General features: G+C 65.4%; 39 protein-coding genes. 26 read left to right on the forward strand and 13 right to left on the reverse strand.

The window, feature by feature from the left end; translation table 11 throughout:
- Positions 1–4: 4 nt before the first annotated feature.
- Together CH295_RS20930 and CH295_RS20935 are read right to left on the reverse strand one after the other, a co-directional pair.
- Positions 5–1,003 carry a GlxA family transcriptional regulator gene (locus CH295_RS20930; protein ID WP_094635400.1) on the reverse strand — a complete coding sequence of 333 codons (999 nt, stop codon included), beginning with the start codon at positions 1,001–1,003 and terminating at the stop codon, positions 5–7.
- A 210-nt stretch (positions 1,004–1,213) separates the two neighbouring features.
- A complete protein-coding gene (locus CH295_RS20935) occupies positions 1,214–1,720 on the reverse strand; it encodes a 2'-5' RNA ligase family protein (protein ID WP_094741866.1) in 507 nt (168 codons plus the stop codon).
- Between the two features lie 10 nt (positions 1,721–1,730).
- On the opposite strand from CH295_RS20935, the gene CH295_RS20940 reads away from it, so the two are divergent.
- The gene (locus CH295_RS20940) at positions 1,731–2,828 is read left to right on the forward strand and encodes an isocitrate/isopropylmalate dehydrogenase family protein (RefSeq protein WP_094741865.1); all 1,098 of its coding nucleotides are present in this window, start codon (positions 1,731–1,733) and stop codon (positions 2,826–2,828) included.
- Between the two features lie 15 nt (positions 2,829–2,843).
- Here CH295_RS20940 and CH295_RS20945 read toward each other — a convergent pair whose 3' ends face one another.
- Positions 2,844–3,671 (reverse strand): class I SAM-dependent methyltransferase, encoded by an 828-nt coding sequence (locus tag CH295_RS20945; protein WP_037192652.1) that lies wholly within the window; start codon positions 3,669–3,671, stop codon positions 2,844–2,846.
- 215 nt (positions 3,672–3,886) lie between these two features.
- Here CH295_RS20945 and rpsA point away from each other — a divergent pair, with 215 nt between their 5' ends.
- Positions 3,887–5,365, forward strand: a complete 1,479-nt coding sequence (rpsA, locus tag CH295_RS20950) for a 30S ribosomal protein S1 (RefSeq protein WP_027497255.1) — start codon at positions 3,887–3,889, stop codon at positions 5,363–5,365.
- Between the two features lie 156 nt (positions 5,366–5,521).
- On the opposite strand, the gene CH295_RS20955 is transcribed toward rpsA, so the two are convergent.
- Positions 5,522–5,731, reverse strand: coding sequence for a hypothetical protein (locus CH295_RS20955; RefSeq protein WP_032394307.1), 210 nt, complete (start codon positions 5,729–5,731; stop codon positions 5,522–5,524).
- Positions 5,732–5,860: 129 nt separating this feature from the next.
- Here CH295_RS20955 and coaE point away from each other — a divergent pair, with 129 nt between their 5' ends.
- Entirely contained in the window at positions 5,861–7,078 is a 1,218-nt protein-coding gene (gene coaE / locus CH295_RS20960; RefSeq protein ID WP_094741803.1) for a dephospho-CoA kinase, read from the forward strand.
- 1 nt (position 7,079) lies between these two features.
- Here the strand turns inward: coaE and CH295_RS20965 are convergent, their stop codons facing one another.
- Entirely contained in the window at positions 7,080–7,625 is a 546-nt protein-coding gene (locus tag CH295_RS20965) for a ribonuclease FAU-1 family protein (RefSeq protein WP_037192648.1), read from the reverse strand.
- A gap of 78 nt (positions 7,626–7,703) precedes the next feature.
- Between CH295_RS20965 and uvrB the strand changes: the two genes are divergently transcribed.
- Positions 7,704–9,866, forward strand: a complete 2,163-nt coding sequence (gene uvrB / locus CH295_RS20970) for an excinuclease ABC subunit UvrB (protein ID WP_037192646.1) — start codon at positions 7,704–7,706, stop codon at positions 9,864–9,866.
- Positions 9,867–9,885: 19 nt separating this feature from the next.
- Positions 9,886–10,752: an SCO6745 family protein gene (locus CH295_RS20975; RefSeq protein WP_094741804.1), complete on the forward strand. Its 867-nt coding sequence runs from the start codon at positions 9,886–9,888 to the stop codon at positions 10,750–10,752.
- 6 nt (positions 10,753–10,758) lie between these two features.
- On the opposite strand, the gene CH295_RS20980 is transcribed toward CH295_RS20975, so the two are convergent.
- Both CH295_RS20980 and CH295_RS20985 read right to left on the reverse strand, forming a co-directional pair.
- Entirely contained in the window at positions 10,759–11,616 is an 858-nt protein-coding gene (locus tag CH295_RS20980) for an ABC transporter permease (protein ID WP_094635396.1), read from the reverse strand.
- Positions 11,613–14,456, reverse strand: a complete 2,844-nt coding sequence (locus tag CH295_RS20985; RefSeq protein ID WP_094741805.1) for an alpha/beta fold hydrolase — start codon at positions 14,454–14,456, stop codon at positions 11,613–11,615. The genes CH295_RS20980 and CH295_RS20985 overlap by 4 nt, the downstream gene beginning before the upstream one ends.
- Positions 14,457–14,638: 182 nt before the next feature.
- On the opposite strand from CH295_RS20985, the gene CH295_RS20990 reads away from it, so the two are divergent.
- Positions 14,639–15,091 (forward strand): universal stress protein, encoded by a 453-nt coding sequence (locus CH295_RS20990; RefSeq protein ID WP_032378962.1) that lies wholly within the window; start codon positions 14,639–14,641, stop codon positions 15,089–15,091.
- A 70-nt stretch (positions 15,092–15,161) separates the two neighbouring features.
- Here the strand turns inward: CH295_RS20990 and CH295_RS20995 are convergent, their stop codons facing one another.
- From CH295_RS20995 to CH295_RS21005, 3 genes are all read right to left on the reverse strand, one after another.
- On the reverse strand, positions 15,162–17,483 hold the full coding sequence (locus CH295_RS20995; RefSeq protein ID WP_094741806.1) for a HelD family protein: 2,322 nt from the start codon (positions 17,481–17,483) through the stop codon (positions 15,162–15,164).
- Positions 17,484–17,632: 149 nt separating this feature from the next.
- Complete coding sequence (locus CH295_RS21000; RefSeq protein ID WP_094741807.1) at positions 17,633–18,889, reverse strand: DoxX family protein; 1,257 nt, start codon at positions 18,887–18,889, stop codon at positions 17,633–17,635.
- 136 nt (positions 18,890–19,025) lie between these two features.
- Positions 19,026–19,715, reverse strand: coding sequence for an MBL fold metallo-hydrolase (locus CH295_RS21005; protein ID WP_094741867.1), 690 nt, complete (start codon positions 19,713–19,715; stop codon positions 19,026–19,028).
- Between the two features lie 260 nt (positions 19,716–19,975).
- Between CH295_RS21005 and uvrA the strand changes: the two genes are divergently transcribed.
- A complete protein-coding gene (uvrA, locus tag CH295_RS21010) occupies positions 19,976–22,906 on the forward strand; it encodes an excinuclease ABC subunit UvrA (protein WP_094741868.1) in 2,931 nt (976 codons plus the stop codon).
- A 116-nt stretch (positions 22,907–23,022) separates the two neighbouring features.
- On the opposite strand, the gene CH295_RS21015 is transcribed toward uvrA, so the two are convergent.
- Positions 23,023–23,409, reverse strand: coding sequence for a DUF1844 domain-containing protein (locus CH295_RS21015; protein WP_037193458.1), 387 nt, complete (start codon positions 23,407–23,409; stop codon positions 23,023–23,025).
- Between the two features lie 381 nt (positions 23,410–23,790).
- Between CH295_RS21015 and infC the strand changes: the two genes are divergently transcribed.
- The 17 genes from infC (at position 23,791) to CH295_RS21100 (ending at position 42,544) form a co-directional block, all read left to right on the forward strand.
- On the forward strand, positions 23,791–24,531 hold the full coding sequence (gene infC / locus CH295_RS21020) for a translation initiation factor IF-3 (RefSeq protein ID WP_045199680.1): 741 nt from the start codon (positions 23,791–23,793) through the stop codon (positions 24,529–24,531).
- 116 nt (positions 24,532–24,647) lie between these two features.
- On the forward strand, positions 24,648–24,842 hold the full coding sequence (gene rpmI, locus CH295_RS21025) for a 50S ribosomal protein L35 (protein ID WP_008715923.1): 195 nt from the start codon (positions 24,648–24,650) through the stop codon (positions 24,840–24,842).
- Between the two features lie 86 nt (positions 24,843–24,928).
- Positions 24,929–25,318 (forward strand): 50S ribosomal protein L20, encoded by a 390-nt coding sequence (gene rplT, locus CH295_RS21030; protein WP_032378959.1) that lies wholly within the window; start codon positions 24,929–24,931, stop codon positions 25,316–25,318.
- A 38-nt stretch (positions 25,319–25,356) separates the two neighbouring features.
- Complete coding sequence (locus tag CH295_RS21035) at positions 25,357–26,163, forward strand: TrmH family RNA methyltransferase (protein ID WP_094741808.1); 807 nt, start codon at positions 25,357–25,359, stop codon at positions 26,161–26,163.
- A gap of 106 nt (positions 26,164–26,269) precedes the next feature.
- Positions 26,270–27,337, forward strand: coding sequence for a phenylalanine--tRNA ligase subunit alpha (gene pheS, locus CH295_RS21040; protein ID WP_037193457.1), 1,068 nt, complete (start codon positions 26,270–26,272; stop codon positions 27,335–27,337).
- 56 nt (positions 27,338–27,393) lie between these two features.
- Positions 27,394–29,880 (forward strand): phenylalanine--tRNA ligase subunit beta, encoded by a 2,487-nt coding sequence (pheT, locus tag CH295_RS21045; protein ID WP_094741809.1) that lies wholly within the window; start codon positions 27,394–27,396, stop codon positions 29,878–29,880.
- Between the two features lie 91 nt (positions 29,881–29,971).
- A complete protein-coding gene (locus tag CH295_RS21050; RefSeq protein ID WP_094741810.1) occupies positions 29,972–30,529 on the forward strand; it encodes a hypothetical protein in 558 nt (185 codons plus the stop codon).
- A gap of 52 nt (positions 30,530–30,581) precedes the next feature.
- Positions 30,582–31,637, forward strand: a complete 1,056-nt coding sequence (gene argC, locus CH295_RS21055; RefSeq protein ID WP_094741811.1) for an N-acetyl-gamma-glutamyl-phosphate reductase — start codon at positions 30,582–30,584, stop codon at positions 31,635–31,637.
- A 32-nt stretch (positions 31,638–31,669) separates the two neighbouring features.
- On the forward strand, positions 31,670–32,872 hold the full coding sequence (gene argJ / locus CH295_RS21060; RefSeq protein WP_170946009.1) for a bifunctional glutamate N-acetyltransferase/amino-acid acetyltransferase ArgJ: 1,203 nt from the start codon (positions 31,670–31,672) through the stop codon (positions 32,870–32,872).
- Positions 32,869–33,783, forward strand: a complete 915-nt coding sequence (gene argB / locus CH295_RS21065) for an acetylglutamate kinase (RefSeq protein WP_094741812.1) — start codon at positions 32,869–32,871, stop codon at positions 33,781–33,783. The genes argJ and argB overlap by 4 nt, the downstream gene beginning before the upstream one ends.
- Positions 33,780–34,985 carry an acetylornithine transaminase gene (locus CH295_RS21070; protein ID WP_094741813.1) on the forward strand — a complete coding sequence of 402 codons (1,206 nt, stop codon included), beginning with the start codon at positions 33,780–33,782 and terminating at the stop codon, positions 34,983–34,985. The genes argB and CH295_RS21070 overlap by 4 nt, the downstream gene beginning before the upstream one ends.
- Positions 34,982–35,917, forward strand: coding sequence for an ornithine carbamoyltransferase (gene argF / locus CH295_RS21075; protein WP_094741814.1), 936 nt, complete (start codon positions 34,982–34,984; stop codon positions 35,915–35,917). The genes CH295_RS21070 and argF overlap by 4 nt, the downstream gene beginning before the upstream one ends.
- Positions 35,914–36,429 (forward strand): arginine repressor, encoded by a 516-nt coding sequence (locus CH295_RS21080; RefSeq protein ID WP_037192611.1) that lies wholly within the window; start codon positions 35,914–35,916, stop codon positions 36,427–36,429. The genes argF and CH295_RS21080 overlap by 4 nt, the downstream gene beginning before the upstream one ends.
- 51 nt (positions 36,430–36,480) lie before the next feature.
- Positions 36,481–37,680 (forward strand): argininosuccinate synthase, encoded by a 1,200-nt coding sequence (locus CH295_RS21085; protein ID WP_037192608.1) that lies wholly within the window; start codon positions 36,481–36,483, stop codon positions 37,678–37,680.
- Complete coding sequence (argH, locus tag CH295_RS21090) at positions 37,677–39,125, forward strand: argininosuccinate lyase (protein WP_094741815.1); 1,449 nt, start codon at positions 37,677–37,679, stop codon at positions 39,123–39,125. Before CH295_RS21085 ends, argH begins: the two co-directional genes overlap by 4 nt.
- Before the next feature lie 108 nt (positions 39,126–39,233).
- Positions 39,234–42,251: an AMP-binding protein gene (locus CH295_RS21095; RefSeq protein WP_094741816.1), complete on the forward strand. Its 3,018-nt coding sequence runs from the start codon at positions 39,234–39,236 to the stop codon at positions 42,249–42,251.
- 86 nt (positions 42,252–42,337) lie between these two features.
- Positions 42,338–42,544, forward strand: coding sequence for a Trm112 family protein (locus tag CH295_RS21100; RefSeq protein WP_037192601.1), 207 nt, complete (start codon positions 42,338–42,340; stop codon positions 42,542–42,544).
- A 29-nt stretch (positions 42,545–42,573) separates the two neighbouring features.
- On the opposite strand, the gene CH295_RS21105 is transcribed toward CH295_RS21100, so the two are convergent.
- Together CH295_RS21105 and CH295_RS21110 are read right to left on the reverse strand one after the other, a co-directional pair.
- A complete protein-coding gene (locus CH295_RS21105) occupies positions 42,574–43,329 on the reverse strand; it encodes an ABC transporter permease (RefSeq protein WP_094741817.1) in 756 nt (251 codons plus the stop codon).
- Positions 43,326–44,057 carry an ABC transporter ATP-binding protein gene (locus CH295_RS21110; RefSeq protein ID WP_037192597.1) on the reverse strand — a complete coding sequence of 244 codons (732 nt, stop codon included), beginning with the start codon at positions 44,055–44,057 and terminating at the stop codon, positions 43,326–43,328. Before CH295_RS21110 ends, CH295_RS21105 begins: the two co-directional genes overlap by 4 nt.
- Positions 44,058–44,136: 79 nt before the next feature.
- On the opposite strand from CH295_RS21110, the gene CH295_RS21115 reads away from it, so the two are divergent.
- Positions 44,137–44,781, forward strand: a complete 645-nt coding sequence (locus CH295_RS21115; protein WP_094741818.1) for a DNA-3-methyladenine glycosylase — start codon at positions 44,137–44,139, stop codon at positions 44,779–44,781.
- Between the two features lie 38 nt (positions 44,782–44,819).
- The gene (gene tyrS / locus CH295_RS21120; protein WP_094635379.1) at positions 44,820–46,094 is read left to right on the forward strand and encodes a tyrosine--tRNA ligase; all 1,275 of its coding nucleotides are present in this window, start codon (positions 44,820–44,822) and stop codon (positions 46,092–46,094) included.
- Positions 46,095–46,630: the final 536 nt, after the last annotated feature.

Genomic DNA, 46,630 nt, shown 5'->3' on the forward strand with positions numbered 1-46,630 from the left:
CGTGTCAGGCGGGCTGAGGTGCGGCACGGAACGTGCGGCGGTACGAGTTCGGTGTGGTGCATCGCAACCGCACGAAGTGCTGCCGCAGAGCGGCGGCATTTCCGAAGCCGACCACCTCGGCGATCGAATCCATCGGTAGATCCGAATTCTCCAACAGCTGCTGCGCTGCCAGTACTCGTTGGTCGTTGAGCCAGCGCGCGGGTGTGGTTCCGGTTTCGGCCGCGAACTTGCGGGCAAAGGTTCTCGCCGACATGTTCACCCGCGCCGCCAACCGACCGATGGTGAGCTCGGAGTCGAGATTCTCGGTCATCCAGTCCAGCAGCGGAGCCAGCGTCTCGGTGCGAGTGGCGGGCAGGGGACTGGTGACGAACTGAGCCTGGCCACCGTCGCGATGAGGCGGAACGACCATCCGGCGGGCGATCCCGTTGGCCACGACGCTGCCCTGGTACTTGCGCACGATGTGCAGGCACAGGTCGATGCCGGCTGCCGTGCCTGCGCTGGTCAGCACGTTTCCGTCGTCGACGTAGAGGACGTTCGGATCGACCTGCGCGAGTGGGTATTTCGCGGCCAGCAAAGCGGAATGCCGCCAATGCGTCGTACAGGGGCGGCCGTCGAGCAGGCCGGCCTTGCCCAGAACGAACGCGCCGTTGCACAGGCTGGCGACCATGGCACCCCGGTCGACGGCCGCGCGAAGTTTGGCCAGTAACGGCTCGATGGACGAGTTGTATCCGACTCCGCAGACATAGGTACCGTCTTCGGCGGCTTCGGTGCCACCGGCCGGAATGATGATCAGATCGGCGCTGTCGAGACTGTCGAGATCGTGTGGCACGTCGATGGTGTAACCGACGCGGGTGCGGATCGGTTGGGGTACGCCTGCGATCAGGGAGAAGTCGTAGGTGGGTAGGCCCTCGTCCGAGCGATCGAATCCGAACACCTCGCAGGCGACGCCCAGCTCGAACTGTTCGGTCAACGGCATCAGCGCGACAACCACTCGTTTCAGCATGAAAAGCAGTATGGCAGAAAGTCGTCGATATATGGCGTTACTGCCACTCGTGCACGCTCTCCGCAGGTTGGAAGCTAGCGGCATGACAATTGTATTGGTAGTTGTGTTGTTGTTGCTCGCCCTCGACGCCCTCGTGGTTGCAGGCTTCGCTCCCGATACCCACGCGGAGGTGACCCAGTTCGGCGATTTCCGGTTCTGAGGTGCCCGGCCTCAGCCGATCCGCCATTCGCGTTTGGCCTCGCCGTCCCATCGGCGCAGCGCAACCGCAGATCCGACCAGATCGTCGACGTCGGCCGAGAGCAGGCGCACCGCCGCTCCTGCCTGCTCGGGCGTCAACCGTCGGGCCACCGTCACATGCGGTGTCCATCGGCCGGGTTCGAGGTGGTCGAGCGAACGTTCGCCCACGACCTCGTGCAGCCGTGCGTGCAGATCGAGCAACTCGCTCGACGGAACGACCAGTCGGGCCAGGGTGATCGTTCGCCCGCCGAACACGACGAGTCCTCCGAGACGCACATCGAACGGATCGAAGCGGACCGCGTCGCCATCGTCCACCGCGGCCGGCATCGACGACGCCACCGCGACGGTGACGTGCGGGCGGTTCGACTCACCGCGGTGGCGGTTCTGGCTCGGGAGTCCAGCGTCGGACAGCGCCGCCCACTCGCGGCGCACCGCTGCGTCGAGGCCGGCGTCGAGGAGAAGTTCTGCGGACTGCACCATGGAGGCCATGATGTCTCAGACGGACGGTCCCCATGCAACGGCGCTACGGATCGGAGCCATGACCGGCGACGGCATCGGCCACGAGATCGTTCCCGCAACGATTCGGGTGGTCGACGCGGCCCTCGCAGCCGCCGGTGGACCGGCCGTCGACTGGGTGCACCTGCCGCTGGGGCTCGGTGCCATCGACGAGCACGGAACGCCGATACCCGACAGCACGTTGGGAGAACTGTCCGCACTCGAATGCTGGATTCTGGGACCACACGACAGTGCGTCGTATCCGGAACCGTTCCGATCGCAGTTGACCCCGGGCGGACGAATTCGCAAGAACTTCGACCTGTTCGCCAACATCCGGCCGGCGAAGGCACTGCCTGGCGTACGGGTGGTGTCCCCGCGGATGGATCTGGTGGTCGTGCGGGAGAACACCGAAGGGTTCTACGCCGATCGCAACATGTTCGTCGGCAGCGGGGAGTTCATGCCAACTCCCGATGTGGCGTTGGCGGTCGGAGTGTTCACGCGCGCGGCCTGCGAACGCATCGCACGTGAAGCGTTCTCGCTGGCCGAGCGACGCAGCAGGAAACTGACCATCGTGCACAAGACCAACGTCCTGTCGATGACGACGGGACTGTTCCGCGATGCGTGCCGCGCGGTGAGCGAGCAGTTCCCGCACGTCGATGTGACGGAGGAGCACGTCGACGCGCTCGCGGCGCATCTGGTTCGGCGGGGCGAGGACTACGACGTCATCGTGGCCGAGAACATGTTCGGCGACATTCTGTCGGATCTGACGGGTGAGCTGTCCGGGTCGCTGGGCACCGCGCCGTCGATCAATTCCTCGGAAACGCAGGCGATGGCGCAGGCCTCGCACGGATCTGCCCCGGACATCGCAGGCAAGAACCGTGCCAATCCGACGGCGCTCTTCCTGTCGGCGGCGATGCTGCTCGAGTGGCTTGCGCCGCGGCATCGCGACGAACGGTTGGCCGCGGCCGCAGGCAGGATCCGACACGCTGTCGACGCCACGGTCGAATCCGGGGTCGCGACAGCCGACCTCGGCGGGCAGGCGTCCACCAGTGCATTCACCGAGGCCGTCGAGGCCCGAGTTCACCGGCGCTGATCGCGGCGCTCCTTGTCAGAGCGGTTTGCGGCTGCTGAAGATCGCGGTGCCCGGAAAGAGTTGCCCGCGCAGTGGGCTCCACTGACCCCACTCACGGTCGAGCCACTCCGGCCAGTCCGGTTCGACGATGTCGCGCACCTCGAGACCTGCGGCGACCAGCTCGCGCACACGGTCACCGATCGTGCGGTGATGCTCTACGTAGTTCGGGGTCCCGTCGGCGTCGTACTCGACGTACGGGGTTCGATCGAAGTACGGAATCGTCGCGGTCAGACCGCCGACGCCGGGATCGTCGGGGAACACCCAGCGCATCGGATGATTGACCGCGAACACCCAGATCCCGCCCGGCCGCAGTACCCGCGCGACCTCCTTCATCACATTGGCGGAGTCCGCGACGAACGGCACCGCCCCGAAGGCCGAGCAGACGATGTCGAACCGCTCGTCGCCGAACGGTAAGGACTCGGCACTGGCCTGGACCAGCGGGACCGTCGATCCGCCCGTGTTCATCGCGTCGACGCCGCGCTGCAACATGCCCATCGAGATGTCGAGGCCGACGGCGTGCGCACCCTGAGCTCCGAGCCAGCGGGCGCACGGTGCGCTGCCACAGCCCACTTCCAGGACGTCCTTGCCCACGACGTCACCGAGCAGATGCACGTCGCCCTCGTGCAGTCCCTCCGGGCACCAGACGAACTCCCCGGATTCGGTCGTCACGCCGAGAAACGCGCCGTGCGTACGGTGGTAGTTGTCGGCGTCGGAATCCCACCAGAGACGACTCGCACGGTCGCTGGCGACCGAATCGATTCGGCCGCGGCCGGGAGTGGACGACGGTGTGGAAAGATCGGTCACACGCCGACTCTAACCGGGTTTGTGCTGGTACTGCGGCATCGCGTACCCTGTTCAACGCGAGTGTGTTCATGCTGCGCCCAGGTCGGGTTCGCTCGACGTCGGCGCATACGGATCCGTCAACGGATTCGCCGAAGATGCTCGTGTTGCACACGTTTCACCAAGTCCGACCGAACATCCATCAACCGATACCCAACCCGTCCGGAGCAACTCAACACATGCCCTCAACCACAACCTCACCGCAGGTAGCCGTCAACGATATCGGCTCCGCAGAGGATTTTCTCGCCGCCATCGACGCCACGATCAAGTACTTCAACGATGGTGACATCGTCGAGGGCACCATCGTCAAGGTCGATCGTGACGAGGTTCTACTCGACATCGGTTACAAGACCGAAGGCGTCATTCCTTCCCGCGAGCTCTCCATCAAGCACGACGTCGACCCCAACGAGGTCGTCTCCGTGGGAGATGAGATCGAAGCACTCGTCCTCACCAAGGAGGACAAGGAAGGCCGTCTGATCCTGTCCAAGAAGCGAGCTCAGTACGAGCGCGCTTGGGGCACGATCGAGGAGCTCAAGGAGAAGGACGAGGCCGTCAAGGGCACCGTCATCGAGGTCGTCAAGGGTGGACTCATCCTCGACATCGGTCTTCGTGGCTTCCTTCCCGCCTCGCTCGTCGAGATGCGTCGCGTCCGCGATCTCCAGCCGTACGTCGGCAAGGAGATCGAGGCCAAGATCATCGAGCTCGACAAGAACCGCAACAACGTGGTCCTGTCGCGCCGCGCATGGCTCGAGCAGACCCAGTCCGAGGTCCGCAGCGAGTTCCTGCACCAGCTTCAGAAGGGCCAGGTCCGCAAGGGCGTCGTGTCCTCCATCGTCAACTTCGGTGCCTTCGTGGACCTGGGTGGCGTCGACGGACTCGTGCACGTCTCCGAGCTGTCCTGGAAGCACATCGATCACCCGTCCGAGGTTGTCGAGGTCGGCACCGAGGTCACCGTCGAGGTTCTCGACGTCGACCTGGACCGCGAGCGTGTTTCCCTGTCGCTCAAGGCAACTCAGGAAGATCCGTGGCGCCAGTTCGCTCGCACCCACGCGATCGGCCAGATCGTGCCCGGCAAGGTCACCAAGCTGGTTCCCTTCGGTGCATTCGTGCGCGTCGAAGAGGGCATCGAGGGCCTCGTGCACATCTCCGAGCTGGCCGAGCGCCACGTGGAGGTTCCGGACCAGGTCGTGGGTGTCGGCGACGACGCACTCGTCAAGGTCATCGACATCGATCTCGAGCGTCGCCGGATTTCGTTGAGCCTCAAGCAGGCCAACGAGGACTACGCAGAAGAGTTCGATCCGTCCAAGTACGGCATGGCCGACTCGTACGACGAGGGTGGCAACTACATCTTCCCCGAGGGCTTCGACTCCGAGACCAACGAATGGCTCGAAGGTTACGAGAAGCAGCGTGAAGAGTGGGAAGGTCGCTACGCCGAGGCAGAGCGTCGCCACAAGATGCACACCGCTCAGATGGAGAAGACGGCCAAGGACGAAGCTGCCGAAGCCGCCAACACCAACTACTCCTCCGAGTCGGGTCAGGCCCCCGCCGATGCAGAAGGCGACGCTCCCGCAGCGTCGGCTCCGGCCTCGACCGGTGGATCGCTGGCCAGCGATGCGCAGCTCGCTGCACTTCGCGAGAAGCTGTCGGGCAACGCCTGATAGAAGTGGTCCACCCGTGAGGGTGTGACACCGAGCCCCGGTTCTCCACGTGAGAACCGGGGCTTTCTCGTTCGAATCAGGTGAGCGGAGAACGTGCGGACACGACAATGGACCCGGTTCGGATGAACCGGGCCCATGGTGGAGGGGGAGTGCGAACTACGCGGCGGTGGCTGGACTCCACTGGCCGACGCTCTCCGTGCGCTTGCGCATGGTGGCGAAGCTGTGGCGGGCGGGGGTCAGGAGGTTGGTGAACCAGTTACGCCGGTGGTCGGCCAACGCCGAGGCAACTTCCGGGATGAGAATGCAATGAACGCCTGCATCCATGCCAAGGCGGTGCCGACCCGGTTGGATCTGATTGCTTCGCATGGGTGTCCTTTTCAATAGCTGTGGGTCGGCACATCGAGGTCGCGCTCGTCGAAGATAACCGACCGACCTCCGAAACCGGTGCATTTGAGGCTGGTGTGCTTCGGCGTGTTCGAGTGTCAGACTGGGTGCATGCTGAGACTGGGACTGACCGGTGGAATAGGTGCCGGAAAATCGACCGTTGCCAAGGTGCTGACCGAACTCGGGGGAGTGCTCGTCGACTCCGATGTACTTGCCCGTGAAGTCGTGGAGCCGGGAACACCTGGGCTGCAACGCCTGACGGATACCTTCGGAGCCGACATACTCGCACCCGATGGCTCGCTCGACCGTCCGGCCTTGGCGGCCAAAGCATTCGGCGACGAGGAATCCCGCAAGAAACTCAACGCGATCGTTCATCCGTTGGTCGGTGAGCGCACCGCCGAGATCATCGACGGAGCAGCATCGGATGCCGTAGTGGTGCAAGACATTCCGCTGCTCGTCGAGGGATCGATGGGCCCGTTCTTCCACCTCGTGGTCATCGTGTGGGTCGACGCCGAGGAGCGGGTGCGTCGTCTCACGGGACAGCGAGGTATGCCCGAGGCCGACGCTCGCGCGCGTATCGCAGCGCAGGCAACCGATGATGCGCGCCGAGCCGCGGCAGACGTGTGGATCGACAACACCGGTGAGCCGGGCAGCGTCGACGACGTCGTCCGAGCCCTGTGGAACGACCGTCTGATTCCCTTCGAGCGCAACATCAGGGAGGGAGTCATCGCTCGTGTTCATCCGGAACAGGTGACGGCCGACCCTACGTGGGAGTTGCAGGCCCGACGCATCATCTCGCGCCTGGCCCTGGCCTGCGCGGACAAAGCGGTCCGAATCGATCACATCGGATCCACCGCAGTGCCCGGCCTCGACGCCAAGGATGTCATCGACATTCAGATCACCGTGCGAGGCCTCGACGACGCTGATTCCGTCGCCGAGCAGCTGCGTGTGGCGGGGTTCCCCCGACGAGAGGCGAGCAACTTCGACCATCCGAAGCCCGCGTACGGAATCGGCGGCGAAGCGGATCCGGCCGTGTGGGCCAAGCGTTTTCACGGCAGCGCGGACCCCGGCCGGCCGGCGAACGTGCACATCCGGGTGGACGGCTGGCCGAATCAGACATTCGCACTACTGTTCCGTGACTGGCTGCGGGCGGACGACAGCATCACGACCGAGTACGCCGGAATCAAGCGACGCGCCTCCGAGGCCGCTGCCGGAATCACCGACTTCCGATCGGCGATCGAGGCCTACGAGAACGCGAAGGCCCCATGGTTCGATGTGGCATACCGTCGGGCATGGCAGTGGGCGGAGCAGACGAACTGGACCGCGTGAATCAGGACGGCTTGCCGTTCCACTCGGTGGGCATTCCGACGGATGCGAGCCACGCGTTCAGGTCGTAGTCGTGCCGCGTCAGTCCTTCGATGGCGGTGATCGATCTGGCCAGCGCGAGCTCGGCCGTCGGGGTGTCGAGGTGTTGCGCAACCCGAGCGTCGAACAATTCGTCGACGTCCAACAGGTCGTAATCGCGGCCGGTGCGGACACTGAGGTCGAGATAGTGGTCGACGGACGTCCACTCGGTGGTGCCGGCGGTGTACTCGCCGATGTCGACGTAGTAGTCCTGGTCCCTCGCGTGAGCCGGCAGGTAATGGAACACCGAGGCGCGGAGCCCGAGAGCGGGCAGTAGCCAGGACTCGAGGTAATCGAAGTGGGCATGGTCCGAGGGTCGGGCCATGTACAACCCCCACGGCTCGACGCGGTATTCGTCGACGACACGGACGAACCCCTTGGGATCCACGTTCGTCTTGGCGACGAGGTCGAACGTCTCGTGCTTGGGGGCATGAACGACGGCGTGCGCACCGGCTGACGTGTGAGCGACCATGCCTGTAGAAGCTACCGGGAACCGACGTCCTGGGTCTGCCCGACGGAACTTGTCGGTGGTCGCGTCTACGCTTGTGTAATGGCGTTTGCATCCGAACATCCCGTTGTCGCGCACTCCGAACACCGTCCGGTGGGTGCCATCGAGCGCACCGGACCGGCGTTCGAGGTCGTCAGCGAACACGTGCCGGCCGGCGATCAGCCGACTGCCATCGCCGAGCTCGAACGGCGGATCAAGGCGGACGAGAAGGACGTCGTTCTTCTCGGTGCCACGGGTACCGGTAAATCGGCCACCACGGCCTGGCTCATCGAGAAGCTGCAGCGCCCCACTCTGGTGATGGCACCGAACAAGACTCTGGCGGCGCAGTTGGCGAACGAGCTGCGAGACATGTTGCCCAACAACGCAGTCGAGTATTTCGTGTCGTACTACGACTACTACCAGCCCGAGGCGTACATCGCGCAGACCGATACCTACATCGAGAAGGACTCGTCCATCAACGACGACGTCGAGCGGCTGCGGCACTCGGCGACGGCATCTCTGCTCTCGCGCCGCGACGTGGTCGTGGTGGCGTCGGTGTCGTGCATCTACGGTCTCGGTACCCCGCAGTCGTACGTCGATCGGTCGATCGAGCTCGAGGTCAACGTCGAAGTACAGCGTGATGCACTGCTCAGACTGCTGGTGGACGTGCAGTACACCCGCAACGACATGGCCTTCACCCGCGGATCGTTCCGGGTTCGCGGTGACACCGTCGAGATCATTCCGTCCTACGAGGAACTGGCGATTCGCATCGAGTTCTTCGGCGACGAGATCGAGGCGCTGTACTACCTCCATCCGCTCACCGGCGACATCGTTCGGCAGGTGGATTCGGTGCGCATCTTCCCGGCCACCCACTACGTTGCCGGTCCGGAGCGGATGGAGCGAGCCGTCAAGGACATCGAAGCCGAACTCGAAGGTCGGCTCGCCGAGCTGGAGGGCAAAGGAAAGCTGCTCGAGGCGCAGCGGCTTCGGATGCGGACGCAATACGACCTGGAGATGATCAAGCAGGTCGGGTTCTGCTCGGGCATCGAGAATTACTCGCGGCACATCGACGGCCGTGGGGCGGGCACTGCGCCCGCAACGCTGATCGATTACTTTCCCGAGGACTTTCTGCTCGTCATCGACGAGTCTCACGTGACGGTGCCGCAGATCGGGGCGATGTACGAGGGCGACATGTCGCGCAAGCGCAACCTCGTCGACTTCGGGTTCCGCCTGCCGTCCGCGACCGACAACCGACCGTTGACGTGGGAGGAGTTCACTCAGCGGATCGGTCAGACGGTCTACCTCTCGGCAACTCCGGGGAAGTACGAGCTGGGGCAGACCGGGGGAGAGTTCGTCGAACAGGTGATTCGTCCGACCGGACTCGTCGATCCCCAGGTCGTCATCAAACCGACCAAGGGCCAGATCGACGACCTGGTCCACCAGATCCGGGAACGCGCGGAGAAGGACGAGCGTGTGCTGGTGACCACGCTGACCAAGAAGATGTCGGAGGATCTGACCGACTACCTGCTCGAACTGGGCATTCGTGTCCGCTACCTGCACTCCGACATCGACACGCTGCGCCGCGTCGAACTGCTCCGGCAACTCCGGCTGGGGGAGTACGACGTACTGGTGGGCATCAACCTGCTCCGTGAGGGTCTCGACCTGCCCGAAGTCTCGTTGGTGGCGATTCTCGACGCCGACAAGGAAGGCTTCCTCCGCAGCGGTACCAGCCTCATCCAGACCATCGGACGTGCCGCCCGAAACGTCTCCGGTGAAGTCCACATGTACGCGGACAAGATGACCGACTCCATGACCTACGCGATCGAGGAAACCGAACGTCGGCGCGAGAAGCAGATCGCGTACAACAAGGAGAGAGGCGTCGATCCTCAGCCGCTGCGCAAGAAGATCGCCGACATCCTCGACCAGGTGTACCAGGAAGCCGAGGACACCGAGTCGGTCGTGGAGGTCGGTGGGTCCGGTCGCAACGCCAGCCGGGGTCGACGCGCGCAGGGCGAGGCGGGCCGGTCGGTCAGCACCGGGGTGTACGAGGGCCAGGACGTGTCGTCGATGCCGCGCGCCGAACTGGCCGATCTGATCAAGAACATGACCGATCAGATGATGAACGCCGCACGCGAGCTCAAGTTCGAGCTCGCCGGCCGACTGCGCGACGAGATCCAGGACCTGAAGAAGGAACTGCGCGGGATGGATGCGGCCGGCCTCAAATAGGTTCGGTTACGGTTCAACGATGGACGCAACCACCGCAGGCCGCACCTCTCGCGCGCTCGAACTGATCCACTCGATGACCTATTTCCTTCCGGAGACGCAGGACGCACTCGTCGCCACCGGGTTGCCGCCGCGGGCCTGCTACTTCGCGGGCCGGGCAGCGCCTCTGGGCCGGGTCGGTGCAGGTGTCGTCACCGCGACGTTCTACAACTTCAACCGAGAGCTGGTGGCGCCGCTCATCCCAGCCGCCTGGGACATCGCATCACCCGACGAGATCATGGCCATCCGGTACGCCACTCTCGATGCCGCCTTCGGTCGATTGCTCGGCCCCGAGGTTCTCACGTCAACGGACATGGCCGAGGCCGCCGACCTGGCATCGATCGCGGCCCGTGGAATTCCCGGTGACGACGGTCGACCCCTGTACGCCGCGTACGCCGAGCTCGACTGGCCGACGGCTCCGCACCTGGTGCTGTGGCACGCCCTGACTCTGATCCGCGAATACCGCGGTGGCGGCCACATCGCGGCGCTGCAGACGGCGGGCCTGAGCGGTCTCGAAGCGCTCATCACCCATACCGCCACCGGCTACGGCTTCGAGAAGGAGTTCGCGCGCAAGCGTCGCGGATGGTCGACCGAGCAGTGGGACGGGGCGGTCGCGTCTCTGGCCGACCGAGAGTTGCTCTCGTCCGACGGTGCGCTGACCCAGGACGGGAAAGATCTCCGTACGTTGGTCGAGGACATCACCAACGACCTCGCAGTTGCGCCGTGGGCCGCTCTCGGCGAGGACGGTGCCGCTCGGCTGGTTTCGCTCGCGACGCCGTGGCGCGAGACGATCGTCGGTGCGGGCGTCATTCCCGAGGGTGTCTTCGGGCCCGCAATCAAGAAGAAGTAGGCCGCTTCAGCTGGTGATGTCCTTGGTGCCGAAACGTCGCCACGCGATCAACCCGAACACGGCTGCGTACGTGATGGCCGAGAACGAGCCGACCACCATGTCGTTCCAGTCGATGCTCGTGCCGAAAGCGTCGATCCAGGAATTGGCGTAGTGCCCGGGCAGGTAGTTGCGGAGTGATCCCAGTGCCGTGATCTGATCGAGAATCTGCATCAGAATCGACGTCATCACGGCGCCGCCGACGGCCCCGAGAGGGGCGTCGGTGAGCACCGACAGCAGCATCGCGAGGCCGGCGACCCACAGCAGGTTGATCCCGATGTAGGCGACCGCGATCAGCAGCCGTACCAGCGAGGTGCCGTAGGGCAGTCCTTCACCCAGCGGGGTGATCAGCGACTCCGCGCCGTACATCACGGTGCCGATCAACAGCGACACCCCGACGAGCACCAGGATCGCAACACTGGACAGGGTCGCCGACACCAACGCCTTCTGCGTCAGCAGACGACTCCTGGGCACGGGAATGGCCAGCAGGTATCGCAGGCTCGACCACGAGGCTTCGCTTGCCACCGAGTCGCCGAAGAACAGGGCCACCACCACGATCAACAGAAAGCCCACCGACATGAACAGAGCGAAGACCGTGAAGTTCATGCCACCGCGGGTGCCGAGCTCGATGAGCCCATCGGCATCCGAGTCCGCACTCGAGCTGCCGACGGTGAAGGCGATGGCCAAGATCACCGGAAGCAGGGCGAGGAAGCCGATGGCCAGCTGAGTGCGGCGACGTCCCAGTTGCCTGCGCAACTCGGTACGGAACGGCAAGGTGCTGCCGCCGGTGTATCCGGCAGCGCGCCCGTCTGCGTGTGTGGTGCTCATGAGCGATCCTTGCTGGTGTCGGACCCTGGGGTGTCTCGGTGGACGAGGTCGAGGAACACGTCTTCGAGACGCGTCGACTGCGAGAATCCGCGCACCGAGATCCCCGCGGTGACGAGCTCTCTGATCACGACGGCGGCATCCGCGTCGGTCAGGTCGACGGTCACCGTGCCGTCGTCGACGATCACCGCGCCGTCGTGGCCGGAGGCACCCAGCACCGACTGCGCGCGGGTGGCGTCGTCGACCCTGATCTCCGTTTGTCCTCCTGCCGCGGTCAGTTCGCGGACAGTGCCCGAACTGATCACCGATCCGCGATTCATGACGACCACGTGGGTGCAGGTCTGCTCCACCTCGGCGAGGAGATGGCTCGACACCAACACGGTTCGTCCGGTTTTCGCGTAGTTGATCAGCACGTCGCGCATCGTCCTGATCTGCGGTGGGTCGAGTCCGTTGGTCGGCTCGTCCAGGACCATCAGATCCGGCAGCCCCAGCATGGCCTGCGCGATCGCGAGCCGCTGCCGCATGCCTTGGCTGTACGACTTGACCTTGCGTTCGATTGCCGTGCCGAGGTCGGCGATCTCCAGGGCTTCCTCGAGATGAGCGTCCTCGATCGGGCGACCGGTCGCTTCCCAGTACAGCCGCAAATTCTGTGTTCCGGTCAGGTGCGGCAGGAAGCCGGATCCCTCGACGAAGGAGCCCAACCTGGACAGCACCGGGGCTCCGGGCGTCACCTTGTGGCCGAAGACCCTGATGTCGCCGCCGGTGGGAGTGATCAGGCCCATCAACATGCGCAGGGTGGTGGTCTTTCCTGCACCGTTGGGCCCGAGGAGACCGAGAACCTGGCCCTGCTTCACCTCGAAGCTGACGCCGTCGACCGCGCGGAAGCCGTTGGAGTACGTCTTGGCCAGATCGGTGATCACCAGGGGAGTGTCGATCAGACTCTCGTCCACTTCGGCGACCGCGCGGCGTCTGGTCCGCACGACTCCGGCCACGATCGCACCGGCGACCGCGAGCAGCACGACCCCGATGCCGATCAGCGGTGCCACCGGAACGGTGCTGTTGGAGCTCTCCTCTGCGGGGACGGTGGGCAACGCGATGGTGTTGTCGGTCATGGCCACGCTGAACTGGGCCGGTTCGAGCGGTACGGCGTAAGCCTGATCCGTGGTGGAGATGCTCAGTTCGAGGCGATGACCCTGCTGGACGGTGTAACTGATGCCCGGCAGCGCAACGGTGACGTCGACGGGGTCGATGCCCTCGGTGGCCGGCAGGCGGATCGCCGAGACCGCACCACCCGGAAGTGTTCTCGTGCCGTTCGGTGCGACGTCGTAGAGCTTCGCGAACAGAACGGCTTGATCGGGTGCGGCCAGAGACGCCACGCGCAGGTTCACTCGCGGGGCACCGGTGATCGTCACGGACGTATCGACGGGATCGCTGGTGAACGTTGCCGATTGGCCTGGCAGGTCCGCGGTCAGGGCTGCTCCGGCCCCGGTCGATCCGAGAGTCGAGAGCACCGAGCCCAAACCGGGTACCGACGAGATCGCCGACGGGGACGCTCCGGGCGGACGAATGATCGACTGGTTCTCCGCAGCGGGAGTGAACGTCACCGATCGGGTCCGGGTGGGTTCGGAGTCGTCGGTCAGCCCCGGGTAGTCGGGAGCTGTCATGCGGCGGTTGCGGTCGCCGCCGCGCTCGTCGGCTGCCCGCTGAGTGGAGTAGACGAACGGCCTGGTGCCGGTGTCGGTGTCACGCAAGGTCGTGTCGAAGAAGTCGGCGATGGCCTGATCGCTCGTGCTGTCCGTTCCGCCGGCGTCGTGGCCGCCGTCGAACCATCGGACGGTGACGTTCCCACCGGCCGCCGCGATCTGACGCGCCGTCGCATCGGCCTGATCCAGACCGAACAGCGTGTCCTGGGTGCCTTGGACCAACAGGGTCGGTGCGGTGATGTTCGACGCCACCGCGACCGGCGAGTGGGCCGTGAGCAGATCGAGGAGTTGTCGGCTGGGGATTCCGGTCACCGCCGATTGGGTGTAGGCGTCGCAGAATTCGGGTGCGAACCGTCCGCAGGCCGAGGTGCCCTCGGCGGTGCCGGAATCGGTGCCGTCGTCGCCGCTGCCGCCGGGCGGTGCACTCGCTGCGCCCACTCCGAAGAACACTCCGGCCCAGCCGCGCTTGAGGACACCGGGTCCGCCGTATTCGGCAGCTGCGGGAGTGACGGTGTCGCCGAGAGCTTCTCGGCCCTCGGCGGAGGTGACGCCGTAGTTGGGGAACAGGGCCTGACCCAGGTCGTTCCAGGTGATCGCTGCGGCTATCGAATCGATACGTGGGTCGGTGCCGCCTGCGCTCAGTGCCAGTGCGCCGCCGTACGATCCGCCGGCGACACCGACGTGCGGGTCACCGGGAGCGTCGAGTTCCACCTCCGGTTGTTCGGCGAGCCAGTCGATGAGTCCACGGGCGTCGGCGACCTCACGATCGGGGTCGTTGAGCGAGATCGAACCCGTGCTGTCGCCGAACCCGCGTGCGCTGTAGGCGAGCACGGTGTAACCGCGCGCCGCGAGGTCACGTGCCTCACCGTCGACCGAGTCCTTGCTGCCGCCGAACCCGTGGGCGAGCAGCACCGTCGGCGCGGGGGTGACGGCGGGGGCGTAGAGCCGTGCGTCGATGTCGACGGTGCCCGTCGACCCGGGGCTGTCCGGTAGCGTGATGCGCGCATCACGCGTGGATGTGTCGGCGCTCGAATCCTGGGGGAGGACTACGAATGCGAGAGCGGCTACCGCCAGAACTGCAATCACTGCGGCACCGACGGTCATGGCCCGTCTCGACAGTGGCGGGCGGGGAATCGGCATGCAAACCAATGTATGTGAGTGGCGCGGATCGTGTTGTTCCCCAAGTTCACGTGCCGATCGGCCGCTTGCGGCTAATGTCAGCGAATCAGTCCCCGGACCACGTCTTTCGGTCCTGTGACTTGCACCAATCGAGTTGGACCAGAAGTGTCACATCTGTGTGTGACCGACAAATGGAGGAATGAATGAGCGCCTACCGCACCGTCGTCGTCGGGACCGATGGCTCCGAATCGTCACTGCGGGCAGTGGAGAAGGCCGCGGCTCTGGCAGGAGACGCCGATGCCACCCTGGTGATCGCCTGCGCGTACTACCCGGCCGATCCGAAGGACACGTCCGCTGCCGCCGACGCATTGCGCGAGGACGCCTACCAGATCACCGGATCGGCACCGACGCGTGAGATTCTGCGCACCGCGCGCGAGCACGCCACCAAGGCCGGTGCGAAGAACATCGAGGAGAAGGCGATCGTCGGTGCTCCCGTCGAGTCGCTGCTGGCACTCGTGGACGAGGTCAAGGGCGACCTCCTCGTCGTGGGTAACCGCGGCCTGAACTCGTTGACGGGCCGCCTGCTGGGATCGGTCCCGTCGGACGCCGCTCGCAAGTCCACCTGCGACGTTCTGATCGTGCACACCGTCCGCTGATTTCACCCCCGCTCGAGCAACGGCCCGCTCCGTCGAATCGACGGAGCGGGCCGTTGGTGTGTGCGGTTCTCTAGGCTTCCGGCTCGAACGGTTGCAGCGCCGAGAGTTCACCCGGTAATGCGTCGACGTGCACCACGCCGAGTCGCTGCGTGGCTCGGGTGAGCGCCACGTACAGATCGTTCATACCTTTGACCGAATCGGCCACGATGGCACTGGGTTCGACGATCAGGACCGAGTCGAACTCGAGTCCCTTGGCCTCCTTGACCGTCGATACGGTGACCAGCTCCGATGCCAGATGGCGGAATCGGTCGACGTGGCCTGCGGGAACCAGCACGGCGCTCAGGCCCGGGCGCGGGTGATCGGCCACTCGCTTCTCCACCGCGGTGACCAGATCAGCATCTGCCACTCGCTGTGCCCACGGTCGTACTCCGGTGCTGCGAATGGACCGGGGCTCGGACTGCTCGGGATCGATGGCAGCCAACACGTCGTGCGCCACGGCCATGATCTCGGAGGGTGTTCGGTAGTTCACCGTCAGTTCGGTTCGCTTCCAGCGCTTGGCCACATACGGTTCGAGAACCGAACCCCACGACGAGGTCCCGGCGGGGTCACCGGTCTGCGCCGTATCGCCCACCAGTGTCATCCACCGATTCGGTATGCGCCGCATCACCATTCGCCACGCCATCGCAGAGAGTTCCTGCGCCTCGTCGACGATCACGTGCCCGTAGGTCCACGTTCGGTCACCGGCGGCCCGTTCGGCCGTTGTGAGTCGCTGACCCGAATTCTGCCGTCGCGCAAGCTGATCGGCATCGATGAGGTCGTAGGCCATCAGGATCTCCGGATCGAGTTCGTCCTCGAGGTCCTGAGGTGCCGAACCGGTCAGGATGTCCAGTGCACCCTGGGCATCGGCGATCTGACCGCGCCATTGACGTTGTGCCTGTTCACGTTCGGCCGCGTCGTCGACGCCGAGCAGCTCGGCGAGTTCGTCGAGCAGGGGAGCGTCGGCCGACGAGAAGCCGTGGCCCCGACGAACGAGCGCCGCACGCTCCACCTCGTCCAGTGCAGGCGCGGCCGAGGCGATCTTCTCGGGCGATGCGAAGAGGTCGCGGAGAACCTGCTGGGGAGACAGGTCCGGCCACAGTTCGTCCACGGCCGCCATGACGTCCCGGTCCTCGCGCATCTCGTCGCGCATGTCCGCGATGTCGTCGGCGCTGAGCAGGCTGGACCCGTCGACGAGGTTCTGCCCGAGTTTCGCGGCCAATTGGTTGGCCAGCTGGTCGATGACCGAGGACACGAACAGTGGCCGAGCCAGGTTGTGTGGTCGCCGCGACGAGCGGGCGCGACCGCGAGCCCTGGTGACGATCTTGCGATCGAGTGTGATGTCGTAGGTGTCGAACTTCAGTCGACGGGGCTGCGCGGGGACTTCCTGACGGTCGCGTACCGCTTGGGTCAGCACCTCCACCATCGACAGTCTGCCCTTGACCTCGGTCGCCACGGCCGCGTCCTCGCGTTGTGCGCGGACTCCCGGGTAGAGATCGCCGATCGTGGACAGCAGTACTCCCGTCTCGCCGAGTGACGGCAGCACCTGACCGATGTAGTCGAGGAACGTGGCGTTGGGTCCGATGATCAGCACGCCGCTCTTACCGAGCTGCTGGCGGTAGGTGTAGAGCAGGTAGGCGGCGCGGTGCAGTGCGACGGCTGTCTTGCCGGTGCCCGGTCCGCCCTGAACCACCAACACACTGCGATGCTGCGATCGGATGATCGCGTCCTGCTCGCTCTGGATCGTCTCGACGATGTCGTTCATCTGACCGGTACGGGCGGCATCGAGTGCCGAGAGCAGCGCGCCTTCGCTCGCGACGCCGCCTGCCACGGCGGCATCGCTCGACGATCGGGCGGAGTTCAGGTCGAGGAATTCGTCGGCAATCGACGTCACTCGCCGACCGCGGGTCCGAATGTGTCTGCGCCGCAACACGTTCTCGGGTGCGGCGGGTGTCGCCAGGTAGAACGGCCGGGCCATCGGTGCTCGCCAGTCCAACAGCAGCGTCTCGTAGTCGTTCTTGTCGTCGAGAATTCCGACTCGGCCGATGTAGCGCTCTGGCCGGTCGTCGACCTTGGGGTCGAGGGACTCGGGATCGAGGTCGATGCGTCCGAAGCAGAGTCCGTTTTCGGCGGCGTCGTACTTGGCGATGTCCTCGGTGTACATCTGGTTGAACGATTCGCGTTCACTACGGGCCTGCGGAGTGCCGCCGGTCTCCAACAGCACTGCACGCAGTCGGTTCGCGGCGTACTCACGTAAGGCGTCGAGCTGCGTGTACAGCCGCGTCAGATGCGCCTGCTCGAAGTCTTCTTCGAGCGGCACGGCGCAGTCGCTCGATGTGTGGCCGTCGTCCGGCAAAGGGTCTCCTCGGGAGTTCGGCCGAGGCGTAGATATCGCCTCGAAATCAGCCAGAGCAGTCTACGCCGCACAACGGCCCTGCCGCAGAACCGCTGGTTCCGGGGCAGGGCCGTATGTGCGAACGTCGCTGAGTTGCTATCGGCGCGAAACTATTTCGCGTACTGCTGCAGCTTCTTGTCCAAGTTCTTCTGAGCCTTGGCAACTCGCTTCTCGAGCTTGGCGCGAGCCTGCTCGGTCACCTTCTCGAGTTCCTTGCTCTGCTTCTCGGCGCGCTTGCGAGCGCGCTTGCTCAGCGTCTCGACGCGGTCGGACGCCAGATCGGCCCACGTGACTCCGCGGTTCTGCGCTTCGTCGGCGAGGACGGAACCCTTCTCTGCAGCCAGATCGGCGAACTTGGACGCGCGCTTCTGCGCGACATCGGCCAATTCACTGCGGCGATCTGCGGCAACGTCGACGAGCTTGGATCCGCGCTTCTGCGCGAGCTCTGCGAGGTCGGTTCCGCGATGCGCTGCCTTGTCGGCGAGCTTGGATCCGCGCTTCTGTGCTTCGTCGGCCAAGTCGCTGCCGCGGTCGGCAGCGAGCTCGGCGAGCTTGGATCCGCGCTTCTGTGCTTCCTCGGCCAGGTCGCTGCCGCGGTCGGCGGCCAGTTCGGCGAGCTTGGATCCGCGCTTCTGTGCTTCCTCGGCGAGCACGGAGCCCTTGTCGGCGGCCACGTGAGCCCAGCGGCTCAGTGCCGGCTGAGCGACCTCGGCCAGCTCCGAGCCCTTGTCGGTAGCGATGTCGGCGAGCTTGGCCAACTTGGGCTGGGCGGCGTCGGCGAACTTGGCCAGCTTCGGCTGTGCAGCCTCGGCGAGATCGGCGCTGCGGCTCGCGGCGACGGCTGCGATTTCCTTGACGCGCTCACCGGTCTCGTGGGTGGAGTGCCCCGGGAGTGCCGAGACGACGGTCTCCTGCGCGCGGCGTGCTGCCCGCTTGCTACGCCACGCGACGGACGGCTTGCCCTCGGTGTCGACTGCTGCGATGAGCAGTCCGCCGAGCAGGCTCAGGTTCTTGAAGAAGTGAATACGCTGCGCAGCCTTGGTCTCCGGGTCGGTCTCGTTCCAGAAGGCGTGTCCGGCCAGCGTCGTCGGTACGAGGCTTCCGGCGAGAGCGAGCGAGGCGATGCGCGGTGCCTTGCCGGTGGCCAGCAGGATGCCGCCCGCGACCTGGATTCCGCCGTTGATACGGACCAGCGTCTCCGGGTCGCTCGGCACGTTCGCGGTGACCTCGTTGGGGAGGACGTCCTTGCCCTGCTCGATCAGCGGGGTGGCGGCCTGCGCCTTGCCGGCGGGATTACGGAGTGCGTCGACGCCCCCTGCGATGAAGATCGTAGACATCAGCGGACGGGCGATACGGCGGACCAGCATTGACAGCCTCCTGCATAGTTTCTCGTGTCATCGGCGGTGGAACCAGAACGGCACGGCGGTACGAAAACCTACCGCTGCGCGTCCTTTTGTCACACTATTCATACCCCGTGGTTCTCGGTCTCAAGCACGCCGATCGTCACCAACCCCGTGCGCGCCATTCGTCCAGGTGAGGACGCTCGGCACCGAGCGTCGTGTCCTTCCCGTGGCCGGGGTAGACGACGGTCTCGTCGTCGAAGCGGTCGAACAGTTTCGCCGTCACGTCGTCGAGCAGGTGGGTGAAATCCTCGGGGCTGCCCGTCTTGCCGACGCCACCGGGAAAGAGCGAATCTCCGGTGAAGAGGTGGGTGCGCGCGCCGTCGGCATCGGTCAGCGCGAGTGCGATGGAGCCGGGGGTGTGTCCGGTCAGGTGCACCACCTCGAACGTGAGCTCACCCACCGACACGGTGTCCCGATCGGCCAGCAGGCGGTTCGGAGCCACCGGTAGAGGTTCGGCATCGAGTTCGTGGGATGCGGTCGGAGAATCCGTTCCGCCCGCGATGTCCGCCAGCGCCTGCCAGTGATCGGCGTGCTGGTGGGTGGTCACGATGAGTGAGAGTGTCGGTGCGTTCTCGTCGATGAGCAACGAGATTCGGTCGGCCTCGTTGGCGGCGTCGATCAGAAGCGAGTGACCTGTCGCGGAACAGACGACAAGGTAGGTGTTGTTGTCCATGGGGCCGACCGACATCTTCGTGATCGTCGCTCCGGGAATCGTTCGCCGCTGCGGCTGCGAACCCTGAGAGACGACGCCGGTGTAATTGTCATCGATGACCATGAGGTGCTCGTCCATTTCGAGGACGCTACCGTCGTCGACGGCACGAGGGGCGGCGGGGTCGCGCACATGGAAAAGTGTGTCGGTGCCTGGATCTACCATTGCTACTGCGTGAGGTTCGTCCCTCACCACAACAGGTTTTCGACGTGGGGTCCACGGTTACACGAGATGTGACCGATGCGTCGGCATCACACGTCATCACGCGACTCGACAGTCGTGCAGTGCTGCGTCCTGCAGCAACTCGGCTGGACGTGCTCGTTCGGAAAGAAGGGAACACAGTGGCGGATCGCCTGATAGTGCGAGGTGCACGAGAGCACAATCTGCGGGGAGTCGACATCGACCTGCCCCGCGATGCGCTGATCGTGTTCACGGGTCTGTCCGGCTCGGGCAAGTCGTCCCTCGCCTTCGACACGATCTTCGCCGAAGGTCAGCGCCGCTACGTGGAGTCGCTGTCCGCGTACGCGCGGCAGTTCCTCGGCCAGATGGACAAGCCGGACGTCGATTTCATCGAGGGCCTCTCGCCTGCGGTCTCCATCGATCAGAAGTCGACCAACCGCAACCCGCGATCGACGGTGGGCACCATCACCGAGGTCTACGACTACCTGCGTCTGCTGTACGCGCGTGCAGGCACGGCCCACTGTCCGGTGTGCAACGAACAGATCGCGAAGCAGACTCCGCAGCAGATCGTCGATCAGGTGCTGGACATGGAGGAGGGCCTGAAGTTCCAGGTTCTCGCACCGGTGGTGCGCACCCGCAAGGGCGAATTCGTCGACCTGTTCGACTCGCTGAACACCCAGGGTTACTCACGTGTTCGCGTCGACGGCGTCGTACATCAGCTCACGAGCCCACCGGTGCTCAAGAAGCAGGAGAAGCACGACATCGAGGTCGTCGTCGACCGCCTGACCGTCAAGTCGAGTTCGAAGCAGCGTCTGACCGACTCGGTGGAAACCGCCCTTCGCCTGGCCGACGGCATCGTGGTGCTCGATTTCGTCGACCGTGACGAGAATGCATCGGACCGCGAACGCCGGTTCTCCGAGAAGCTCGCCTGCCCCAACGGTCACCCGTTGTCCATCGACGATCTCGAACCGCGGTCGTTCTCCTTCAACTCGCCGTACGGTGCGTGCCCGGATTGCGTCGGACTCGGCGTCCGCAAGGAGGTCGACCCGGAGCTGGTCGTTCCCGACGGTGATCTCAGCCTCGCGGACGGTGCCATCGCACCGTGGTCGATGGGCCAGACGTCGGAGTACTTCGGCCGCCTGCTGTCCGGACTCGCCGACGCCATGGGGTTCGACCTGAACGCGCCGTGGAACAAGTTGCCCGCCAAGGTCAAGCGTGCGGTCCTCGAAGGCAGCGATCACCAGGTGCACGTGAAGTACAAGAACCGCTACGGCCGCACGCGGTCGTACTACGCCGAGTTCGAGGGTGTGATGCCGTTCCTGCACCGCCGGTTGGAGCAGACCGAGTCCGAGCAGATGAAGGAACGCTACGACGGCTACATGCGCGACGTGCCGTGTCCCACCTGCAACGGTGCCAGGCTGCGGCCCGAGATCCTGTCGGTGACGATCGCGGCAGGCGACTTCGGGCCGAAGTCGATCGCCGAGGTGTGCGAGTTGTCGATCGCCGACACCGCAAATTTCCTGAACAGCCTCACTCTCGGTCGCCGCGAGGAAGCTATTGCAGGTCAGGTCCTCAAGGAGGTGCAGGCTCGCCTCGGCTTCCTGCTGGACGTCGGCCTGGAATACCTGTCACTGGCCAGGACCGCCGGCTCGCTGTCGGGCGGCGAGGCCCAGCGCATCCGACTCGCTACCCAGATCGGATCGGGACTCGTCGGCGTTCTCTACGTGCTCGACGAGCCGTCGATCGGACTGCATCAGCGCGACAACCGTCGGCTCATCGACACGTTGACGCGGTTGCGCGATCTCGGAAACACGCTGATCGTCGTCGAGCACGACGAGGACACCATCCGCACCTCGGATTGGATCGTCGACATCGGTCCGTTGGCGGGTGAGCACGGCGGGCGCGTCGTGCACAGCGGTTCGTACGAGGACCTGCTTACCAACGAGGAATCACTGACCGGCGCCTATCTGTCCGGGCGGATGGAGATCCCGCTGCCCGACACCCGTCGTGTCGTGGACAAGAAGCGTCAGGTCACCGTGGTCGGTGCCCGCGAGCACAATCTCCGTGGCATCGACGTCAGCTTCCCGCTCGGCGTGCTGACCTCGGTCACCGGGGTGTCGGGTTCGGGCAAGTCCACACTCGTCAACGACATCCTCGCGACGGTGATGGCCAACAAGCTCAACGGTGCCCGTCAGGTTCCCGGTCGGCACACGCGCATCAACGGACTCGACCAGCTCGACAAGCTCGTGCGGGTGGATCAGTCGCCGATCGGACGAACGCCGCGCTCGAACGCGGCCACGTACACCGGTGTGTTCGACAAGATCCGCACGCTGTTCGCGGCGACCACCGAGGCCAAGGTGCGCGGCTATCAGCCCGGTCGATTCTCGTTCAACGTCAAGGGCGGCCGGTGCGAGGCATGCTCGGGAGACGGCACGCTCAAGATCGAGATGAACTTCCTGCCCGACGTCTACGTTCCGTGCGAGGTCTGTGAGGGTGCGCGGTACAACCGCGAGACACTCGAAGTCCATTACAAGGGCAAGACCATCGCCGAGGTCCTGGATATGCCGATCGAGGAGGCTGCGGACTTCTTCGAGGCGATCACGTCGATCCACCGCTACCTCAAGACGCTCGTCGAGGTCGGTCTCGGGTACGTCCGACTCGGACAACCGGCAACGACGTTGTCCGGCGGCGAGGCACAACGCGTCAAGCTGGCAGCGGAACTGCAGAAGCGGTCAACCGGCCGCACGGTCTACATTCTCGACGAACCGACCACCGGCTTGCACTTCGAGGATATTCGCAAGCTGCTCGGCGTCGTGAACGGCTTGGTGGACAAGGGCAACACGGTGATCGTGATCGAGCACAATCTCGACGTCATCAAGGTCTCGGACTGGGTCATCGACATGGGCCCCGAAGGTGGTTCCGGCGGCGGAACGGTTGTGGCGCAAGGTGATCCGGAGGCGGTGGCGGCGGTCTCGGAGAGCTACACCGGCAAGTTCCTGCAGGAGGCGCTCACCCGTGAGTCGGTCGTCGCTCCGCCGGTGAAGGCGGCTCCGAAGAAGCGCAGGCCCCGCAAGGTCGCCGCCGTCCGATGAGCGCAGCGGCACGCTGGAGGTAGCAGTCCGATTCACACCCCTTGAACGACGAAGCCGCATCCGGTACTCACCGGATGCGGCTTCGTCGGGCTGTATGGACTCGGCTGGTGTTCTGCTCAGTGAACCGGACCCGTGTACTTTTCGCCGGGGCCCTTTCCTGGCTCGTCCGGGTGGGCCGACGCTTCCCGGAAGGCGCGCTGCAGTGCCTGCAGCCCGTCGCGAATGGGTCCGGCATGGGGGCCGAGGTATTCCACCGACGCGGTGACCAGGCCTGCCAACGCGGTGATGACGCGTCGTGCCTCGTCGAGGTCCAGGTAGGGGCTCTCCGCGGGATCCGGCTCGGAGAGTCCCAACTTCTCGGCGGCGGAACTCATCAGCATCACCGCAGCGCGGCTGATGACCTCGACCGCGGGGACCTCGGCGAGTTCACGGACTTCGGGCTCGGTGCCGACTGGGTCGGCACCCGCGGGATCGCCATCGGCGGGAGTGGGGGAGCTGGTCATGCCTACGAGAATCCCACGCCGCCTGCCGCAGGGAGAATCGGGTGCCGACGCTGTCGGGGGCGATCGGGCTCGATTGTCGGTTTCTCGAATCGGCTGGTAGTGTGACTCGACGACCGTCTTCGGCGTGCGCTCCTCGATGGAGTTCACCGCACGGAGGCAGCAAGTGGAGCCCGACTCCCACCGGCACGTAGCCTTCAACAAGCTACTTCCGGTCCGGTCGCACGACGGAAGTCTTCACCGATTTCCTCCGTGCTTCCTCCCAGTGAGGAGACTGTACGACGACAGTTGTCGTGCGGGTCGACCGGTCGACATCGGGCCCTGCTATCGGATCACACCGAGAGCGGGGTTTTTTCGTTGCAGCGGTTCGTACCGCTGCGGGGAATGTCGAGGATCGACGGCGACGGGCTGTGCCAGTGGCAGGCGGTCGGGTTACACACCACACCGCACTACCTAGGAGGCCCCATCAGCACTGAGACCCGCATCAACGATCGCATCCGAGTTCCCGAGGTCCGGCTTGTCGGACCGGGCGGTGAACAGGTGGGGATCGTGCGTGTTGAAGATGCACTCCGCTTGGCTCTCGAAGCCGACCTCGATCTTGTAGAAGTAGCTCCCGACGCACGTCCGCCGGTCTGCAAGATCATGGACTACGGGAAGTTCAAGTACGAGGCTGCGCAGAAGGCGCGCGAATCGCGCAAGAACCAGACGCTCACCGTCATCAAGGAGCAGAAGCTCCGTCCCAAGATCGACGCGCACGACTACGAGACGAAGAAGCGCAACGTCGTTCGCTTCCTCGAAGCCGGCTCGAAGGTCAAGGTCACGATCATGTTCCGCGGCCGCGAGCAGTCGCGTCCCGAACTCGGCTTCCGTCTGCTGCAGCGCCTGGGCGCGGACGTCGCGGAGCTCGGCTTCGTGGAGACCTCGGCCAAGCAGGACGGCCGCAACATGACGATGGTGTTGGCGCCGCACAAGGGTGCCAAGACTCGCGTCAAGGCACAGGAGAGCGCAGCGGCTCCGCCCGCACAGCGTGCACCGGCCCCCGCGCCGGAACAGCCCGCCGACGCAGCCCCGGCTGCCGAGGCACCGGCCGCAGCAGCTCCGGCTACTCCGGCGCAGACCAACTGAGCCTCGCGCTCTACCAGTAAGACAGCCCTACACCTGCTTCGGTGCACAGGATTTCCGTTGCGATGTGCGGCTGTGCCATGCAACACCGAAGAGCTATTACAGAAGAAGAGGATTTCATGCCCAAGCAGAAGACCCACAGTGGTGCCAAGAAGCGATTCAAGGTGTCCGGCAGCGGCAAGATCCTGCGCCAGAAGGCCGGCCGTCGCCACCTGCTCGAGCACAAGCCCACCAAGGTGACTCGTCGCCTCGATGGTGTCGCCGTTGTCAAGAAGGCCGACGTGCCGCGGATCAAGCGCCTGCTCGGCATCTGATTCGGCCCGCCGCCGACTGATTTCGGTCGGCTTCATCCCATTACCATTCGGGGTTTCACACACCCCCAGATCGACAGGATTCACCAGTGGCACGCGTAAAAAGGGCCGTCAACGCCCAGAAGAAGCGCCGTTCGATTCTCGAAGCGTCCAAGGGCTACCGCGGACAGCGCTCACGTCTGTACACCAAGGCCAAGGAGCAGCAGCTCCACTCGCTGACCTATGCGTACCGGGACCGCCGCGCGCGCAAGGGTGACTTCCGCAAGCTGTGGATCACGCGTATCAATGCTGCAGCTCGCGCCAACGACATCACGTACAACCGCTTCGTCCAGGGCCTCAAGGCCGCGGGCGTCGAGGTCGACCGCAAGATCCTCGCTGAGCTCGCTGTGTCGGATGCCGCGGCGTTCGCAAGCCTGGTCGCCATCGCCAAGGCTGCACTGCCTGCCGATGTCAACGCTCCGGCCGGAGAAGCAGCCTGAGCGAGTCGACGTACGACGACTCAACACCGAAACGACCCGTGGATTCGCTGACCGAGCGAACTCCGCGGGTCGTTTCGGCCGTCAAGCTCGCTCGAGCCGCGGAGCGCAAGAAGACCGGACTCTTTCTGGCCGAAGGCTTCAATGCGGTGTCCGAGGCGGCGCAGTCCCGGTTGGTTCGTGAGCTGTTCTTCACCGCGGATGCCCTCGAGCGCCACCATGACCTCATCGCGTCCGTCGAGGCGGGTGGCGCACGAGTTCATCCGATCACCGACCGTGCTGCGAAGGCGTTGTCCGACACCGTCACTCCGCAGGGCCTGATCGCAGTCACCGAGTTGGTCGACGTCCCGATCGACCGTGCGTTGGCCGGGACACCGCGGCTGGTGGCCGTACCGGTGGAGATGGCCGAGCCGGGCAACGCCGGGACGGTCATCCGCGTCGCCGACGCGGCAGGAGCGGATTCGGTTGTTCTGCTGGGCGATTCGGTGGATCCCCACAACGGCAAATGCGTCCGCGCCTCGGCAGGCAGTGTGTTCCACCTGCCCATCGCTCGGGAGCGATCGATCGAGTCCGGAATCGACGCGTTGCGCAGGGCGGGACTGACCATCGTCGCCACGGCCGCCGATGGCGAAGTGGACTTGGACGACGCCGACGAACTGCTCACGCAACCGACCGCGTGGTTGTTCGGCAACGAGGCGCACGGGCTCCCCGAGTCCGTGACGCGCGATGCCGATCACCGCATCCGAATCCCGATCCACGGCCGCGCCGAGAGCCTCAACCTGGCAACCGCCGCAGCGATCTGCCTGTACGCCAGCGCCAGGGCGCAACGACGCTCCGAAACCCCGTGAGCACGTCTCGCCTAGGATCGATACCTGTCTGCTCCGCGCAGGAGCGAAGCCTGCGTAACGACCGTTCGTGGCAGACACCGACTATTACTCGAGGAGTGCAGCTGTCGTGGCGAAGAAAGAAGCCGGACCCGAGCCGGTAGATCCGAGCGTTCTCGAGGAGTCTGCGCTCGGATCCGCAGTGGACTCGGCCGAGCAGGCGTTCGCCGGCGCGTCGGACCTCGATGCTCTGACCAAGGTCAAGATCGATCATGTGGGTGGCAAGGCTCCGCTGGCACTGGCGCAGCGCGCACTCGGTGCGCTCCCCGGGGACCAGAAGGCGGACGCGGGCAAACGCGTCAAGGCAGCGCGTGATCGAGTGCAGAAGGCCTTCGACGAGCGACGCGCCGTGCTGTCTGCCGAGCGTGACGCCGCCATCCTGGTCGCAGAGACCATCGACGTGACGCTGCCGACCGACCGAGCTCCCGTCGGTGCCCGGCACCCCATCACGATCATTTCCGAACAGGTGGCCGACGTGTTCGTCGCCATGGGCTGGGAGGTCGAAGAAGGTCCCGAGGTCGAAACCGAGCATTTCAATTTCGATGCGCTCAACTTCCTGCCCGACCACCCGGCGCGCACGATGCAGGACACGTTTCACATCGCGCCCGAGGGTTCGCGGCAGGTGTTGCGCACCCACACCTCTCCGGTACAGGTCCGGTCGATGCTCTCGCGCGAGGTTCCGATCTACGTCGTCTGCCCGGGACGGACGTTTCGCACGGACGAACTAGACACGACGCACACTCCGGTCTTCCATCAGGTGGAGGGTCTTGCCATCGACAAGGGCCTGACCATGGCGCACCTGCGCGGCACACTGGATGCGTTCGCCAAGGCGTTGTTCGGCAACGACACCCGTACTCGCATGCGCCCCAACTACTTCCCGTTCACCGAGCCGTCGGCCGAGGTCGACGTGTGGTTCCCGAAGAAGAAGGGCGGGGCCGGTTGGGTCGAGTGGGGTGGCTGCGGAATGGTCAACCCGAAGGTGCTGCAGGCCAGCGGTATCGACCCCGAGGTCTACACCGGATTCGCGTTCGGAATGGGTCTGGAGCGGACGCTGCAGTTCCGCAACGACATCCCGGACATGCGCGACATCGTCGAGGGCGACATCAGGTTCACGTTGCCCTTCGGTGTTCAGGCCTGACGGAAATTTCTCACCCGCCCCACTTCTTCTCGGATACAAGAAAGAGCTGAGCACACGTGCGAGTCCCACAATCCTGGCTGACCGAGGTCCTGCACGCGGGGACTCCCGACTGGGCCGTGTCGCCCGAGGAGCTCGACGCCGGTTTCGTGCGGGTCGGGTTCGAGGTCGAGGAACTCGATTCACTGGACAATGTGACCGGACCACTGGTGGTGGGTCGGGTGAGTTCGATCGAGGAGCTGACCGAGTTCAAGAAGCCGATTCGCTTCTGCCTGGTGGACGTCGGAGCTGCCGAGCCTCAGGAGATCGTGTGCGGTGCCAGGAACTTCGCCGAGGGTGACCTGATCGTGGCCGCCTTGCCGGGCAGCGTCCTGCCCGGGGGGTTCGCCATCGCGTCGCGCAAGACCTACGGCCGCAACTCCAACGGCATGATCTGCTCGACGCTCGAGCTCGGGCTGGGCCGGGATCACTCCGGAATTCTGGTGTTGCCGGAGGGCACGGCCGCTCCGGGTGACGACGCCAAAGTTGTTCTCGGGCTGCAGGACTCGGTGATCGAGCTGAACGTGACCCCGGATCGCGGTTACGCCTTCTCGGTCCGCGGCCTCGCCCGCGAACTGGCCTGCAGTTTCGACCTCCCGTTCGTGGATCCGGCGCGCACGGTCCCCACCGAAGTCACCGGTGATGCATGGTCTGTCACCGTCGAACCGAACTCGGGCGCATCGCGATTCGCGTTGCGCAAGATCGTCGGTATCGATCCGGCGGCGACGACGCCCTGGTGGATGCAGCGTCGACTGCTGCTGGCCGGCGTACGCCCGATCTCGGCGGCCGTCGATGTCACCAACTACGTGCTCCACGAACTCGGGCAGCCGTTGCACGCGTTCGATGCGGCGAAGCTCGACGGCGATCTGGTCGTCCGGCGTGCGAATGCGGGGGAGAAGCTGACCACACTGGACGGCGTCGAGCGTTCCCTCGATCCCGAGGACGTCGTGATCGCCGACGGATCGGGAGCGATCTCGTTGGCCGGTGTCATGGGCGGCGCGTCCACCGAAGTCGACGACTCGACCACCGAGGTCGTACTCGAAGCTGCGTCGTTCGATCCGCTCGCGGTGTTCCGCACCGGGCGCCGTCACAAGCTCTCCAGCGAGGCCAGCAAGCGTTTCGAGCGGACCGTGGATTCGGCACTTCCGGTGGCGGCGCTCGATCGGGCAGCACAGTTGCTGGTCGAGATCGCCGGCGGACGGATCGAGCCCGTGCTGACCGACATCGGCGAAGCCGCCGAATATGCCACGGTCACGATGGACTTCGACCTGCCGGATCGGATCGCTGGAGTGCAGTACCCCAACGGAACCGCTGCTCGACGCTTGACGCAGATCGGCTGCACAGTCGAGGTGTCGGTCGACGACGGCGGGCACGGCCAGCTCATCGTCACCCCGCCGTCCTGGCGACCGGACCTGGTGCAGCGCGCCGACCTGGTGGAAGAGGTGCTGCGGCTCGAGGGGCTCGAACAGATCCCGTCGGTACTGCCGTCGGCTCCGGGAGGTCGTGGCCTCACCGCCGAACAGAAGCGCAGGCGCGCTGTCGGCAAGGCACTCGCGTTCTCCGGGTACGTCGAGGTGTTACCTCCGGTGTTCCTGCCCAAGGGCGTGTTCGACACGTGGGGTCTCGACGCGGACGACCCACGGCGCGCGACCACCTCGGTGCTCAATCCACTCGAGGCCGACCGTCCCGAGCTCGCGACCACTGTGCTTCCCGGTTTGCTCGAGATGCTGAGCCGGAACATCGCGCGAGGTCAGCGAGACGTCTCGCTGTTCGGCATTGCTCAGGTGGTGCTCCGACACGACGCCACCGCAGCTGTGGAGGCGTTGCCGGTCGACCGTCGTCCCACCGACGACCAGATCGCCATGCTTCGTGGTTCGTTGCCTGCGCAGCCGGTGCACGTGGGCATGGTGCTCACCGGTCAGCGTGAGTTGTCGGGTCCGTGGGGTCCCGGCCGCGCGGCAGAGGCCGCCGATGCGTTCGCTGCGGTACGTACGGTTGCCGAGGCGTCCGGAGTGCACGTCGATCTTCGTGCGGCACAGCACCTTCCGTGGCATCCGGGTCGGTGCGCGGAGGTCCTGCTCGACGGTGAGGTCGTCGGATACGCGGGCGAGCTGCATCCGGCGGTGCTCGAGCGGGCGGGCCTGCCGCCGCGTACGTGTGCCGTGGAGTTGAGCCTGAGCGCTCTCCCCGTCGTCGAGTCGCTCCCTGCCCCCGAGGTGTCTCCGTATCCGGCGGTGCTGCAGGACGTGGCCGTGGTGGTCGACGCATCCGTACCTGCGGCGTCGGTGGAAGCCGCGCTCACGATCGGCGGTGGCGATTTGCTCGAGTCGATTCGACTGTTCGACGTCTACGAGGGTGAACAGGTCGGCGAGGGCCGCAAGTCGCTGGCGTTCGCGCTGCGGTTCCGCGGTGCGGACGGCACCTTGACCGAGGATCAGGCAACGGCTGCGCGCGATGCGGCGGTCGAGGCGGCATCGAAGGCTGTCGGCGCGCAGCTGCGTAGTTGAATCAGCGCAGCCGCGCAGTTGATCCGTGCACGCCCGGGCTCGTGTGTCCGTAGCGTGGAGTCACGAGTACCACGGGTGACGGGAGCAGCGCATGAGTGAATTCGGAACAGACGGTGCGGCGACGGATCTTCAGGTGATCGAGGAGATTCTTGCCGCCGTGGCGGGTCGTCCGCGACTCGCCCCGGTGGCAGCTGCCGCGTCTGCTCTGGCCGCCGAGTTGGGTACTGCCCGGCCGGAGCCGATCACGCCCGATCGCGGAGCGCCACCCGGAACGGTTCCCGACGTGGACGTTCCGCAGGTGACGAAGCCGCGGATCGACCAGCCGCTCGGTGATCCACCACCGGGGGCTCCGCTCGGCGGCACGGTACCGGGGATCATCGATGCGGAGCTGGTCGACGACCTGCCTGTCGGTGCCGCATACGGTTCCGGTGCGGTGAGCGCGCCGATCGGTGACTTCACCGATTCGGGGGTGCCCACGTGGGACGGTGTGCGCGACAAGGTGGAACAGCGATCGGGCACAGCCGTGGGCGCGGAGGAGTTGGACCGAGAGTCCAGGGCAGGCCGTGACCTCGACGAGCAGTGGAACGAACGCCAGGAAGCCGGCCGAAAGAAGCTCGACGAGATCCGCAGGTCCATGGGCGGACGCTGACACACCGGACCCGTTCATGAATGAGCTTGCATGATGCTGCATAATAAACCGCATGACTATTTCGGAGGCCACGCCGAGGCGCATCGCGGTGGCGGGTGCAAGTGGGTACGCCGGCGGTGAAATTCTTCGACTGCTGCTCGGGCACCCGGGAGTGCGCGACGGTTCGTTGGTCATCGGCACTCTGACCGCGGGCGGCAATGTCGGTGCGACGCTGGGTGAATTCCATCCCCATCTGTTGCCTCTCGCAGACCGAGTTCTCGCCCCGACCTCCGCAGACGAACTCGCAGGGCACGACGTCGTGTTCCTGGGGCTCCCACACGGCAAGTCCGCCGAGCTCGCGCTGCAACTGCCCGAGTCCGTGGTGATCATCGATTGCGGGGCCGATTTCCGCCTCACCGACGGTGCGGCCTGGGAGAAGTACTACAAGAGTCCTCACGCGGGCAGTTGGCCGTACGGCTTGCCGGAGTTGCCGGGCTGCCGTGATCGGTTGGTCGGTGCCACTCGCATCGCGGTTCCCGGGTGCTACCCGACGGTGTCGTCTCTCGCGCTCGCACCCGCTGTCGCCGCAGGAATCATCGAGCCGCGTGTCAATATCGTTGCCGTCAGCGGTACTTCGGGTGCAGGCCGAGCTCCCAAGGCCGATCTACTCGGTTCGGAGGTGATGGGTTCGGTTCGGGCGTACGCGGTTGCGGGCGCGCACCGCCACACTCCTGAGATCGTGCAGAACCTCTCGGCCGTCGCCGGTAGCGCTGTTGCGGTGTCCTTCACTCCGGTTCTCGCGCCGATGCCTCGCGGAATCCTGGCCACCTGCACTGCGATCACCACCGCCACGCAGGCACAGGCCGTCGAGGTCTACGAGAAGGCGTACGCGGCAGAGCCGTTCGTGCACGTGCTTCCGGCCGGACGACTTCCGCAGACCGGTTCGGTCATCGGGTCGAACGCCGTGCAGATGAGCGTGTCGGTCGATGCGGACGCCGGCTTGCTCGTCGTGATCGCGGCCATCGACAATCTGGCCAAGGGCACGGCGGGAGCTGCAGTTCAATCCATGAATCTTGCACTGGGAATCATCGAGACCGAGGGTCTCTCTACCGTAGGAGTAGCGCCATGAGCAGCGTCGGGAGCCAGGCGGAGGCCGTCGGCATGGTTGCGGGCAAGCTCGTGCGCACGCAGGGCGTCACCTGTCCCGCGGGTTTCCGCGCCGCGGGTATTACGGCCGGTATAAAGGCAAGTGGCAAGTCCGATCTGGCCTTGGTGTTCAACGAGGGTCCCGATTTCGCTGCGGCGGGTGTCTTCACCCGAAACAAGGTCAAGGCTGCGCCGGTGCTGTGGTCTCAGCAGGTGCTCTCCACCGGACGGCTGCGCGCGGTGATTCTGAATTCCGGTGGTGCCAATGCCTGCACGGGTGCGCCCGGCTTTCAGGATTCGCACCGGACAGCCGAGGAAGTGGCGTCCGCACTGAGCAATTGGGGTTCCGAGACCGGAGCGATCGAGGTTGCCGTGTGCTCGACGGGTCTCATCGGTGATCGGCTCCCGATGGACAAGCTGCTGCCCGGCGTGACCGAGGTGGTGCACGAACTCGCGGGCGGTATTTCGGGTGGTACCGACGCGGCGTACGCGATCATGACCACCGACACCGTGCCCAAGCAGGCGGCCGTTCATCATGCCGACAAATGGAACGTCGGCGGCATGGCCAAGGGTGCAGGCATGCTGGCACCGTCGTTGGCCACGATGCTCAGCGTCATCACCACCGATGCCGTCGCCACTGCAGACCAGCTGGACAAGGCGCTGCGCGCGGCGACCCGGATGTCCTACGACCGGCTCGACGTCGACGGCGCGTCCTCGACGAACGACACCGTGCTGCTGCTCTCCTCCGGGGCCAGCGGAGTGGCACCGTCGCAGGAAGAACTCGACGCCGCGGTCCTGGCGGTGTGCGACGACCTGGCCGACCAGATGATGGCCGACGCCGAGGGCGTGACCAAGCGGGTGCGGATCACCGTGTCTGGTGCGATGAGCGAGGACGACGCCCTGATCGGCGCGCGCGCGGTCGCCAGGGACTCGCTGACCAAGACGGCCCTGTTCGGGTCGGATCCCAACTGGGGTCGGGTGCTCGCGGCAATCGGTATCGCCCCGATCGAGCTCGATCCGGATCGAATTGCCGTGTCCTTCAACGGCAATCCGGTGTGCATCGACGGCGTGGGAGCGCCGGGGGCTCGGGAGGTCGATCTGTCCGGTGTCGACATCGCGGTGACCATCGATCTCGGTCTCGGCGCAGGGTCGGCCACCATTCGAACCACCGATCTCTCGCACGCGTACGTCGAAGAGAATTCGGCGTACTCGTCATGACCTCGGCCGCTCTGCAATTGACGGCCGCGCAGAAGGCCTTCACGCTCGCGGAGGCTCTGCCCTGGCTGCAGCGATTCTCGGGCAAGGTCGTCGTCGTCAAGTACGGCGGAAACGCCATGATCGACGACGATCTGAAGCGGGCCTTCGCGGCCGACATGGTATTTCTGCGCACCGTCGGAATCCATCCGGTCGTCGTTCACGGCGGCGGGCCACAGATCTCGGCCATGCTGACCAGACTCGGCCTGGCAGGTGAATTCCGCGGCGGATTCCGCGTCACCACCCCCGAGGTCATGGACGTCGCGCGGATGGTGCTGTTCGGGCAGGTCGGGCGCGAGCTCGTCGGCCTGATCAACGGACACGGCCCCTACGCCGTGGGAATTTCCGGTGAGGATGCGCACCTGTTCACCGCGACGCGTCGCACCGTGCTGGTCGACGGCGCCGAGACCGATATCGGTCTCGTCGGCGACGTCACGTCGGTGAACCCCGCAGCGGTCTTCGATCTCATTGCGGCAGGACGTATTCCGGTGGTGTCCACCATCGCTCCCGACCGCGACGGCGTCGTCCACAACATCAACGCGGACACTGCGGCAGCGGCGCTCGCCAGTGCCATCGGTGCCGAGAAGATGGTGGTGCTCACCGATGTCGAAGGCCTGTACACGGATTGGCCCGATCGCAGCTCGTTGACCTCCGAGATCGACGCGTCCACGCTCGAGGCGTTGCTGCCCTCGCTCGACGCCGGGATGGTGCCGAAGATGGAAGCGTGCCTGCGGGCGGTTCGAGCCGGTGTTCCATCGGCTCATGTCATCGACGGTCGCGTCGAACATTCCGTGCTGGTGGAGCTGTTCACCGGTGAGGGAATCGGCACCATGGTCACCCCCGATCACTCGTCTACGTCAGGAGTCACGCCATGACCGGCACCGAGTCCACCCTCGATCTGCAACAGCGGTGGTCGAATTCGTTGATGGACAACTACGGTGTTCCGCGCGTGGCGCTCGTCCGCGGCGAGGGTGCGGTGGTGACGGACGCCGACGGAAAGCAGTATCTGGACCTGCTCGCGGGTATCGCCGTGAACATTCTCGGACACGCCCATCCGGCGGTGATCGAGGCGGTCACCACTCAGCTGTCCACTCTCGGGCACACCTCGAATCTCTATGCGACAGAACCCGGTATCGCGTTGGCCGAGCAATTGCTCGCGCACCTCGGTGCCGGGGCCACCGGCCGGGTGTTCCTGTGCAATTCGGGAACCGAGGCCAACGAGGCGGCGTTCAAGATCGCTCGCCTGACCGGCCGCCCCAACATCGTGGCAGCCGAGAAGTCCTTTCACGGCCGGACGATGGGCGCTCTCGCACTGACCGGTCAGCCGGACAAGCGGACCCCGTTCGAGCCGATGCCTGCCGGCGTGCACCATGTTCCGTACGGCGATGTGGCCGCGCTGGAAGCCGTCGTCGATTCCGATACCGCCGCAGTGTTTCTCGAACCGATCATGGGCGAGGGCGGAGTGGTGGTTCCGCCCGAGGGATACCTCCTCGCTGCGCGCGAGATCACCGCGAAGCACGGTGCACTGCTGGTCCTGGACGAGGTGCAGACCGGTATCGGCCGAACGGGATGGTTCTACGCCCACCAGTCGGTCGGCATCGTGCCCGACGTCATCACACTCGCCAAGGGCTTGGGCGGTGGCCTGCCCATCGGGGCCTGCATCGGCATCGGAGCGGCGGGGGAGTTGCTGCATCCGGGCAAGCACGGCACCACGTTCGGTGGCAATCCCGTGTGCGCGGCGGCGGCTCTGGCCGTCTTGCGCACCATTGCCGACGAGGATCTGCTCTCGCACGTGGACAGCATCGGCAAGACCATCGCGCACTCCATCGAGGGTCTGAATCACCCTCTGGTGAGTCATGTTCGAGGTTCGGGTCTTCTCCTCGGCGTGGTTCTCACCGCCGCCGTCGCGCCGGCGGCCGAAGCAGCCGCGCGCGAGGCAGGCTTCCTCCTCAACGCGGCACAGCCCGACGTGCTCCGGCTCGCACCACCGTTGATCATCACCCAAGACCAAGCCGCGTCGTTCGTGACGGCGCTACCGGCAATTCTCGACGCAGCACAGGAGGCTCATCAGCCATGACCGTTCAGCATTTCCTCCGGGACGACGACATCACGCCTGTGCAGCAGGGCGAAATCCTCGCCCTGGCAGCAGAGCTCAAGCGTGCACCGTTCTCGAAGCGTCCGCTCGAGGGTCCCGAGGGGATCGGTGTCATTTTCGAGAAGAACTCGACCCGCACCCGTTTCTCGTTCGAGATGGGCATCGCGCAGTTGGGTGGTCATGCCGTGGTGGTGACGGGCCGCGACACCCAGTTGGGTCGTGAGGAGACGCTGCAGGACACGGGGCGGGTTCTCTCGCGCTATGTCGAGGCGGTCGTGTGGCGCACGTTCGGGCAGAAGCGGCTCGAGCAGATGGCTACCGGCGCAACGATTCCGATCGTCAACGCCCTCTCCAACGAGTTCCACCCGTGCCAGGTTCTGGCGGATCTGCAGACCCTGATCGAACACAAGGGAAATCTGCAGGGGCGCACCCTGGCCTACTTCGGTGACGGTGCCAACAACATGGCGCACTCGCTGCTCATCGGCGGAGTGACGGCCGGGCTGAACGTGCGGATCGCCGCGCCCAAGGAATTTGCGCCGCTCGGCTACGTTCTCGACGCGGCGCATGCGCGTGCCGAGGAAACCGGGGCCACCATCACCATCACCGAGGACCCGGTCGAGGCCGCCGCCGGTGCCGACGCGCTCGTCACCGACACCTGGACGTCGATGGGACAGGAGAACGACGGTCTCGATCGCGTCGCCCCGTTCCGGCCGTATCGAATCGATTCCGATCTGCTCTCGAAGGCCCAGTCGGACGCTGTCGTGCTGCACTGCCTACCCGCACATCGCGGCGAGGAGATCACCGACGAGGTGCTCGACGGTCCCCAGAGTGTGGTCTGGGACGAGGCCGAGAACCGCCTGCACGCGCAGAAGGCTCTGCTGGTGTGGCTCCTCGAACAGGCCCGACGACCATGAGCGAGGACGTCACTGCGGTGCCGTTGACCGCGTCGACCCGCGCGGGGAGGCAGGCACGGATCATCGCGTTGCTGGCCACGCATCAGGTGCGCAGTCAACCGCAGCTGGCGTCGTTGCTCGCGGCCGAGGGGATCGACACCACTCAGGCAACTCTCTCGCGGGACCTCGAGGAATTGGGTGCCGTGAAACTGCGCGCGCCGGACGGTGGAGTGGGGGTGTACGTCGTGCCCGAGGACGGCAGCCCGGTCCGGGGAGTGTCCGGCGGCACCGACCGTCTCCTGAAGTTGCTGGGGGAGTTGTTGGTGTCCACCGATCACAGCGGGAACCAGGCCGTCCTCCGCACACCACCGGGCGCGGCGCACTACCTGGCCAGCGCTCTGGATCGTGCTGCGATGCCCGAGATCGTCGGGACCATCGCCGGTGACGACACGATTCTGTTGATAGCCCGCGAGCCACATACCGGTGGCGAGGTCGCGGACAAGATCGAAAAGCTTGCTCGACGCGGTAACTGAGATCCGGTTACCCATCATGCGCAACAAGAACAACGAAGGAGCTTGAACACCATGGCCGAACGCGTCATCCTCGCCTATTCCGGCGGACTCGACACCTCCGTCGCCATCAGCTGGATCGGGAGGGAGACCGGCAAGGAGGTCGTTGCCGTCGCCATCGATCTGGGGCAGGGCGGCGAGGACATGGACGTCGTGCGCCAGCGCGCACTCGATTGCGGCGCAGTCGAATCCGTCGTCGTCGATGCCAGGAACGAGTTCGCCGACGAGTACTGCCTGCCGACGGTCCAGTCCAACGCGCTGTACATGGATCGGTACCCGCTCGTGTCGGCCATCAGCCGTCCGTTGATCGTCAAGCACCTCGTCGAGAACGCGCGGGCGCACGGCGGAACCGTCGTCGCCCACGGATGCACGGGCAAGGGCAACGACCAGGTTCGGTTCGAGGTCGGCTTCAACACCCTCGCCCCCGAGCTCGAGGTGTTGGCGCCGGTTCGCGACTACGCGTGGACGCGCGAGAAGGCGATCAAGTTCGCCGAAGAGAACGACATCCCGATCAACGTGACCACCAAGTCGCCGTTCTCGATCGACCAGAACGTCTGGGGACGCGCGGTGGAGACCGGTTTCCTCGAGGACCTGTGGAACGCGCCGACCAAGGACGTCTACGACTACACCGAGGATCCGACGGTCAACTTCCAGGCTCCCGACGAGATCGTTGTCTCGTTCGACAAGGGTCGCCCCGTCGCGATCGACGGCCGTCCGGTCTCGGTACTCGAAGCGATCCAGGAGCTCAACACTCGTGCCGGAGCGCAGGGTGTCGGCCGCTTGGACGTCGTCGAGGATCGGCTCGTCGGCATCAAGAGTCGCGAGATCTACGAGGCACCCGGTGCCATGGTGCTCATCCGCGCCCACGAGGAGCTCGAGCACGTGACCCTCGAGCGCGAGCTCGGTCGCTACAAGCGCCACACCGATCAGAAGTGGGCCGAGCTGGTGTACGACGGCCTGTGGTACTCCCCGCTCAAGGGTGCTCTCGACACGTTCGTGCAGCACACGCAGGAGCACGTCTCCGGCGACATCCGCCTGGTTCTGCACGCGGGCGGGATCATCGTCAACGGACGCCGCAGTGGTGAGTCGCTGTACGACTTCAACCTCGCCACCTACGACGAGGGCGACACGTTCGACCAGTCCGCGGCCAAGGGATTCGTTCAGCTGCACGGACTCTCGTCGAAGATCGCCGCGAAGCGGGACCTGGGCCTGTGACGAATTCGGAGACCTCGCACGGAACCAACGAGGGTTCGCTCTGGGGCGGTAGATTCGCATCGGGGCCGGCCACAGCCATGGCAGCGTTGAGCAAGTCGACGCACTTCGACTGGGTCCTTGCGCCGTACGACATCCGCGCATCCATGGCGCACGCGCGGGTGCTGAACGGTGCCGGACTGCTCACCCCGCAGGACCTCGAGACCATGCTCGACGGTTTGCAGCGCCTCGCCGACGATGTCGCGTCGGGCGCGTTCGTGGCAGCCGAGTCGGACGAGGACGTGCACGGCGCTCTCGAACGCGGGTTGATCGACCGGGTCGGACCGGAGGTCGGTGGCCGGCTGCGCGCGGGCAGGTCGCGCAACGATCAGGTGGCCACACTGTTCCGCATGTGGCTGCGTGACGCGGTTCGCCGGGTGTCGGTCGGCGTTCTCGATGTGGTCGACGCGTTGGCCACCCAGGCAGCGGCGCATCCGACTGCCGTCATGCCGGGCAAGACGCATTCGCAGGCCGCGCAGCCGGTGTTGCTGGCGCATCATCTGCTCGCGCACACCCATCCGTTGTTGCGCGATGTGCAGCGTTTCGCAGATTTCGACACGCGAGCAGCGGTGTCCCCGTACGGTTCCGGTGCCCTCGCCGGTTCGTCACTGGGTCTGAGTCCGGAGAAGATCGCAGCCGAGCTCGGGTTCGACTCGTCCGCCGAGAACTCGATCGACGCCACGTCCTCGCGCGACTTCGCCGCCGAAGCAGCCTTCGTATTGGCGATGACGGCAGTCGATCTGTCGCGGTTCGCCGAGGAGGTCATCTCGTGGAGCACTCCCGAGTACGGCTACGTGACGTTGGCCGATGCGTGGTCCACCGGCAGTTCGATCATGCCGCAGAAGAAGAATCCGGACGTCGCGGAGTTGACCCGCGGAAAGACCGGACGATTGATCGGTAATCTGACCGGACTGCTGGCCACGCTCAAGGCGCAGCCGTTGGCCTACAACCGTGATCTCCAGGAAGACAAGGAGCCGGTGTTCGATTCGGTGGCGCAGCTCGAGCTGTTGCTGCCCGCGCTCACCGGATTGACGGCAACGCTCGAATTCCACACCGAACGGATGGCCGAGCTGGCACCGGCCGGGTTCACGCTCGCCACCGATATCGCCGAATGGATGGTGCGGCAGGGGATTGCGTTCCGCGTTGCTCACGAGGCTGCAGGAGCCTGCGTCCGGGCGGCCGAGGCGCGAGGCGTCGGGCTGGCGGATCTGACCGACGAGGAGCTGGCCGCGATCGATCCGTCCCTCACTCCGGCCGTTCGTGAGGTTCTCACGGTGGAGGGTTCCATCTCGTCGCGGGATGCGCGTGGTGGCACGGCCGCTGTGCAGGTTGCGCATCAGCTCGGGGGCGTGCGGGCCACGGGCGCGACCCTGCGCGCATGGGCCGAGGAACCGGTGTTGCGGCACTGAGTGCGCAATCGATATCCATGCCGGTTTCCTCGAGTGTGATGTGAGAAGCTTTCGTCACGCGAAGATCGATGCCGGTCGTTCGTCGGGGCCGAACGCAGGAGTGTATTTGTGGGACTGAATGCAGACGCCGTACGTGGTCCACTGCGCCGTGCCATCGCCACGGCGCAGAACGGTCTCGAGGTCATCCGTCTCGGTGGTCTCGAGACCGAGGTGGATCCGTCGCCGTTTCGGGTGATGGACCGCGAGCCGATGTATCGGCTTCGGCGGTACTTCCCCGACGATGTGCCTGCCGACAGTCCTCCGGTGGTGCTCATTCCGCCGATGATGGTCTCCGCGGACGTCTACGACGTGACGACCGACCAGGGCGCTGCCGGGATCCTGCACGGCATGGGGCTGGATCCGTGGGTGGTCGACTTCGGCTCGCCGGATACAGAAGAAGGCGGGTGGGGCCGTACGCTCGCCGATCACGTCGTGGCGATCAGCGAGGTCGTCGACAAGGTGCACGAGCACACCGGCCGCGACGTCCACCTGGGTGGTTACTCCCAGGGCGGAATGTTCTGCTACCAGGCGGCCGCGTACCGAGGCGGCCGAAATCTGGCCAGTCTCATCACGTTCGGGGCTCCGGTCGACACGCTCGCCGGTCTGCCTCTCGGGATCCCGGCCGGCGTGGCCACGCGGGGAGCGGAGTTCCTGGCCGACCATGTGTTCACTCGGCTCGCTGTATCGGGATGGATGGCGCGGACGGGATTTCAGCTACTCGATCCGGCGAAGACCGTGCGATCGCGAGTGGATTTTCTGCGTCAGCTTCACGACCGTGAGGCGCTGTTGCCGCGCGAGCCGCAGCGACGCTTTCTGGCGATGGACGGGTGGGTGGCGTGGTCCGGCCCGGCCGTTGCGGAGTTGTTGAAGCAGTTCGTCGTTCACAACCGCATGATGACCGGCGGGTTCGTCATCAAGGACAGATTGTTGACTCTGGCCGAGCTCACCGTGCCCGTGCTCGCCTTCGTCGGCGAAGTCGACGACATCGGTCAGCCGTTGGCCGTGCGCGGCATTCAGCGCGCAGCCCCCCGCGCCCAGGTGTTCGAAACCACTTTGCGTGCAGGCCATTTCGGTCTGGTTGTCGGAAGTACCGCGGCTGCACAGACCTGGCCGACGACGGGAAACTGGATTCGGTGGCGTGAGGACCTCGGACCGAAGCCGGAGGCGGTCCGCGTGATGGAGCGCGAGGGCCACGGCGATTCAGAGAGCGGTGTGTCGATCACCAATCGCCTGATCCACACCGCTGCCTCCATCGCCGAGGTGGGCGTCGGTGTCGGCCGCGGGCTGGCATCGGCGGCGACCGGAGCAGTGCGTGGAACCCGCGAGATCTCCTCCGAGGCCGTGCGCACGTTGCCGAGGCTCGCCCGCCTCGGGCAGATGCAGCCGCACAGTCGAGTCTCGTTGGGCCGCTTGATCGCCGAGCAGGGACGTAAGTCTCCGAACGGAGAGTGCTTCCTGTTCGACGACCGAGTGCACACCTACGACGCTGTCAACGTCCGCATCGACAACGTGGTGCGCGGACTGATCAGTGTCGGGGTGCGACCCGCGTCGCGCATCGGTGTGTTGATGGAGACTCGTCCCAGCGCATTGGCCGCGATGGCGGCGCTCTCGCGGATCGGGGCAGTGCCTGTTCTGCTGCAGCCGGGCAGCGACCTGACCGCAGCGCTGCGGACCGTCGACGTCGACACCGTGATCGCCGATCCGGAAAATGCTGCGGCTGCGGTCCCGGTGGCACCGAACGTTCTGGTGCTCGGCGGTGGTGAGGTTCGGCACCTCGACATCCCGGCCGGCTACGAGGTGGTCGATCTCGAGGCCATCGATCCCGACGCAGTGCGTTTGCCTCAGTGGTACGAGCCGGATCCGGGCCGTGCCCGCGAACTGGCGATGATCCTGTTCACGACGACCGATCGCGGTCTCGAACCGCGATACATCACCAATCATCGCTGGGCGTTGTCTGCATTCGGAACAGCGACGACGGCCGCGCTCGGACCCGGCGATACTGTCTATTGCCTTGCCCCGCTGCATCATTCGGCCGGAATCCTCGTCACGATCGGTGGCGCGCTCGCGGGCGGGTCGCGCATCGCACTCTCCCGTGGTCTCGAGCCCGAGCGGTTCAGCGAAGAGGTGTACCGCTACGGCGTCACCGTCGTGAGCTACACCTGGACGATGATGCGGCAGATCCTCGACGACGGCCGGTTCCCGGTCGACTCCGGCCACCCGGTGCGCCTGTTCATCGGCTCCGGTATGCCGGTGGGGCTCTGGCGACGCACGCTGGCGCGGTTCAGCCCGGCTCGGGTGCTCGAGTTCTACGCATCCACCGAGAACGACGTGATTCTGGCCAATGTGGCGGGCTCGAAGATCGGTTCCAAGGGCCGTCCGCTGCCGGGCAGCGCACGGGTGGCGCTGGCGGCCTACGACCCCATCACCGGCCGCCTCGAAGAGGACGACGACGGCTTCGTCCGGCAGTGCCGCGACGACGAGATCGGGCTGCTCCTCGGCCGACCGAGCGGAGATGGCGAAGCGACCAGTCACGTCATGCGCGGAGTGTTCGAGCCCACGGACGCCTGGATCCCCACCGAGAACCTGTTCCGTCGCGATTCCGACGGCGATTATTGGCTCGTCGACCGCAAGGACACCGTGGTGCGTTCGGCGTGCGGTCCGGTGTACACCCAGCCGATCGTCGACGCGGTGGGTGACCTGGACCAGGTCGACTCGGCCGTGGTCTACGGAGTGCGGGTGACGTCGGATCGGCCACGATCGGTGCGCGTCGAGGCGTCGGCCACCGAGGTGGCGGTCTGCGCCATCTCGCTGCAACCGGAGGCGGTGATCACCGCTCGTGCTTTGACCGACACTCTCGGAGTACTGCTTCCGGCCGAGCGTCCGGCGATCGTGCACGTGGTGACCGAAATTCCGGTGGGACGCGCGTATCGACCCAACGCGACGGCGCTGAAGCAAGCGGGCATCCCGACGCCAAGCGCTCGGTCGTGGTTTTACGACTCGGAGTCGAACAGCTACCGTCGATTGACGAAAGCTGTTGTGGCCGAACGGTTCGTCGGGCGCGAGACCGCGGCCGAAAGATCGTCGTAGGAACGAGACTGCACAGAAGAAAACGGGTTCGGTAGCGTAAGCGAGTACACCACTCCGGTTCGACCGGAGCAGAGCGAAGGACACCTGTGGCAATCGATTCGACACTGCTTTCCATTCTCGCGTGCCCGGTGGACAAGGGCCCGCTGCTGTTGATCGAAGGGGAACTGCTCTACAACCCGCGACTGCGTCGCGCATATCCGATAGAGAACGGCATCCCGGTGTTGCTTGCCGACGACGCCCGCGATGTCGACGACGCCGAGCACGAGTCGATCCTGGCGCGCGCCACGTCCTAGAGCGTGCGGTCGGTCACCGGGTTCGTCGACTACTGGGTTCGTCGACGCAACGTCGCGGCGGCTCCGCTCAGCGCGGCGACGGTGAACGCCGTGACCACGGCGATATCGGTCCACATGGGCCCGGTGACTCCGGGGTACCGGGAAATCTCCTGGAGCGCGTCGACCAGGTAGCTCAGCGGCAGGACATTGCTGATCGTGCTCAACCAATTCGGCATCTGGTCGCGCGGCACCAGGAGTCCGCAGAGAAACAGCTGTGGAATCACGACGACCGGCATGAACTGGACGGCTTGAAATTCGGTGCGGGCGAATGCGCTGCACAGCAGTCCGATGGCGACCCCGAGCATCGCTCCCAGGACTGCGATCACCAGAACCCAACCGACCGAGCCCTCGATGTCGAGCCCGAGAAATCCGAACGCGACGGTGCATGCCAGTAGCGCCTGTCCGACGGCGGCCAGTGAAAAGGCGGACCCGTAGCTCGCGAGTAGGTCCAGTTTGGACATCGGAGTCGTCAGCAGGCGTTCGAGCGTTCCCGAGGTGCGTTCACGCTGCATCGAGATCGACGTGATCAGGAACATGACGACGAACGGCAGGATGCCGAGCATCGTGATCGCGATCCGATCGAACAACGACTGCTGGTTCGGCGGGGTCGGCACGTCTCGGTACAGGAAGTACAGCAACACCATCAGCAGGGACGGAACGAGCAGAACCATGGCCACCGATCGATGGTCGGCTCGCAGCTGTCGCAGGATGCGGCCGGTGACCGCTGCGTAGATCCGCGCGTTCACGATGTCTGCTCGGTAGATCTGATGAGAGACAGGAATGCGCGATCGAGCGTCGTTTCGTTCGTGCGCTCGAGTAACGCATCGGGGCTCGACTGGGCCAGGACGACGCCGTCGCGCATCAGAACGAGACGGCCACAGTGCTCCGCCTCTTCCATCACATGGCTCGAGACCAACACCGTTGTGCCACTTGCCGCGATATCGGCGAACCGCGACCACAGCTCCGAGCGCAGCACGGGATCCAAGCCGACCGTCGGTTCGTCGAGGACGATCAGCTCGGGTTCGGCAACCAGGGCGCTGGCCAGGGAGACCCGCCCCAGTTGGCCGCCGGAGAGTTCGCCCGCCCGTGACGACGCGTGGTCGGCCAGTCCGACCGCCTCGATGGCCGACGCCACGTCCGCGCGCCGGCGGCCGTACAGCGACCCGAAGTACTGCACGTTCTCGCGAACGGTGAGATCTCGGTAGACGCTCGGTGCCTGGGTCACGTATCCGACTGTGCGGCGCAACGGTGCCGAGCCGGCCGGAGATCCGAGAACTGTCACGGTTCCGCTGTTCACGATCTGAGTGCCGACGATTGCTCGCATGAGAGTCGTCTTGCCGCAGCCCGACGGACCGAGAAGTCCGGTGATGGCACCACGAGGGATAGTCACGGACAGACTGCGCAGCACCGTTCGCTTACCGCGGCGAACCGTCAGCCCTGTGATCTCGACGGCGTGCTCACCGGTGAACGCCATATCGGCCTCCAGACTTGTCGATGTCGAAGTCATAGCCCCGTCGGCGCTGCGTGGTCAAGGGCGAAGCATCATGGGACGGATGAATGTCGCTGACTTGGAGATCGGAGAACCCGACGACGCCGCCCGACGCATCCTCGGCGGAACCGTCACCGTGGGCGACGTGTCGGTGCGCATCGTGGAAGTCGAGGCCTACGGCGGTCCGCTCGATGGTCCATGGCCGGATCCGGCCGCGCACTCCTTCCGGGGCCCGACTCCTCGTAACGAGGTGATGTTCGGTCCGGCGGGCCGGCTGTACGTATACCTGAGTTACGGCATGCACTTGTGCATGAACGTCAGCTGCGGCCCGGACGGTACGGCAGCCGCCGTGCTGCTCCGAGCGGCTGAAGTGGTGAGGGGCCACGATGTCGTCGAGACCAGGCGCGCCGGGCGCGGTCCTCGGTCCGCACGGGTCGAGGCCGGTTGGGCCCGCGGGCCGGGGAATCTCGGTCGAGCCTTGGGCGTCTCGCTGGCGGACAACGGAACGGACGTGTTCGAAGCGTCGTCGGCTGTCACCCTCGAACTACTCGAGCCACGACTGCACGAGAAGGCAGTTGCGTCCGGCCCACGGGTAGGGGTGAGTTCGGCGGCCGATCGTCCCTGGCGCTTCTGGTTGCTCGGGTCGCAGGCGGTGTCGAGCTACAAACGCAGTCCCCGCGCCGCCGCGCCCGGTGGCTCGGAGGCCTGAGCGCCGGCTGGATGCGTCCATACGGGAGGATCGACGTCGTGAGTGAGAACATCATCGACGAAATGACCTGGCGTGGACTGATTGCGCAGTCCACCGATGTGGACGCGCTGAAGAAGGCCACGTCCGAGGGGCCGATCACGCTGTACTCCGGTTTCGATCCGACAGGGCCCTCGCTGCACGCAGGGCACCTCGTGCCGTTGCTGGCGCTCAAGCGTTTCCAGCGGGCCGGGCATCGCCCGATCATTCTCGCCGGCGGTGCGACGGGACTCATCGGTGACCCACGCGACGTGGGGGAGCGCACCATGAATTCCCCCGAGGTCGTCACCGAGTGGGCGTCGCGTATCCGTGGTCAGCTCGAGCGGTTCGTCGACTTGGACGAGAGCCCGACGGGTGCAGTGGTGGTGAACAATCTGTCCTGGACGGGGGAGTTGTCCGCGATCGATTTCCTTCGCGACATCGGTAAGCACTTCTCGATCAACGTGATGCTTGCTCGCGAGACGGTGAAGAACAGGCTCGAGAGCGACGGAATGTCGTACACCGAGTTCAGCTACATGCTGCTGCAGGCGAACGACTACGTGCAGCTCCGCAGGCAATACGGCTGCAGTCTTCAGATCGGCGGCTCCGACCAGTGGGGAAACATCATCGCCGGGGTGGAGCTGAATCGGCGCCAGGACGCCGAGTCGGTGCACGCCATGACGGTTCCGCTGGTCACCTCCGCCGACGGCAAGAAATTCGGCAAATCCACCGGAGGCGGCAGCCTGTGGCTCGACCCGGAGATGACGAGCCCGTACGCCTGGTACCAGTACTTCGTGAACACCGGCGATGCAGACGTCGTGAAGTACCTGCGCTGGTTCACCTTCCTGTCGAAGGACGAGTTGGCAGAACTCGAGTCGGCGACCACCGAGCGTCCGCACGCGCGTGAGGCACAGAAGCGCCTGGCCGCCGAGATGACCACGCTCGTCCACGGCGAAGCAGCGACTCGTTCGGTCGAACTCGCCAGTCAGGCACTTTTCGGGCGAGCCGAACTGACCGAACTCGACGAAAAGACGCTCGCCGCCGCGCTACAGGAAGCATCTGTGGCGGACATCGAAGCAGGTGCACCGAACACCATCGTCGATCTGCTCGTGGCTACAGGGTTGAGCGAGAGCAAGGGCGCTGCCCGACGCGCGGTCAAGGAGGGCGGCGCATCGGTCAACAACGTCAAGATTTCCGACGAAGAATGGACGCCCGGTGCGGACGATCTCCTGCACGGCCGGTGGTTGGTGGTCCGACGCGGGAAGCGGAATTTCGCGGGTGCCCGAATCGCCGACTGACTTCGCGTCTCTGTCAGTGGCCGGAGTCACATCCATGTAATTTGGTTACGACGCCCGTCAGGTGGGTAAGTGACCGGTTGCGACCAGGCCGTTCACGCGAATCACGCGTGAACGACCTGGGGATTTGACGCGTTGTTATCCGGGGCGTAACTTTGTCCAGGTCAGAGCGACACGGACGCCAGCCCAGACCGCAAGGCCTGAGCAACGCGGAGTTCGCTTCCGACACCAAGAAGGAGTCAGGGCCGCAAGGTTCGACTTCTTCGCGGATGAGAAGCCAGTTTGACTGTGCTCGATCATCTGATCTAAGCTGGATCGGTTGCCCCGGACATCTACGAGCTTCGACTCGAAGGTGAATGGTGTGTGCGTGTTCTTTGAGAACTCAACAGTGTGTCGATGAATGTCAGTGCCGAATTTATTTGGTGAAAGCATTCGATGTATCAGCCATCCGCTTGTGGTGGTTGTTGTCGGGTGTTGTTTGAAAATGCTAGTTGAGTTTATTTGCTAGTGATTTGACTCTTTATGTTTATGACTGATTT

This window comes from Rhodococcus sp. 14-2483-1-2, from assembly GCF_002259405.1.
GTDB lineage: Bacteria > Actinomycetota > Actinomycetes > Mycobacteriales > Mycobacteriaceae > Rhodococcoides.

Bases quoted from the DNA above. Each gene is read 5' to 3' on its own strand.
- CH295_RS20930 (WP_094635400.1), bottom strand. From the start codon at position 1,003: ATGCTGAAACGAGTGGTTGTCGCGCTGATGCCGTTGACCGAACAGTTC.
- CH295_RS20935 (WP_094741866.1), bottom strand. From the start codon at position 1,720: ATGGTGCAGTCCGCAGAACTTCTCCTCGACGCCGGCCTCGACGCAGCG.
- CH295_RS20940 (WP_094741865.1), top strand. From the start codon at position 1,731: ATGTCTCAGACGGACGGTCCCCATGCAACGGCGCTACGGATCGGAGCC.
- rpsA (WP_027497255.1), top strand. From the start codon at position 3,887: ATGCCCTCAACCACAACCTCACCGCAGGTAGCCGTCAACGATATCGGC.
- CH295_RS20955 (WP_032394307.1), bottom strand. From the start codon at position 5,731: ATGCGAAGCAATCAGATCCAACCGGGTCGGCACCGCCTTGGCATGGAT.
- coaE (WP_094741803.1), top strand. From the start codon at position 5,861: ATGCTGAGACTGGGACTGACCGGTGGAATAGGTGCCGGAAAATCGACC.
- CH295_RS20965 (WP_037192648.1), bottom strand. From the start codon at position 7,625: ATGGTCGCTCACACGTCAGCCGGTGCGCACGCCGTCGTTCATGCCCCC.
- uvrB (WP_037192646.1), top strand. From the start codon at position 7,704: ATGGCGTTTGCATCCGAACATCCCGTTGTCGCGCACTCCGAACACCGT.
- CH295_RS20975 (WP_094741804.1), top strand. From the start codon at position 9,886: ATGGACGCAACCACCGCAGGCCGCACCTCTCGCGCGCTCGAACTGATC.
- CH295_RS20980 (WP_094635396.1), bottom strand. From the start codon at position 11,616: ATGAGCACCACACACGCAGACGGGCGCGCTGCCGGATACACCGGCGGC.
- CH295_RS20985 (WP_094741805.1), bottom strand. From the start codon at position 14,456: ATGCCGATTCCCCGCCCGCCACTGTCGAGACGGGCCATGACCGTCGGT.
- CH295_RS20990 (WP_032378962.1), top strand. From the start codon at position 14,639: ATGAGCGCCTACCGCACCGTCGTCGTCGGGACCGATGGCTCCGAATCG.
- CH295_RS21000 (WP_094741807.1), bottom strand. From the start codon at position 18,889: ATGCTGGTCCGCCGTATCGCCCGTCCGCTGATGTCTACGATCTTCATC.
- CH295_RS21005 (WP_094741867.1), bottom strand. From the start codon at position 19,715: ATGGACGAGCACCTCATGGTCATCGATGACAATTACACCGGCGTCGTC.
- CH295_RS21015 (WP_037193458.1), bottom strand. From the start codon at position 23,409: ATGACCAGCTCCCCCACTCCCGCCGATGGCGATCCCGCGGGTGCCGAC.
- infC (WP_045199680.1), top strand. From the start codon at position 23,791: ATGTCGAGGATCGACGGCGACGGGCTGTGCCAGTGGCAGGCGGTCGGG.
- rpmI (WP_008715923.1), top strand. From the start codon at position 24,648: ATGCCCAAGCAGAAGACCCACAGTGGTGCCAAGAAGCGATTCAAGGTG.
- CH295_RS21050 (WP_094741810.1), top strand. From the start codon at position 29,972: ATGAGTGAATTCGGAACAGACGGTGCGGCGACGGATCTTCAGGTGATC.
- argC (WP_094741811.1), top strand. From the start codon at position 30,582: ATGACTATTTCGGAGGCCACGCCGAGGCGCATCGCGGTGGCGGGTGCA.
- argJ (WP_170946009.1), top strand. From the start codon at position 31,670: ATGGTTGCGGGCAAGCTCGTGCGCACGCAGGGCGTCACCTGTCCCGCG.
- argB (WP_094741812.1), top strand. From the start codon at position 32,869: ATGACCTCGGCCGCTCTGCAATTGACGGCCGCGCAGAAGGCCTTCACG.
- CH295_RS21070 (WP_094741813.1), top strand. From the start codon at position 33,780: ATGACCGGCACCGAGTCCACCCTCGATCTGCAACAGCGGTGGTCGAAT.
- argF (WP_094741814.1), top strand. From the start codon at position 34,982: ATGACCGTTCAGCATTTCCTCCGGGACGACGACATCACGCCTGTGCAG.
- CH295_RS21080 (WP_037192611.1), top strand. From the start codon at position 35,914: ATGAGCGAGGACGTCACTGCGGTGCCGTTGACCGCGTCGACCCGCGCG.
- CH295_RS21085 (WP_037192608.1), top strand. From the start codon at position 36,481: ATGGCCGAACGCGTCATCCTCGCCTATTCCGGCGGACTCGACACCTCC.
- CH295_RS21110 (WP_037192597.1), bottom strand. From the start codon at position 44,057: ATGGCGTTCACCGGTGAGCACGCCGTCGAGATCACAGGGCTGACGGTT.
- CH295_RS21115 (WP_094741818.1), top strand. From the start codon at position 44,137: ATGAATGTCGCTGACTTGGAGATCGGAGAACCCGACGACGCCGCCCGA.